Here is a 57671-nt window from a genome sequence, read left to right as displayed (position 1 = left end):
GTTTTGTTCAGCACCTTAAAAACAAAATCCGGGCCTTCGAGCAAGGCAAGCGCAGCAGGAGCCTGTTCAAATAACCGCTCCAGGCGCAGGCGCTGCTGTTCGGCTTGTGCTACCGCAATTCGCTCGCGTTCCTGGCTTTCCTGTAACTGGCGCCTGGCCATTATTTCATCGGTTACATTTATAGTTTCGTGCAGAATACACACTACCTCACCAGCATCGTTAAGAATAGGAACCGTATTTGTATGCCAATAGCGTTCTATAAAACTCCCCTGTTCTTCAGGGTCAAAAATGTCGTAGCGCTGGGCATTTAACCGGTGAGGTTTACCTTCCGATAACACATAGTTAAAAGCACTCTTTAAGTTTGTTGTTGATGAAGCATCCGGAGCCCCCGGGTTATCCGGAAAAACATCGAAAACATACTTGCCGACAATATTTTCGCGCAAAGTAAAGGTCTCTTTCAGCAGAGAATCGGTAACAGCGAGTATGTATAGTTCAGGAGAAACTATAAATCCCAACTCAGACTGAGCTTCAAAAATTTTAAGGAAAGGCAGCTGTTGTTGCATAGTGCTAATTTCCTTTATAGCAAAAGATGACCTGTGAGGCATTTAAGTGTTTTTATAGTTAAACAAATCACTACAGAACACAGTCATCAAGAGAGGTGAAGTGCTCGCTGGATAGCGCTGAACGCTACGGCTAAAAGTATATGCCTGCCTAAAAAAGCAAAGCGGTAAGAGGGAGAGCCACACAGGCTCCGGGTATTATACTTCTGCTACTAAATTTTAGCAAAAGTCACTAATAAACAGCAATTACTTAAAACAAATTCAATTTTGTTGTGCAGCTATAGTTGGTCTATTGCGTTTAACAGCGGTTTTCAGGTTCAAAAACTACCTAATTCCCCATTCTGTTTCTGCCCCATTTTTAAAGTTGCAGGTCATTTGGTTTTGCGTTTACGCCATACCGCGCCATCAACATAAACCTAATTATCAGCGTACTAAATTTACAATTGCATTTGCTCTGCATTTGTAATAACCGCAAACAGAACTATGGAAAATAACGCTTAAAGAAATGGTAGAAATAAACATCGAAAAAAAGAAGAAACCTGTGTGGCCCTGGATACTGCTGCTCATAATTCTGGGGCTCCTGGTCTGGGCGATCTATGAATTTACAAACGACAGAGATAATGCTGAGGCCGCAGCTTTGCCAACTTCCGGAATACCGGCAACGGCCAGCCAAGTGCCACAAAACACATACCCGCTATTAACATAAAAGCATAAACAAACTATAACTATGAAAGACAACGATTTTAGAAATGAGCGCCTGGTTGCACTAAGCGCCATGAAAGACTATAAAATTGCCAAAGATAACCCCGATGTGCTGGGCTGGAGAGTAGTTGGTGCAGACGGCGACAGCCTGGGTATTGTTCGCGACCTTATTGTAGACCCCAAACAAATGAAAGCCCGGTACTTATCGGTAATGGCTGACCGGAAATTTTTTAATACCGACACCGACCAGTACCTGCTGGTGCCTATTGGCGTGGCTGCCCTCGACAGAAGCAGTAAAAAAGTATTTGTATCGGCTATCGACTCTACCTCTATAAGCAGGTACCCGGTGTACGAGGGTGGCTCCATTCCGGAAGACTATGAATATGCCGTGCGCGACAATTTACACCGCACGCACCGCGATATTGTGGCAGATAACACAGATAGGCATAACGATGAATTTGAGGAAGCGCTGCGTCGGGACAGGGAGGTAGAAACCAGCCACATATCAGATGATTTTTATAACGACGAGGCGTTTGACGAAAACAGATTTTATACCTCGAACCAGGAAGTGCACCGCGACAGAACGTACCCGACTTACAGCCACACAGACGCCGATGTGCATGACGTACGCAATGAAGATATAAGACCGAAAACCGTAGAAGATTCTATCGCAACTATAGAACGCTTGGAGCAGCTCCGGGAAAGAGGCTCGTTAACGGAAGAAGAATTTATATTATTGAAAAAAAGGGCGCTTAACCTGTAAGCAAAAGTTATACTTCCCTTTTCATCATAGAAGCCATGTAGTTTTAAGCGACTGCATGGCTTTTTTGCATTAAGCTCTGCCAACCGCGCTGCAACAGGGCAACAGTAATGTAACCTTAAAGTGGCTTGTCTTCAGAAGGCTTGATAGCGCCATAAAACACCGGGCTGAAATAACGTAGGTTCTCGATAACGCAGGCCAGGCTATAAAACTTTTCGGGTTTAACTTCGGAGCTGTTAGCAAGGGCTTCTAAGATCGTATCCAGGGTTTGGGTATAGTTCGCTTCAAATTCTTCGGAGGTCATAGGTAAAAGGCTAAAAGGTTAACTCTCAAAAGATACAAACTATAGCGCATAATAATTCGATTTAATCAAAAAAAGCGCGGTACATCTTTATGCACCGCGCTTTTTTATGAGTAACAACTAGAGGTTATAGTTTCTTCAGGCCTTTTGTATCCTGCTTGCTGCCTTCCTTTATACTTACGGCTACACCGCCGCCTGGGGCAATTGGCTGCTTCAGTACGCTTTTAGAGTTTACCAGCACCTTGCGGATAGTATACTTCTGTGGATTTTTGTTCCAGCTGGCGTCCTTGGCATCGGCGTAAATGGTAGCCACGTAGGTTTTGCCTTTTGGCAGGTAATCGAAACGAACAGTGGCTGTGCGGGCATTTTCATCTGTTATACCACCCACATACCATTCGTTTTTGCCTTTCGCTTTACGGGCTATTGTAATGTAATCACCTGGCTCAGCTTCCTGCACCCAGGTATCATCCCAATCTACAGCTACGTCTTTTATAAACTGGAACGCATCCGGGAAGCGCTCGTAGTTTTCTGGCAGGTCGGCAGCCATTTGCAGCGGGCTGTACATAGTAACGTAATAAGCCAACTGCTTTACAAGCGTGGTGTTCACGCGCTGGTTATTATCCTTGTTGTAGTATGACAGGTCCGTCTGGAAAATACCAGGTGTATAGTCCATCGGGCCACCCATTAAGCGTGTAAACGGAAGTATAGTTGCATGCTCCGGAGCTAAACCGCCCATTGCTTCAAACTCAGTACCACGGGCCGATTCCTGTGCAAACCAGTTCGGGTAAGTTCTGTGCAAACCAGTCGGGCGCACAGCTTCGTGGCTATTCACCCTGATCTTATAGTCTGCCGCTTTCTCAGCTACGCGTATATAGTGATTTACCATCCACTGGCTGTCGTGGTGTTCGCCGCGCGGTATAATTTTGCCTACATATCCTGTTTTTACAGAGTTGTATCCATTGTCTTTCATAAACTGGAACGCCTCATCCAGGCGGCGCTCATAGTTAGTAGCAGACGAAGATGTTTCGTGGTGCATCATGATCTTCACGCCTTTATCGGCAGCATACTTCTGCAGCTCTTTTACATCAAAATCAGGGTAAGGCGTTACAAAATCAAACACTTCTTCTTTCCAGTTACCAAACCAGTCTTCCCAGCCAATGTTCCAGCCTTCTACCAGTACGGCATCAAAACCGTGCTTGGCAGCAAAGTCGATGTGTTTCTTAACGTTCTCGGTAGTAGCGCCGTGGCGACCGTTAGGGGTAAGTTTTGTAAAGTCGTCGGTCAGTTTTACGTTGGTCTCTTTGCCGTAAGCCCAGGTGCTTTTATTAGCCACAAAATATTCCCACCACACGCCAATGTACTTCACCGGCTTTATCCACGACACGTCTTTGTACTTGGTAGGCTCGTTCAGGTTAAGTATAAGCTTCGACTCCAAGATGTCAGCAGCGTTATCGCTCACAACTATAGTTCGCCAGGGAGTATTAAACTCTGTCTGGATGTAGCCTTTGTTGCCCATTGCATCGGGTGTAAGGTGCGAGCTGAACTTAAAGGTTTTCGGGTCTACGTTCAGGTTCATGGCCGGGTAGTTGATCAGGGCCGCCTCGTGGATGTTGATGTAGATACCATCCGAAGATTTCATCATGGAAGGCGTTTGTACTGCTGTGTTCTTGATCGGCCACTGTGCGTGTACATCTATCGTTGCCTTCTTCATCAGGCCTGGTATTTCAGAGATCTTAGAAGTGGTATAGGCATACTCGTTGGTATCGTAGTCGCCAGGTATCCACCAGATTTTGTGGTCGCCGGCCAGGTTAAACTCCGTGTTCTCTTCTTTAATAACAAAGTAGTTCAACTCCGGCTGCTGCGGAAACTCATAACGGAAACCGAGGCCATCGTTAAACAAACGGAAACGGATCAGGATCTTGCGGTCTTTCTGCTCTTTCTGAGTTAGCGTTACCAGCAGTTCGTTATAGTTGTTACGGATGGTTTTCTGCTCACCATAGATTGGTTCCCAGGTAGTATTTACACTATTCTGCTCTGTTTTGGCAACCGTAAAACCATTTAGCATCGAGGGAGTATCCTTCAGTTCCAGGCCCAGTTTACTTTCTTTTATTACCGGCTTCTTTTTGTAAGTAAGCTGGTAGGTTGGTACGCCGTTAGCTGCCAGTTCAAACTTCATGGTAAAGTTCTTGTCCGGCGAGGTGATGACCTGCGCATTAACCAGGAAGGAGAATGTGCCCAGGAACATAACCAGTACCAAACGACGCATTTTGCGGCTCAGGCTGCCTGCGGTAGTTGCCGCGCCCGGTAGTTTCGTGTTAAGCTTATAGTTCATTGGTTTTTCAGGTTTACTGAAACATTAATTTACGTTGTGTAACGGGAGAAATTCAAAAAGGCAAATTACATTAAATTTGGAGTTTTATCCTTAAACCCTGCTGATAATCGGAACTATAGTTGCAATATTTTATAGTTTGTGTGAGCGTTGCCTATAGTTAGGTTTGCCTTTTACAGTACAGCCTAGGGTAAAAATGCCGGAGACAGGTACAATTAGCGCAACCAAAATATAAAAGGTACCCCTATCTCTACAGCAGTACCGACAAGTATAAAGAAGCATTGCTCAGTTTTACAAGTGATTTAAATCATCCCTTAAGTCAAAATTAAATCCGAAATTTACTAACTGATTTTGCAATTGGGAGTTTAATACACAACCCCCCGGATGTAAAGCTGCCACTACAAACGGGGAATCGCCACAGTTAAAGAAAAGTATAATGCTGAACAGAATTATAGCCTTTTCGATACAAAATAAGCTCATCATCGGGCTGTTCGTTTTCGCACTTGTCGTGATCGGGGTATATAACGTGACGCGATTGCCCATAGATGCCGTGCCCGACATTACCGATAACCAGGTGCAGGTCATAACTGTAGCGCCTTCGTTAGGCGCCCCTGATATAGAGCGGTTAATCACCTTCCCGGTAGAGCAGGCCAACAGCAATATTCCCGGCATTAAAGAGATCCGCAGTTTTTCCCGTTTCGGTCTTTCGCTGGTAACCATCGTTTTCCAGGAAGGGGTTGATGTATACTGGGCGCGGCAACAGGTGGCTGAGCGCCTGCAAACCGTGCAGCAACAGATACCCGAAGGTGTGGGTAGCCCCGAACTTGGCCCTGTAACCACCGGCCTTGGAGAGATTTACCAGTATATGGTACGCCCCAAACCCGGTTACGAAGGCAAATACGACGCCACCGAACTGCGTACTATTCAGGACTGGATCGTGCGGCGGCAGTTGCTGGGCGTGCCAGGTGTGGCCGATGTAAGCAGCTTTGGCGGTTACCTGAAACAATACGAAATCGCCATTGACCCTTCGCGGCTAAAATCTTACGGCCTTACTATCTCCGATGTCTTTACAGCCCTGGAAAATAACAACCAGAACACCGGCGGTTCTTACATACACAAAGGCGATGCAGTACTTTTTATCCGGAGCGAGGGCCTGCTGGGAAGTATAGAAGACATTGAAAGTATAGCACTTAAGAACACAACCGATGGCTCGCCTTTATACCTGCGCGACGTAGCAGAAGTAGGCTACGGCCACGCGACCCGCTTTGGCGCCATGACCTATAACGACCAGGGCGAAGTAGCCGGTGCTGTGGTAATGATGCTGAAAGGTGCCAACAGTAACCAGGTTATTAAGCTGGTGAAGGAACGCATTGCCCAGATCAGCGAATCCTTGCCCGAAGGTGTCATGATAGAGCCTTTCCTGGACCGTACCAAAATGGTGAACAACGCCATCAGTACTGTAGAAAAGAACCTGCTGGAAGGTGCCCTGATCGTGGTATTTGTGTTGGTATTATTCCTGGGTAACCTGCGTGCCGGGCTTATAGTTGCTTCGGTTATACCGCTGGCTATGCTGTTTGCCATTACCATGATGAATGCTTTTGGTGTGAGCGGTAACCTGATGAGCCTGGGCGCCCTGGATTTTGGTTTGATTGTAGACGGTGCCGTAATTATAGTGGAAGCTGTACTGCATACTTTCCATTTTAACAAGCGCTTTGCTACCACCAACCGCATTAACCAGGCACAAATGGATGACACGGTGCAGCAATCGGCGAGCCGTATGATGAACAGCGCCATTTTCGGGCAGATCATTATTCTCATTGTGTACCTGCCAATACTTACGCTGCAGGGCATCGAGGGCAAAATGTTTAAGCCAATGGCGCAAACCGTTACGTTTGCGCTTATTGGTGCGGCCATTCTATCGTTGACTTATGTACCTATGATGAGTGCACTGTTCCTGAGCAAAAAGATCAGCCATAAAGATACTTTTTCGGACAGGATGATGGCCAAAGTGGAGCATATTTACCAGAAGTACCTGCGCCGTGTCATTGAGTTCCCGAAAGCAATCATTTCTGGTGCCGTGGTGCTTTTTGCGGGTGCTGTGCTGGTGCTGCTGTCGTTAGGTGGTGAGTTTATACCTGCCCTGGAAGAAGGCGATTTTGCTGTAGATACCCGCGTACTGACAGGCAGTAACCTGAACACCACTATAAAATCAACGCAACAGGCCGCTGGCATTTTGTTAGAGCGCTTCCCCGAAGTAGAAAAAGTGGTGACCAAGATAGGTTCCGGCGAAATTCCAACCGACCCGATGCCCCTCGAAGCCAGCGACATGATGGTGATCCTGAAACCGAAAAAAGAATGGACCTCCGCTGCATCTTTCGACGAAATGGCTGAAAAAATGGGCAAAGCGCTGCAGGATGTACCCGGCATTACGGCTGGTTTCCAGTACCCGGTGCAGATGCGTTTTAACGAACTGATGACAGGTGCCCGCCAGGATGTGGTTTGCAAAATATTTGGCGAAGACCTGGATACGCTGGCACGTTACGCACAAAAGTTAGGCAGCATTGCCAATACCGTAGAAGGCGCCACCGACCTATATGTAGAAACCGTTACCGGTATGCCGCAGATCGTGATCAAGTATAACCATGCCGCCATAGCCCAGCACGGCACCAACATTGCCGACATAAACCGCACCGTAAATGCCGCTTTTGCAGGTGTAAGCAGCGGACTGGTGTTTGAAGGCGAACGCCGTTTTGACCTGGTGGTACGCTTAAAAGGAGAACTGCGCCAGAACCTGACCGATGTGCAGAACCTGCTTATACCTACGCCCAGCGGACAACAGATACCGCTATACTTGCTGGCTGATGTGAAACTGGAAGAAGGACCGTACCAGATACAACGCGAAGATGCCAAACGACGCATTATGGTTGGTTTTAACGTGCGCGGCCGCGATGTGCAAAGTATAGTGGATGAACTACAGCAAAAGGTACAACAGCAATTAAAACTTCCTCCGGGCTACTATGTGGTCTATGGTGGTGCCTTCGAGAACCTGGAGGCTGCCCGTCAGCGCCTCACTGTGGCGGTGCCTGTTTCGTTGGGGCTGATTTTCCTGCTGCTATACTTTGCGTTCCGGTCGGTGCGCTATGGCTTGCTTATTTACTCGGCTATACCGTTGTCGGCTATCGGGGGGATTTTTGCGCTTTGGCTGCGCGGTATGCCGTTCAGTATCTCGGCTGGTGTAGGTTTTATTGCCTTGTTTGGCGTGGCCGTGCTGAACGGGATTGTGATGATCGCAGAATTTAACCGCCTGCGGCAGGCCGGCGGACTGAGCCTGAAAGACATTGTGCTGGAAGGTACAAAATCTCGCCTGCGCCCTGTACTTATGACGGCCAGTGTTGCCAGCCTGGGTTTTTTACCAATGGCACTTAGTTCCGGAGCCGGAGCCGAAGTACAACGCCCACTGGCTACTGTGGTGATCGGCGGTTTGATAGTGGCAACGTTGCTTACCTTATTTGTGCTGCCATCGCTTTACATCCTTTTCGAGAAAGCCGCGCACCACGATGGCAAACCGGACAAACCGGTTCCTAAAGTTGTCGGAATCATACTTATGTTGTTGCTCCCAACTATGGCAATGGCACAGCAACCCATAACGCTGGAACAGGCTATAGTTAAAGCCCGTAAACAAAACCCCCAACTACAGAACGAGCGCCTGCAGACCAATGCCCTGCAAAAATTACAAGGCACCGCCTGGGATATTCCGCATACAACTATAACCGGCGAGTATGGGCAGATCAACAGCATGTACAAGGATACACGCCTGAATGTATCGCAGAGCATAAAATTCCCGACGGTGTATGCCCGGCAAAAGCAACTGCTTAAACAGGAATGGCAGCAAGGCGTGCTGCAGGCCGAACTAACCGATTTTGAGCTGCAATGGCAGGTAACACAACTTTACTATGATATACTCTACGCCCGTGCGCAGCAAAAACTACTGCGCCGCACCGACAGCCTGTTTGCCAACTTCCAGCGTAACGCCGATCTTCGGTTTAAACTGGGCTCCAGCAACATACTCGAAAAAAATACCGCCCAGACCCAGCGCGGCCAGGTAGCCCTGCAATTAAAACAACTGCAAAACGAGCTAACAAACCTGCAGCAGCAATTCCAGCTTGTACTTAACACCGATACTGTTTTCGTGCCTGCTGAGCATCCGCTCAAAATGGAAATAACGATTCTAACCGACTCCACAACTATAGCCGGACATCCTTATTTAAAACTTCTGCAGCAACAACAGCAGGTAAGCCAGGCCAGTACCAAAACAGAACAGGCCCGGCTCCTGCCCGACTTGCAGGCTGGCTACAACAACCAAAGTATAAAAGGCATACAGAACGTAGATGGCGTAGACCGGAATTTTACCTCATCTGACAGGTTTACATCCGTAGAAGTTGGTATAGGTGTGCCGCTATTTTATGGTGCTCAAAAATCACGGATACAGGCTGCCAAAATACAGGAGCAAAAAACCCGAAACAACTATACTTCCGGTAAACTGTCGCTAGAACTACAGTTGCGCAAAGCGATGGACCAGTACCAGGTGGCTGCCGAAAACCTTGCCTATTACGAGAAAACAGCGCTGCCAAATGCTGAACTGATCATCAAAACAGCTGATGAACAGTTTAGGGGCGGTGAGATAGATTACCTGGAATGGGTGCTGCTTACAAACCAAGCCATCAGCCTGCAGACCAACTATATTGATGCCGTGCGCAGCTATAACCAAACTATACTTGAGATTACAGCCCTGACCGGAAGCCGATAATGCCATGAAAAAGATCCTATACCTTTGTTTTGCAATTGGAGTTTTAACCGGTTGCAGCTCCGAACAACCCGCCGAATCAACTATAGCTGAAAAGCCGCAGGAAACCAACCTGGTGCAACTTACGCCTGTGCAGATGAAGAATGGAGGCATTACTACCGGCAAAGCTGAAGAAAAACAGATAGCATCGGTAGTGTTGGTAAACGGCACCATGGAAGCCCCGCCCCAAAGCATGGTTTCGGTAAGTGTGCCTTTGGGCGGCTACCTTAAAAGGACCACGCTGCTGCCCGGCATGCACCTAAAAAAAGGCCAGCTAATGGCCGAGCTTGAGGACCAGGCTTACATACAATTGCAACAGGACTACCTGACAGCCAAAGCCAGGCTCGGTTACCTGAGTAAAGAGTACAGCCGCCAGCGCGAACTGAACCAGAGCAAAGCCACCAGCGATAAAGTATACCAGCAAACCCAGTCCGAGTACCAGAGCCAGCAGGTTGCTTTAAAAGCCCTGGCCGAAAAACTACGCATGGTGGGCATTAACCCGAACCGGCTCACCGAAAACAACCTGACCCGCACGTTAAGGCTCTACTCTCCCATTGATGGCTACGTAACTAAAGTGAATGTGAATGTGGGCAAGTATGTAGTTCCTACCGATGTACTTTTTGAACTGGTAGACCCACGCGACCTGCACCTGATGCTTACAGTTTTTGAAAAGGATTTGGATAAACTTGAGATCGGGCAGCAGATACTTGCGTTCCGGGCCAACCAGCCCGAGAAAAAATATCCCGGCAAGATCATCTACATCGGCAAAGACGTTACCCACGACCGTGCTGTGGAAGTACACTGCCACCTCGAGAAAGAAGACCCTGCACTGGTGCCCGGTATGTTTATGAACGCGGAAATTGAGGTGCACAGCAAAAAAGCCTATACCCTGCCCGAAGATGCTATAGTTAGGTACGGTAACAAGCAATATGTTTTCGCGGCCCGCGACAGTGGCATTTTTGAGATGCTGGAAGCCCAGACAGGTAACTCCGAACATGGTTTTACAGCACTTGCGCCCAGCCAAACTATAAGCCCCGAAAACCAAACCTACGTAACCCACGGCGCCTACACCCTGCTCATGAAACTAAAGAACAAGGAAGAAGAGTAAACTATAGTTTAAGACATTTAAGCACATGGCTACAACCGACCCTAAAGCAATAAAAAAGTATACAGACAGCTTACAGACAGAAGTTGATGCCGCTTATTTGTACAGTCGGGTAGCTGCCGCAGAGGAAGTGCCTGCCATTGCCAACATGTTCCGGGAGCTAGGTGAAATAGAACTGGAGCACGTATCCAAAATGACTGAAAAGCTACTCCGGGATGGAATAAAGATAACGGTGCCGCCTCCCTCCTGGCGCGCCCGCACTCTCAACCGCATTGGCAAACTATTGGGTTACGGATACATTATAGGTGTACTGATGGACACTGAAAAAAGTATAACAGCTGCCCAGCTGGCTCAGAAAGAGAAAAATCACGTGCCCATTTCCGGCGACGAAGCCAACCATGTTAAAATTTTACAGGCACTGCTCAGCAGCAAAAGCAAAGTATCGGGCGAACACATTTCCCGCATAGAGGGCAAACATAAAAGTATAGGCGGTAATGCACTTCGGGCAGCTGTGCTGGGTGCAAACGATGGCCTGGTTTCTAACATGAGCCTTGTGATGGGCGTAGCCGGCGCCACCGACGGGCAGAGTGGCGTGTTGCTGGCAGGTATGGCCGGCTTACTGGCTGGGGCATTGTCCATGGCGCTGGGCGAATGGATATCAGTAAAGAGCTCGCAGGAACTGTATGAACGACAGATGGACCTGGAAATGCTGGAAATTGAGACTAACCCTGAAGGGGAAATGCGCGAGCTTGCCCTGATCTATACTGCCAAAGGTATACCTGAAGCGCAGGCGCACCAGATGGCAGCTGCTGCCATACAAAACACCGCACATGCCCACGAAATACTGGTAAAAGAAGAACTGGGCATTAACACCGAAGAGTTGAAAGGTTCTGCCTGGGAAGCTGCTATTACATCTTTTCTGCTATTTGCCGTCGGGGCTATACTTCCGGTCATTCCATTTTTTTATACTTCGGGCTACATGGCTATTGGCCAGAGTCTTGCTTTCAGCACCATCGGTTTGTTTGTAATTGGTGCGGCCATAACGCTTTTTACCGGCAAAAGTATCTGGTTCTCGGGTTTCAGGCAGGTGCTTTTCGGGTTGGCGGCTGCGGCCACTACTTATGTTATTGGTAAACTGATCGGGGTAAGTATAGCTGGTTAACAGGCAAACTATAAAACCATTTATCTGGTGTTAATTCCGGCTCGTATGAAATAGGATGAAGCCCATTGGCCGCATAATATTGCACCTGGTTGCGCTGCTCTCAGTTAAGGTCGTTACACTCAGCCTTCTTTTCCTTGTCTGCCTTTCGGTTACGTATTCTATAGTGCACGATGTGTTCACAGACAGCGATACTGGCTTCGATACAAGATTATTTGCTTTTGCTGAACAGCTTGCTTCGCCCGGCATGACGCGTTTTATGCGCTACATTACCTACTTAGGGTCTGAACAGTACCTGATCATACTTCCTGCGTTGTTTATACTTATCTTTTCGTTTTACAAAGACATGCGCTGGCACAGCCTGCGGGTACTGCTCATTTCATTTGTTAGCTCTATACTTAACCAGCTGCTTAAACTATACTTCGAGCGTCCGCGCCCACCTATTGCCCTGCTGGATGCTACCGGACTGAGTTTCCCGAGCGGCCATGCCATGATCGGGGGCGTCTTTCATGGGCTACTGATTTATATTGTTTTTACCACGGTTCAAAACAAACTATGGCGCTGGCTACTATGTGTGCTGCTTTCCCTGATCGTGTTGCTCGTCGGGTTTAGCCGCATCTATTTAAAGGTGCATTATGCTACTGATGTAGTGGCTGGGTATTTGATGGGTTTAATCTGGCTAATGGCTTCCCTGTACCTGCTCTCCGGTATAGAAAAATTTTATATCGCCAGGTATCAACCAACATCCAAAATATAACCGGCACATGCATTCCGAATTCTAACTATAGCTTTTACAATGCTTTTGTTTGAGTTCTTGGTACTGCTTTTATACCTGCCTGTACTTCGCCCTTAAAATAAATTGCCTATGTAACCAATGTCACTGAACGAGGCTATAGTATGCTGCATTTTTGTAACGATAATCAAAACACAACTATAAGCAGCCTCGCGGCAACAGTATAAACCATACACACCACCATGGAAAAGAAGTTAAACATATTAGTTCCGGTAGATTTTTCGCCGGTGTCTTTTAAAGCGATCGAGTTCCTGCATTTCCTGTTGCAAACTACGCCGGTAAACACGCACCTGGTGCATGTACTGGAAGTAAACACCGGCGACTGGGGCGGCTCTGCCGAAGCCTCTGAAACCCTGGATAAGCAAAAGTTTAAAGCAGAAGAGCAAAAGGCTTTACAGCGGTTTGAGGAATTGCGAAAGCAGGCTGATTTTGACTTTACCAGCGAGATCGTGTACGGTGGGCTAACTACAGCTATTGCCAGGTATGCAGCCACTCACCAGATCGATTTAGTAGTGATGGGCACGGAAGGGGCTGATGGCTGGCTGGAGAAAATATCCGGCTCGGAGGCCCAGCATGTGGTGCGTTATACTGATGTGCCTGTTATTACTGTCCATCAGTTCGCATCCATCACACCTATCCATAACATATTGTGGGTAGCCGATTTCGGGGCCGAAAAGCAACCGGAGCAAACTATAGTTACCATCAAAAACCTGCAGCGCCTGTTCAACGCCAAGCTACATTTGTTACAAATAATAGGCAAAGAAGATGAGCAGCAAAGCCAGAAAATACAACTTAACATGCGCCGCTTTGCCGATACCTATGATTTACAGAACTATGAGCTGCACCTGCATCACAACTATAAAGTGCCGGCCGGCGTGCGCAATTTTAACGAAGCTTCAGAAATGGACCTGGTATTGATCGGAACGCACGCACGCAAAGGGATAAACCACCTGTTTTATGGAAGTATAGCCGAAACGCTTGTAAATCATTGCATCCGTCCGCTGCTGACCTACCATTTGAAGTAAGCCGCAACTGATGCAGCCTATGTGACAAACATCACTGTATACGCTGTTTAAGCCTAGTATCTTTGTATTAAAATGAGGGAGCAAGTATACGCTTCCGGCATTTATCAACTATAAAATTAAAGCTGATGAAAATTAAACAGTTTGAAGACAAAGGATTAGCTCATTACTCCTACGCTATTTTAAGCGAGTGCGCCGCAGCAATTGTACTGGTAGACCCAGCCCGCGACCCACAGCCATACTATGATTATGCCTCTGAAAATAACGCAAAAATTGTAGGTGTGATCGAAACACACCCGCATGCCGACTTTGTGAGCTCTCACCTGGAAATAAGTAACAAGACAGGTGCAACTATTTATGCCCACAGCCTGGTTGGTGCCGACTACAAACACACTGCTTTTGACGAAGGCGCAACTATAGAAATTGGTAAAATCAGGTTAAAGTCGCTGCACACGCCAGGCCACTCTCCTGACTCAATCAGCATTGTGCTGGAGCACGAAGGCAAAGACAAAGCCGTGTTTACAGGCGATACGCTTTTTATAGGCGATGTAGGCCGCCCGGATCTGCGTGAAAGTGCCGGTAATATTACAGCTAAGCGCGAAGAACTGGCACGCCAGATGTATCATAGCACCCGCGAAAAACTGATGAAACTGGATGACAGCGTAACGGTTTACCCGGCGCACGGTTCCGGCTCGCTTTGCGGTAAAGCCCTGAGCGACGCCAACAGCAGCACCATCGGCGCAGAGAAAATTGGCAACTATGCCCTGCAGCAGATGAGCGAAGATGCGTTTGTAAAGATCCTGACTGAAGACCAGCCCTTTATACCAAAATACTTTGGCTACGATGTGGGCCTGAACAAAAAAGGCGCTCCCGATTACAAACCAAGTATAGAAGGCGTAAAAATGCTTGAGAAAAACTATAAGCCGGAAGATAGAGCTGTAATAGTAGATGCCCGAAACGAACAAGTATTCAAAAAAGGACACTACAAAGGCGCGATCAACATCCAGAACGGAGGCAAGTTTGAGACCTGGTTGGGAAGTATAGTTGGCCCGAATGAGAAATACTACCTGGCAGCAGAAAACGAAGCGCAACTACAGGACCTGATATCAAAAGCAGCCAAGATCGGATACGAACTACTGATAAAAGGTGCTTTTGTTCTGGACACTGTTTATGAAGAGAAAACACCGGAGATCAATGTAGGGGAATTTCGCGAAAACATGGAGGACTATACTATAGTTGACATCCGTAATACTTCGGAAGTAAAAGGTGGTAAGTTTTTTGAGAAGGCCATTAACATTCCGTTGCCAGAGTTGCGCGAACGAGCCAAAGAGATTCCGGCTGATAAACCAGTGGTGGTGCATTGTGCAGGTGGTTACCGTTCTGCAGCAGGTAGCAGTATAGTTGAAGCAGCTTTACCGCAAACCAAAGTGCTGGACCTGAGCGAAGCCGTAAACAAATTTAAGGACGGACAGAAGTAAATATAACTAAATTTTATTGCCAGTGCAGGTGCAAACAATTGCCTGCACTGGTTTTTTATTTATTTGCGTATATTTCAAAAAGCCAAAACACATCACTCTAAACTATGGAAGTACTACCCAAGGAACTCATACAAAAGAAATTCCCGGACCTGGAAGACCAACTGCTTGACGAACTGCTATCGCAAAGCACCCTGCGCGAAGTGGAAGAAGGCGAAGAAGTGATGCGTAGCGGCCAGTACATAAAGTCAACTATTTTGCTGCTTAGCGGCCTGCTTAAAGTATACCGCGAGGATGACGAAGGCAACGAATTTCTGATGTATTACCTGGAGCCGGGTAGCGCCTGCGCTTTGTCTATGATGTGCACGGCACGCACCGAGAAAAGCGAGATAATGGCCAAAGCCGTAAAAGATTCTGAAGTGATACTGGTGCCGTCTGAACTGTCGGAAATGTGGCTGGGCAAGTTTAAAAGCTGGCATAATTTCGTGATCGCGTCGTACCGCCAGCGCTTCGAGGAGTTGTTGCAAACCCTGGACAGCATTGCCTTTAAAGGACTGGATGAACGCCTGGTTTTTTACCTGAAACGCCACGTAAAAGTAAGCGGCAAACAAGTAAAATTATCGCACCAGCAAATTGCCGACGAACTTAATTCTTCCCGCGAAGTGATTTCCCGACTCCTCAAAAAACTGGAACAAACCGGCGCCATAACCCTCCACCGCAACTACATAGAAGTACACGATCTGAGCTTAGGAGTTTAAGAGTTAAAAAGTTTAGGAGTTAGAGAGTTTGTGAGTTTAAGAGTTACAATATAGCAAGTTGCAGTCTGCTATACTTGTGAAATTGAAACCTTATAACTTTCTAACTCCTAAACTCTTTAACTCTTAAACTCACTACAAACTCCTTCTCTGTGACATGAGTCACTGTAATGCTTTTGCAGTTGCAGTACTTTTGTATTGTCAATCATAAAATATACTAATGGAAATATTCGGATACATTGCTGCCATACTTATCGGACTTTCTTTAGGCTTAACCGGAAGCGGCGGTTCTATACTTACAGTACCTATACTTGTCTACCTGATGCGTTTAAGCCCGGTAATGTCTACCTCCTATTCCCTGTTTATAGTAGGTACTACCAGTCTGGTGGGCAGCTTCAAATTTTACAGAAAACAACTGGTAAGCTTTAAAACAGCGCTCATTTTCGGGGCACCTTCCCTTACCACTGTTTTTCTTACCCGTACGTTCTTGGTGCCAGCCATACCGGCGCATATCCTCAACATCGGGGGCTTCGAGATCACAAAAGACATCCTGTTGATGGTATTGTTTGCCATATTAATGGTGATGGCTTCTTTCAGCATGATCCGCAAACCGAAATTAAAAACTCAGCTACAGGATGATGATGCAGAGCAAGACATTCAATATTTTGCCGTAATGGCACAAGGTACGCTGGTAGGTCTGGTTTCGGGTCTGGTTGGTGCTGGCGGTGGCTTTTTGATCATACCGGCCCTGGTACTTTTCACCGGTTTGGATATGAAACTGGCTGTAGGTACTTCGCTTTTCATAATCGCAGCAAATTCGCTTATCGGGTTTATGGGGGATGTTTTTCAGTATAACATCGACTGGGTTTTCCTATTAACTTTCTCAGCGCTTTCGGTGGCTGGTATTTACATCGGCACTGCTTTATCTTCTAGAATAGATGGCAATAAATTAAAGAAAGGATTTGGCTGGTTTATACTTGCCATGGGCCTTTACATTTTAAGCAGAGAGATTTTCCTTTCTTAGATTTAATTTCAATTCCTATAGTTGTAGCCCTGCTCCAGCCATTCAAAAGCTAAAGCAGGGCTATACTTATTTTATGGCCTGCTCAAACCAGGTCTTTTCTCTTTTAATAACCCAGCATCACCATACTTACCCTCCTACATAAACATTATTTTTACCATAAAAACCTGCTCTGTGACAAGAGTCACTGTGTCTGCCTATAGCCTGATCTATCTTTGTAGCGTTAATTACTTATAGCACTTAAGGATATGGAAATACTCGGATACATCGCGGCTATGCTCATTGGCCTTTCACTTGGTTTGATCGGCGGTGGTGGTTCTATACTTACAGTGCCGGTGCTGGTATATTTAATTGGCCTTAACCCGGTTATCTCCACGGCTTACTCGCTGTTTATAGTTGGTTTAACCAGTTTGGTGGGCTCCTGGAAGTTCTACAAAAAAGGCCTTGTCAGCCTGAAAACAGCGGTGGTATTTGGCCTGCCTTCTATAGTCGCTGTTTATATTACCCGCCGCTACATTGTGCCGGCCATCCCGGATAACCTGTTTACCGTTGGTGACCTTGTCGTAACCAAAGGCGTGTTGCTAATGCTATTGTTTGCAGGACTAATGGTGTTTGCTTCTATTTCGATGATCAAAAAGAAAAAAGAAGCATCTGCTGAGCCGGTTGATGTAGTGGATGAGAACATTGACACCGAGCTGGATGTGGAGCATATCGATAAGACAGAAATACATCCGAAACCAAAATTCAACTATGATGGCATATTGGGCGAAGGTCTGGTTGTAGGAACCCTGACCGGTCTGGTAGGTGCAGGCGGCGGTTTCCTGATCATCCCGGCGCTGGTGCTCTTCAGTAAGCTGGATATGAAAATGGCGGTGGGTACTTCGCTGTTAATTATCGCAGTTAAATCGCTGTTCGGTTTTATAGGTGATATTTTCAACTACGAGATCGATTGGATGTTCCTGGCTATTTTCTCTGCTATCTCTATTTCAGGCATCTTCATCGGTTCCTTCCTTTCAACCAAGATCCATGCCGACAAACTGAAGACTTCTTTCGGTTGGTTTGTGCTCGTGATGGGCGTGTATATTATCGTAAAGGAAATATTTTTTGCCTAACTCTGGCGGCGTGATATAAGTCACTGAACTATAGCTACTATATGCTGAAATTTGTAATGTCATCAGTGTAAAGAGTGACATCAAAACAAAGTATAAAAATCAACAAACTAACATCAACTGCCATGAAAGTAGAACAAATCTATACCGGTTGCCTGGCACAGGGCGCATATTACATCGAAAGCAACGGCGAGGCTGCCATCATCGACCCGCTTCGCGAAATAAAGCCATACTTAGAGAAAGCTGAAAAAGACAATGCTAAGATCAAGTATGTACTGGAAACACACTTCCACGCCGACTTCGTTTCGGGCCACGTGGACCTGGCAAAAGCTACCGGCGCAACTATTGTTTTCGGGCCAAATGCACAGCCAACTTTTAAAGCACACATTGCTACCGACGGCGAAGAACTGAAACTGGGTAATGTAACTATAGAAGTGCTGCACACACCGGGGCATACTATGGAGTCTACTACGTACCTGTTGAAAGATGAGAACGGCAAAGACTACGCTATCTTCTCCGGCGACACGCTGTTTATTGGTGACGTAGGCCGCCCTGACCTGGCTGTAAAATCTGACTTAACAGAAGAGCAACTGGCGGAGCACCTGTACGATTCGCTGCGCAACAAAATTATGCCGCTGGCTGATGAGGTGATCGTTTACCCGGCACACGGCGCGGGTTCAGCGTGCGGCAAGAATATGAGCAAAGAGACAACCGACCTGCTGGGCAACCAGAAGAAAACCAACTATGCCTTGCGTGCCGACATGACCAAAGAAGAGTTTGTGAAAGAAGTTACGGAAGGGCTATTACCGCCTCCGGGCTACTTCCCGATGAACGTGAAAATGAACAAGGAAGGCTATGCCAATATTGACGAGGTAATGACCCAGGGCTTACACGAACTATCTCCGGATGCTTTTGAAGCTGCGGCCAACGAAACCGGTGCGCTGGTACTGGATACCCGCAAGCCGGAAACGTTCGCAGCCGGATTTATACCAAATTCCATCAACATCGGTATAGATGGCAACTTTGCCCCGTGGGTAGGTGCGCTGATTCCGGATGTGAAGCAGCCTATACTTTTTGTTGCCGATGAAGGTCGTGAAGAAGAAGTGGTAACAAGACTTGCCCGCGTTGGTTACGACAACGCTATTGGTTACCTGAAAGGGGGTTTTGAGTCCTGGAAAGCAGCTGGCAAAGAAACAGATACTATTGACTCTATCTCGGCAGAGGAATTTGCAAAACGCTACGAGCAGAACAATGTCCTTAAAGTAGTAGATGTGCGCAAGCCGGGCGAATACCAGGCAGAACACGTAGAAACTGCCCATTCAGCGCCATTGGATTACCTGAACGAACATTTGGCCGAGTTGCCTAAGGAAGAGCAAATGTACCTGCACTGTGCCGGTGGTTACCGCTCTATGATCGCAGCCTCTATACTTAAGGCTAGAGGTTTTGATAACGTAGTGAACGTGGAAGGCGGCTTTAAAGCTATTGCGGAAACAGCAGTACCAAAAACTGCCTTCGTTTGCCCTAGTACACTGAAGTAAATCAGCGAAAGTATCATCCCCTGCCCCCTTCAAAGGGGGACTTTATCATCTATCGTAAAACTATAGTTTAGAATTACGCATTGCCGATTGTCCCCCTTTGAATCAGGGCTATTTCGTTCTCCTTTTGCTGGCGCGGATCTGCGATCCGTGACTTACTTATAAAGTCGGATTTGCAATCCGACTGGGCCAGAGGCCCAACTATAGTTCGACACGAGCGAGGACGCTCGCGCCATGGTAAATTAATTTATGAGAATGAAACGGCCCTGCCCTTTGAAGGGGGCAGGGGGGTGATTTCAATAGCTGATACAAATATGTAACTCAACCATACTACGCCCTAACTATAGGTTGTCGTGAACTAAGATACTCGCGCCCTACTTACTTCAAACTATAAAATCACCCTGCGTGACCAAAGTCACTGAACTCCGCTACAGATCTTCCGACATTTGTAGTGTTATTTAAAACAAACAACTAAAACTAAACTCAAAAGCCATGTTTAATATATTCGGATCAAAACCAAAGAACTACGAAAACCTGGACGGTAATACGTTTAAAACAAAGTATAACAATACCTTAAAAGCTGAATTGCTGGATGTACGCACAGCCGGTGAATTTGCTTCAGGCAGTATTCCGGGAGCTAAAAACCTGGATGTAACTTCCTCACAATTTCAGCAGGCACTAAAGACGCTCGACAAGGATAAAGAATACTTCGTGTTCTGCCGAAGCGGTAACCGTAGTGGCTCTGCCTGCGACATGCTATCGGCACAGGGCTTTAAAGCTTATAACCTGTCGGGTGGAGTAGGTTCCTGGCCAAGATAATTTCAACTATTTTTGAGCAGGTAACGGAAGGAGTCTGTGAACGAGCTCCTTCCCTGCTCACATGTATTAATATAATCAAAAGTAAAGTATAAAAGATATGTTAGAGCTATTAAGGCAACCATGGCCGTGGTACACGTCGGGCGCTGTGATCGCCTTTGTGATGGTACTGTTGCTGTTTTTCGGAAAATCATTCGGGGTTTCAGCTAACCTGCGCACCATCTGCTCTGCCTGCGGTGCAGGCAAAACCGTAAAGTTCTTCGATTTTGATTGGCGCTCCCAGACCTGGAACCTGCTGTTTTTGGTAGGTGCTGTCATTGGTGGTGTGATTTCTTCGCAGTTTTTATCAAACGGTGAGGTCGTACAGATCTCGCAGGCAACTATACAGGACCTGAGCCAGATGGGCATTTCAGCACCAAACGGTATTCAGCCCGAAGAGCTGTTTAGCCTGGAGGCATTATTTACAGTGAAGGGATTTTTGATTTTGCTGCTGGGTGGGTTTGCGATCGGTTTCGGAGCCCGTTATGCAGGTGGCTGTACGTCGGGTCATGCCATCAGTGGCTTGTCTAACTTACAGTGGCCATCGCTGGTAGCTGTTATCGGTTTCTTTATTGGTGGTTTGATCACTACCTGGGTATTGATGCCGCTTATTTTTTAATGAGTAATTATGAATAAGCAATGAATAATAAGAATGTAGCCTTTTAGCTGTTTTCTAATTAATCATTCATCACTACAATTATTCATTAATCATTATTAATTCTTAATTATCTGTCCCGTGAAAGGATTAAAATTTATAATAGCCGGCATTCTGTTCGGCATCGTGATGAGCAAATCGGAAGCCATTTCGTGGTTCCGTATCCAGGAGATGTTCCGCTTCCAGTCGTTCCATATGTATGGCATAATTGGCACGGCGGTTATACTTGGGGTGATCATCACTTACCTTATCAAAAAGTATAAAATGCGCGATTACCAGGGTAACCCGATCGTATTCACGCCTAAAGAGAAGTCTATTCCGCGCTACCTGATCGGCGGTACCATTTTCGGGCTAGGCTGGGCGCTAACCGGAGCTTGTCCGGGGCCGATGTTCGTAAATATTGGGTATGGTTACTGGGCTATTTTACTGGCTGTAGGCGGTGCCATTGCAGGAACTTATACGTACGGCGCTATAAAAGACAGGCTGCCACACTAAAATACACTTTGGCTAAAAGTGAAATATGTTCTGAGGGCCATTTGCTTTTAGCGGTGGCTTTCAGGCATATCATAGCAAAACGCAACTAACAAGTTGAACTATGGATAACACTACGGATACCAAACTCGGTTTAAAAGAGAACGCCCGCCAGTTCTGGCTGCTGGTACTCGTGAATGGATTTGTTGGTGCCATGGTAGGATTGGAGCGCTCTGTGATACCTGAGTTTGCTGAAACAGTTTTCGGCATAAACGGGCACACGGCGCTTCTTTCGTTTATAGTTGCGTTTGGTCTTGCCAAATCAATGGCCAACATGCTGATGGGGCGCCTCACCTTGCGCTTTACCCGAAAGCAGTTGCTCCTGATTGGTTGGTTGTTTGCGTTACCTGTGCCGTGGCTTTTATTGTATGCTACTAGCTGGTGGTGGGTGCTATTTGCGAATTTGCTTCTGGGTATAAATCAGGGGCTGGCATGGTCGACGACTGTGGTGATGAAGATTGATTTGGTGGGCGAAAAGAACCGCGGCCTCGCGATGGGCATTAACGAATTTGCCGGTTACCTGGCAGTTGGTCTGGTGGCTTTCCTGGCTGGTTATATTGCTTCCAGTACAGGTAACGTAACTTATGCTTTTGTGCCGGGCATCGGCTTTTCTATAGTTGGTCTGCTGCTTACGTTGCTTTTTGTGCGCGATACTCATGCCCATGTTAAAACGGAAGCTGCACAAACTTCTATACCGCTGCTAAAAAACATCTGGAAAGATACCACTTTTTGCCACGCAAACCTGGGCTCTGTTACCCTGAACGGTTTTGTGAACAACATGAACGACGGTATACTTTGGGGACTTTTGCCGGTACTGTTAGCTACAAAAGGCTACTCGCTTACTGAAACAGGCTTGCTGGCTGGTATTTACCCGGCCGTGTGGGGTTTGGGGCAACTTGTAACCGGCAGGCTGGGCGATATACTTTGCAAAAAGCAGTTGCTAAGTATGGGCATGATGATTCAGGGTGTTGCCATTGCAATGCTATTATTTGCCGATTACTACCTCATACTTGTAGCGGCGCTGGTAATACTTGGGGCGGGTACAGCTATGGTTTACCCTAACTTCCTGGCAGTGGTAGCCGAGAATACGCACCCTGTTCAGCGTCCGCAGAGTTTGGGCATCTTCCGTTTCTGGCGCGACTTTGGGTATGTGGCCGGTGCAGTAGCTGCTGGTGTGTTCAGCGATCTGTTCGGGCTTGGGGCGGTTATTATCGGAACGGCTATACTTACAGTTGGGGCCGGTGTACTATCGGAGCTACGTATGTGCTGTACCAAAAAACTGCTTTGGCATAGTAAGGAATGCAGTACCGGGTTGCTTCGGCAAGCTTAATTGTTTACTTTTAGCCATTGCTATATAATCAGACGAAACCATTCTTCGTTTCATTTCTGTTACTAAGCCAATTGCAGCCATACTTAAACTAAAGTAGCTGCATTTAAAAATTACATGAAGTCGTACCTGCTTTTATTTTTCAGCACCATATTCCTGCTTTTTGGCATACAGAAGAGTAGCAGCCTGCCTGGTGTTGCTGATTTTAAGCAGAATTTAGTTACGCAAAGCTGCAAGTATAGCAAGCACGGGCTTAAAAAGCCATGCTCTAAAAAGTGCTTAAAACACACATCGCATTCAGAGCAAAAAGGGGCTGCAACCACTGTATCAGACTGCACTCAGCAAGCTTACGCTATAGTTACCGCTCAGCAACAACATACGTTTTATACTTCCGCTATAGTTCGATCTACTATAGTTACAGGTATAAACAAACATCTTTCGCCATTCCTCGAAACAGAACACGCCCCTCCCCGGCTTTCTTAACATAAATCATATTTGTTATTGGTGCACAAAAGGGATGTTCCTGTAAATATCCTTCACACCATATTTTAATCTACTTCAATTGCAGAGGTAGTACTTGAATTATGTTAACTTTATAAAGATGAACAAGAATAAATTTTCGATAAAAAATATACCGGGCTGGACAGTAATGCTGGCTGTCTTTGGTATTCTATACTTAACCGGTTTGCATACCGAAGCTATCGGGCAGGTACAGCGGTTATTGCTAGCTACCGGTGTTAAAAATGCCGATGTACCGGAAACCTTACAAAACCCGGATGCTAATGCAGTAGCCGATGCATCGGCAGCAGCTGGCTCAGAAATGGCCGGCGCTGGCTTTAAAATGGTAGACCTGAAAGGCAATACGGTTAGTTTCGAAAGCCTGAAAGGTAAAGTGGTGTTTATGAACATCTGGGCAACCTGGTGCCCGCCGTGCGTAGCCGAAATGCCCAATATACAGCGCCTTTACGAAAAGGTTGGATCAGAAAAGATCGCATTTGTGATGCTTTCTGTTGACGAAGGCGGCATGGAAAAGGTGAAGAAATTTATCGACAAGAAAGGCTTTACGTTTCCGGTTTACATGCCGGCCAGCCAGTTTCCACAGGAGTTTTACTCTAACGCCATCCCTACTACATTTATCATCTCCCCGGAAGGAAAGATCGTAGCTAAGCAGGAAGGCATGGCCGATTATGACACCAAAGAAGTACAGGATTTCCTCAAAAATATGGTGAAGAAATAAACAAGATAAGCTGGCTGAGATTCTACATCAGCCAGCTTATTTTTTATAGTTAAATTTATCAGAGCTTCGTATTAACACGCAAATTCCTTTAAACTATAACCTCACTGCCATGAAACTTAAACTGATCTTACTGCTGGTCTTTTTTGCATTTGCTGCGCCTGCCACTTTTGCGCAGGTAAAACAGAAAACTGCTAAAACAGAAAAACTAAAACAACACCGCATTTTGTATGATGTGTCAGCCGCCGATACTGCCCTGCACTCTGGCTTAATGCGACAGCTCAACAACCTGAAAAAGACCTGGCCAGAAGCGCAGGTAGAAGTAGTTGTTTATGGCAAAGCCCTGAATTTGTTGGTTACTGAAAACACCACGAAGGCCACTGCTATAAAAGATTTACAAGCTAAAGGAATAGTTTTTGCTGCCTGCGAAAACACGATGCGCGCCCGTAAAATAACCAAGGAACAATTGCTGCCAAATGTAATAACGGTGCCAATGGCCGTTGGCGAAATTATAACCAAACAGGAAGAAGGCTGGAGCTACATAAAACTCTGAGCTAATTATAGTTGTTAACTGCCTGCATGGAAAAATACCGGAACATATTCTCCACTTCTTTTACTGACTACGGTAACTACCTGTGGCACGAAATGCTTAACCCAAGCTGGGGCAATTACTTTTACTGGCTGCTGGGCATTTCGTTGTTTTTCTGGTTGCTGGAGGTTATAGTTCCATGGCGCGAGCAGCAGGCCAGGATCCGGCAGGATTTCTGGCTCGATGGCTTTTACATGTTCTTCAATTTTTTTCTGTTTTCGCTGGTTGGTTTTAATGCCATTTCCAATATCGGCGTGCAGGCGTTTAATGATTTTCTGGGGCTGTTCGGGATCAGTAACCTGGTGGCTTTTGAGGTACACTCGTGGCCGGTTTGGGCGCAGTTGCTTACGCTGTTTATAGTTCGGGATTTTATACAATGGAATGTACACCGCTTGCTTCACCATTCTGACTATTTGTGGCGATTTCATAAAGTACACCACTCGGTACAGCAGATGGGTTTTGCTGCCCACCTGCGCTTCCATTGGGGCGAAACTATAGTTTACCGAACTATAGAATATATCCCGCTGGCCATGATCGGGTTCGGCATTCAGGACTTTTTCCTGGTACACATTTTTGCGACGTCTATAGGGCATTTTAATCACTCCAACATTTATATTCCGCTGGGTCCGTTGCGTTATTTATTCAACAACCCGCAAATGCATATCTGGCACCACGCCAAACATTTGCCGCACCAGCATGGCGCTAACTATGGCATCAGTTTAAGTGTATGGGATTACCTTTTCGGTACAGCTTATATGCCTGAAGATGGCCGCGATATTGAACTGGGTTTTGAAGATGTAGAGCAGTATCCGAAGCGTTTTATGGAGCAGCAGTTGTATCCGTTTAAAGAAAGTATTTTAACTGAAATCACTACCGAAACTCCCGCAGAAAAGGCTAAAGAGTTAGAGAACGCCTGACCCAACTATAGTTTCTTAAAAGCTATAGTTCATTACCAAACTATAGTGCGACATATCTACTTTGTTAACTATAAAATTTGGGGTGTTGTAAGTTTCATCCCAGCCATTTTTGTACACAAATAGTGCCTGAACATTTAGCCCTTCCAGCAACCCTGTAAAACTATAGTTAGTCATGAGTTGCAGGTGCCCGTAAGATGGTATGGCATATTTGTTTTTCAAGACATCTTTCACATCGGGCATTTCGGTTAAACTATAGCCAGCCCTGGCTTTCCATTGTTCGGAGAATTTTATATCTGTGATAAAAGCAAACGAATGAACACCGGAAGCTCCTTCCAGACGCTCGCGTGGCAAAAACGTATAAAACGGCTCAATCCCCCACTCTCTCGGAAACAAAAATCTGCCTTGGTCAGCTATGCGGGTATAGTTGAGGCTGGTTTCAATGCGTGGCGTTTTATAGCCGAGTTTACTGCTGATAAGCCAGGTTTCAGAGCCTCTGGGCATATAAGCTTTTAACTGATCTGTGTTGCCGCCATTTCCGGTGGCTGCCTGGTAACCGACCTGGAAACCTAAAACTATAGTTTGCTGCTTGCTTTGCGTAACCGGAATAGCAACATCGGTTTGGGAGAAAGTGAGGTTAAACAGGTTATCGGTGTAATAATGCCAAAGGCTGGTTTTAAGATTTTTTGAAGGCTGATAGGTTATACCTGCCACGGCCATACCTGCGCTGCTGATATTGCCTTTAAACTGCGATGGTCCTCCAAACACACTCCTGCCAACGGGCGATGAACCTATACTTTCTTCCACGCGAAACCAGTCCTGTGTAGAGCGCGGCCCCATCCCGAATATCCAACCACCCAGCAACGTTAGTTTTTCCGTTTCCTTAGTTTCCAGCCAAAGCGCGTTTACCAGCGTCGGGCGCATGCGGCCATCCTGCGGGTTTATAAATGTTGTCGTAATTTTCTGACGGCCGACCGTTGCAGTCGATTTTTTATAATTGTAGCGCAGGTAAAGCGTTTCCAGACGGCCCAGTTCGCGTTTGTCATTTGGGTGCAGCATATCAAACAAACCTATTTCGTAACGGCTGCTTAAACCTGTTTCAGGGTCCGGGCCAAGCGTGTTAGACCATACATTAAAAATAAAAGAGCCACTCACCCCAACCTGTAAGCCATGAAACTTTGCTGATTCATAACCTAAACCTGTGCCTAGCGCCATTGCATAATAATCGGGGTAATCTGCGGTGTTATCGGTGGCCATAAAATAGCTGCGCAATTGTCCGGTAAATTTCCCTTTCTTCAGAAAAGCATTTATAGTTTTATAGTGAGCAGTGTCCCCGGAAGCAGATTTTCCAAGCTGCATAATCTGAGCTATAGTATCCTGCGGAAGTAGAACATTGTTACTTACGTTAGCCGATTTTATTCTATCAGATGGTATAATTTTCTGCCCCATAACCACCTCAACCTGAACCTGTAAGGCAACTATAGTTATCACCCAAAATTTGCTGTTTATGTACTTCTTACTCATTCCTTTTTGTTCAGGTAGTTTACTGTAATTTATACTTGCTGCAAGTTGGTCATCTTCACCATAATTACCTGTGACAAATGTCACAGGCAGTATAGTATTGGTTTAAACTTTTAGTTGCACGGCCGGGCATAAAACATTGGCAATCAAAGCACCTGAGGTGTAGGTATTCACGTTTAAATCAATGAAGGCTTTACTACGGCTATAGTTTAATTTGCTGATCATCCGTAAAAGAAATGCCTACATCTGCCTTCTGTGATAAATGTTACTGAAAACCGTAAACCGAACCCTTAATTTAGCTCTAGTGAACTATAGTTTAACCTTTGCTAAACCGATATGAAACCACACAACGAAGAGGAAAAAGAGGATTTACTTGGAAGTACAACAACACTGAAAATTGTTAGCGCAGTAGCTGCTATTGCATTGCTTGGGCTAGTCATATTTATGATGATAAAGCCCGATATGTTTTTCAGGCCTGAGGTAACAGAAGCAACTTCAGAAGCAATGCCATCACAAGACAAAAGTGCAGCTCCGGTAGCTGTAATAGCATCAGCCTCAGAGGAAATGTGGCGCCCCGCCAAACTGGACGACTTACCCGACGGACCTGAAAAAGAAAAACTTGCCTATGGTCGCGAACTGATCGCGCATACAGCCAAATACCTGGGCCCGCAGGGAAGCGTACTGCAAATATCCAACGGCATGAACTGCCAGAACTGTCACCTGGATGCCGGTACCAAACCCTTCGGCAACAACTACTCTTTAGTGTCATCTACTTACCCAAAGTTCAGAGCCAGGTCGGGCATGGAAGAAGATATTTTTAAGCGTGTAAATGATTGCATGGAGCGCAGCCTGAATGGTAAAACACTTACCAAAGACTCCAAAGAAATGCAGGCCATGATGGCTTATATCAACTGGGTTGGTAAAGATGTGCAGAAAGGTGAAAAACCCAACGGTGCCGGCCTGAAGGATATAGCAATGCTGGACCGTGCAGCTAGCCCCGAAAAAGGCAAAGTGGTGTATGTGCAGAAATGCCAGGTGTGCCACGGCAAAGACGGGGAAGGCATAAAAGCGGATGGAAGTGCCGAATACCAGTTTCCGCCGCTTTGGGGTAAAAACAGCTATAACAATGGCGCCGGCCTGTACCGCATCTCTAACTTTGCCAAGTACGCCAAAGCCAACATGCCGCTTGGTGTAACCTATGAAAACCCACAGTTAACAGACGAAGAAGCCTGGGATGTGGCCGCTTTTGTAAACTCGCAGCCGCGCCCTAAAAAGGACCTGAGTAAAGACTGGCCCGATATTTCAGGCAAACCCTTCGACCATCCGTTTGGCCCATACTCAGATAAGTTCGATGAAAAACAGCACAAGTATGGCCCGTACCAACCAATTATAGCTGCAAAGGAAAAAGCAAAGTAAAAGGGCTTTTAGCAATTTAAGCTATACTTTCATCTGCCTGTTTGTGTTATTCATCGCAAACAGGCAGGTTTATATGCTTAAAATAGATTATTTGTAAAACTTTTCGCTATTTGTGTAACAATTCGTGCTTAACTCGCTTTATCTTTGTGTTGTAAATCAGTAACATGAAACTATACCGCCAGATTTTACTGCTTGCCCTAACGCTGCTGGTATTTGTCTCCTCGACAGGCATCTCGGTTGGTATGCATTTGTGCGGTGGTGAGTTACGCGATATTTCTTTTTTCGGAGCTGAGGCAGATTGCCCGATGGAGCAGCAAAAAGAAAAGTTGCCCGCCTGCCATAAAGTACCTGCTTCTGATGACAAGGCAAAAGATTGCTGCGACGACCATACCCTGGTTTTCGAACATGCCGATGCAACAGCAGACTCCAAAGCGCTTATACTTACCAAGCCCCTGGATCTTAAATTTGTAGCTGCTTTTAAAGCGGTTATACTTCAGTTTTTTGCTCCTGAGGCTGACCTCAAACCAACTTACGCGCTCTACGAGTCGCCCCCGCTAGCCCGAGACATTCCTGTGTTGGTGCAGTCTTTCTTACTATAACCTTATCGTTTTACCAGTGCCAAACTATAGCTGGCGTAGCCGTGTCTTTTCCTGAGTACACAAGTTACCCCGGCCACATACTATAGTTCGGCACCATGCTCAGTTGCCACTGATCGGTGGCTTCCCCATTTCCTGTTAAGGTTAAATATTATAGGTACATGATTGCGAAATTAATTTCCTTTTCGCTCCGTAACCGTTTTATAGTGCTGCTCATTTCGGCGGCTCTGTTCGGCTGGGGCGTATATTCGGTGCAGACAAATAAGGTAGACGCTATTCCTGATCTGTCCGAAAACCAGGTGATCGTTTTTACGGAATGGATGGGCCGCAGCCCACAGATCATCGAAGACCAGATCACTTACCCGCTTGTAACCAACCTGCAGGGCCTGCCCGAGGTGAAGTATGTGCGCGGCAGCTCTATGTTCGGGATGAGCTTTATCTACGTCATTTTTGAAGATGAGACAGATGTGTACTGGGCCCGTGAGCGGGTGCTGGAACGGTTGAGTTCCATAAGCAACATGCTGCCCGAAGGCGTTGCTCCCACACTTGGCCCGGACGGAACAGGCGTAGGCCATATCCTATGGTACACTTTGGATGCACCAGGCATGGACCTGGGCGAACAGCGCGCACTGCAGGACTGGTATGTAAAATTCGGGTTACAGAATGTGAAGGGCGTGAGCGAAGTAGCCTCCTTCGGCGGATTCCAGAAACAGTACCAGATTACCTTAGACCCCAACAAACTTACTTACTATAAGCTCTCTGTGCCGCAGGTTATACAGTCTATCCGGGCTAACAACAACGAAGCCGGCGGGCGCAAATTCGAGCTTTCCGATATCGGTTACATCATCAAAACAACCGGGTATTTACAGTCTGCTGAGGAGATACAGAACATCGCCATTGCTACCAACAATACGATACCGGTGCGGGTACGCGATGTGGCCTCAGTACAAATGACCGGCGAAAGCAGACTGGGTATTTTTGACCTGAACGGACAGGGTGAAGCAGTTGGCGGCATTGTGGTAATGCGCTATGGCGAGAACGCCGACGAGGTGATCGATAACGTGAAGGCGAAGATGGAAGAAGTGGCGAAAGGCTTGCCAAAAGGCGTGAAATTCAACATCGTGTACGACCGCAGCGGCCTGATAAACGAATCGGTTGAGTCCATCAAAAACACGCTGATCGAAGAAATGCTGGTGGCTTCTGTTATCGTGTTCCTGTTCCTGTTCCATTGGCGCAGTGCGTTGGTTATCCTTATCCAGTTGCCGCTATCGGTTGCCATTGGGTTTATACTTCTAAATGCTTTCGGTATCTCCTCTAACATCATGTCGCTCACCGGTATTGCTTTATCTATCGGAGTTATTGTGGATGACGCTATTGTAATGGTAGAGAATGCATACAGGCATTTGGCAGATGCACAGAAGGGCAAACAGTGGATGGAAGAAGAATAGATTAAATGTGTTCCAACTTTCATTTCGACGACAGGAGAAATCTACTTCAAATTCTAAATAGTTCTCTCTTATCGTCTAGATGACAAAAACCATTCAGTTATTCAATATTCAATTATTCAAAATTGAAAAATGAAATTATCAAAAGAAGATAGAATCCGGATCATTGAGAAGGCTGCCAAACAGGTGGGGCCGAGCGTGTTCTGGAGTACCATTATCGTTATTACGTCGTTTCTGCCGGTGTTTTTGCTTACAGGCCAGGAAGGCAAACTGTTTGGCCCGCTTGCCTGGACCAAGACATTTATACTTATAGTAGACGCCATTGTAGCCATTACCCTTACGCCGGTGCTTATCTCGTTTTTCCTGAAAGGGAAGTTTAAAGATGAGAACGCCAACCCGATAAACCGGGCACTGGAAAAAGTGTACGGCCCGGTGCTGCGCTGGTGCCTGAACTGGCGCAAAACAACTATAGGCATTAATATTCTAGCGTTGCTGGTAGCCATACCGATGCTGTTTAGTTTGGGTACCGAATTTATGCCTCCCCTGGATGAAGGCTCTATCCTGTTTATGCCGGTTACCTTGCCTGATATTTCCAATGCCGAAGCCAAGCGCATATTGCAGGTGCAGGACAAGATTATCAAATCGGTACCGGAAGTAGAGAGTGTTCTGGGCAAAGCCGGTCGTGCCAGCACGGCCACCGACAACTCCCCTATCAGTATGATCGAGACCATCATCATGCTTAAACCACAGTCCGAGTGGCGGGATGGAATTACCAAACAGGACATTATCCGCGAACTCGATACCAAACTACAGATACCGGGCGTAGTGAATGGCTGGACCCAACCGATCATCAATCGCATCAACATGCTGGCTACCGGTATCCGTACCGATGTGGGCGTGAAAGTATACGGCCAAAACTTAGACTCTATTGCAGCGGTGTCGGAGAAAGTTAGAGGTGCTTTACGCGATGTGCCCGGCGTAAACGATTTGTATGTAGAGCCGATTACAGGTGGCAAGTACCTGGAGATTGACATTAACCGCGAAGCCCTGAGTCGCTATGGCTTAACTGTAGATGACGTAAATACGATCGTGGAATCTGCGTTGGGAGGCACACCAATCGGCAACACTATTGAGGGCAGGCAACGATTTAGCATTAACGTGCGGCTGGCGCAGGAGTACCGCAACAGCGTGGAGCGTATACAGCGCATTCCTATCCAGACGGCCGCTTCCGGATCTATTCCATTGTCATCGGTGGCAACTATACGCTTTACAGATGGCCCTCCGATGATCAGTTCTGAAAATGCGCAGCTGCGTGGTGCTGTTCTCTTTAACGTGCGAGACCGCGATTTGGGCAGCACCGTGAAAGAGGCTATGGAGAAGATAAGCAACGAGGTGACCGGGTTGCCAAACGGCTATTACCTGGAGTGGAGCGGCCAATGGGAAAACCAGGTTCGTGCCACCCAAACTCTGCAGATCATCATTCCGCTGGTGGTCATCATCATTTTCTTCATTTTATATTTCTCCTTCAACTCGCTAAAAGAGGCCTTCTTCAGTCTAGTAACTATACCGTTTGCGCTGATAGGCGGGGTATTTATCGTTTACTTCTATGGGATCAATTTATCGGTGGCAGTGGCCGTTGGCTTTATTGCGCTGTTCGGGATGGCCATAGAAACCGGTATGCTGATGGTGGTTTACCTGAACGAAGCCATGAAAGAACTGGCAGATACCAAAGGCAACTCCAGCGAAACCATTTCCAAACAAGACATCCGGGACTATGTGTTTAAAGGAGCTGTAAAGCGCCTTCGTCCTAAAATTATGACGGTATCTGTATCGCTGTTCGGCCTGATACCGGTGCTTTGGGCTACTGGCGTAGGCACCGACGTGATGTTACCAATTGTGCTTCCGTTGATCGGGGGTGTATTTACTTCTTCCATCCACATCCTGCTGGTTACACCGGTCGTGTTTGAGATGGTAAAAGAGTATGAATTAAAGAAACACGGCAAACTGGATATATATGATGTTAAGCACTAAGAAATATATAGTATTAAGTACCTTTTTGAAGGGGTCAGGGGGGTGTTTTGCAGTGGCTGCAACCTTTATACTTACCCTTATGGCATTCGCTCCAGCCCAGGCACAGCAAACCTTAAATCTGGATAGCGTCCTGCAGCGCATCAGCAACAATAACCCGATGTTGCAGCAATACAACTACCGCGCAAAAGCCATGGACGCTTACGCCGAAGGCGCCAGAAGCTGGATGGCTCCAATGGTGGGCGGCGGTGTATTTATGTCTCCTTACCCGGGTGCTGAAGTGATGGAAGACCGCGACAAAGGTTCTATCATGATATCGGCAGAGCAGGATATTCCGAACCCGGTAAAGCTGCGCGCCCGGGAAAAATACATGAAGTCGCGGGCAGGAATTGAGCAGGCAGCCAAAGACGTAACTTATAACGACTTGCGGGCCCAGGCCAAAACGGCGTACTATAACTGGGTGGTGCTGGAAAAACAGATGGCTGTACTGAAAGATAATGAGCGCATTATGGAGTTTATGTTGAAGCTGGCGCGAATCCGCTACCCATATAGTCAGGGCAAACTGGGCAGTATTTACAAAGCCGAAGCCAGGCTGCACGAAGTACAGAACATGCAGGACATGACCGCAGCACAGATCGCACAGCAAAACACGCAACTCAACATGCTGATGAATCTGCCACAAAGCACCACCTATAAAATTGATACTACGCTAACTATAGCTTTTAAAGAAAACACGGTAGACTCTACTTATCTGGCCAGCACCCGCAGCGACATTCGCCAGCTCGACAGAACGATACAATCCATGCAGCTGAATGTGGAACTGGAAAAGCAGGAACGGCTGCCAGACTTTAAACTTCGCTTCGACCACATGTACCCACGCGACCCGATGATGCCGCAGCAGTTTACGGCCATGGGCATGGTCTCTATCCCAATTGCGCCGTGGTCCTCTAAAATGTACAAGGCCAACACCAAAGCCATGAACCTGGAGATAGAAGGCATGCAGCGCGAGCGTCAGGCCATGCTGAACGAAGCCGAAGGGATGGCCAAAAACATGGCACTGGAATTACGCAGCCTGCACCACCACCTCGCAAACTATACCACCAAGATCATCCCCGCGCTAAAGAAGAACTACGATGTAACCATGCTGGCCTACGAGCAAAACAACGCACAGCTAACTGAAGTGATCGATGCCTGGGAAGCCCTGAATATGGCGCAAATGGAGTACCTGCAAAACCTTCTGCAACTTTACCAGATGACCGTGAGCTACGAGAAGGAAATAGAAAGATAAATTATGAATAACTGGCTTTAGGATAACTGAATTGGAAATCACGCATCATTTACATTCAATGATTCAGTCATTCCATCATTCAAAATTGAACATGAAACGATACCTGAACATACTTTTGCTGGCACTAGCTATAGTTGTGGCAGCCTGCAAAGGAGACGACCATAACCATGCTGAAGGCGCTACCGAGTATACCTGCCCGATGCACCCCCAGGTTGTGCAGAACGAACCGGGCACCTGCCCTATCTGCGGCATGGACCTGGTGCCTAAAACCGTGCACGGCGATGGCGTAGAGATAACCGACGACCTGGCCTTTTTGCTGAAACCAACCAACACCACGGTAGTCGCCAACATTGCAACTATAAAACCGGAGCAGAAAACAGCAGAGGCAACTATAAAAATGGATGGCATAATTACCTATGACCCGCGCCGGGTGTACACGGTGCCGGCGCGCGTGGGTGGGCGCATCGAGAAGCTGTTTGTAAAGTATAATTTCCAGCAAATACGCAAAGGTCAAAAGCTGATGGAAGTATACAGCCCCGACCTGATAACTGCACAAAAAGAGCTGTTGTACCTGGTGCAGGCGGCCCCGGAGGACAAGCAACTGATACAGGCTGCAAAACAGAAACTGCAGTACCTTGGCGCAACAAACGACCAGATAAACCGCCTGATCAGCCGTGGCGAGGAGAGTTATACGTTTGCCATTTACAGCCCTTACGATGGTTACGTGATCGACCTGAATGCAACAGCTCCATCCCCTGCTGCAACTATAGCTTCGGCACCCGCAACTAGTGCAGGCGGCAGCATGGATGCCATGGGCGGCGGTAGCGCTGCATCCTCAACAACTACAACTCCCGGTACCCCGGCTGGGCAAGCTATACAACTACGCGAAGGTATGTATGTAACCGTAGGCCAGGCACTGGTACGTGTGGTAAATGCAGAGCAATTGTGGGCCGAGTTTAACGTGCCTGCCGGCGAAATGAATTCGATTGCTAAAGGCTCTCCTATACAAATCACGTTCCCGCAACTGCCCGGCGAAAAGCTGCAGGCTAAAGTTGATTTCTTCCAGCCATTTTTTGACGAAGGCGAAAACTTTGCCAAGGTGCGGGTATACCTGCCACGCGACAACAAACAGGTAATGGTTGGACAGTTGGTAAGTGCCGAAGCGACCTATAAAACTGAAGCAGCTCTGTGGGTACCTAAAGCAGCCATACTGGATATCGGAACTAAAATGGTTGCCTTCCGGAAAGGGAATGGGGTGTTTGAGCCTGTTGAGGTTACGACCGGCACTACTACAGCAAAAGAGATCCAGGTAACTTCCGGGTTAAAGCAAAGCGACGTGATTGCAGCAAACGCCCAGTTCCTGGTAGACAGCGAAAGCTTTATTAAAGTAAATAACTGAATTCTGAATAATTGCAAAACTGTATAAATCGAGTTCCAAATCAGTCATTCAGTTATTCGTTCATTCAACATTCAACAGCAGAAATGAAACGATACGTAAACATACTCTTCCTGGCACTGGCTATAGTTGTGGCGGCCTGCTCTTCAGAAGAAAAAAAACATGCGGAAGGCGGCACAACCTATACCTGCCCGATGCACCCGCAGATCGTGCAGAACGAACCGGGCACCTGCCCTATCTGTTTTATGGACCTGGTTCCGGTGTCGCAATCGGGTAAAGAGAATGGTGAGCTGATGCTGAGCGAAAGCCAGATCGCGCTGGGCAACATTAAAACCAAACGGGTTAAACTAGGTTCGGTGGGCAGCAATGCTATACTTACCGGAAAACTGGTGCTCGACGAAACGCAGACCGATGTGATCAGTAGCCGCGCTGCCGGACGCATTGAAAAACTATACCTGAAAGAAAGCGGTCAAACTATAAAAAAAGGACAGCCACTATACGAACTATACTCAGAAGAACTCCTGACACTGCAACGCGAATATTTGCTGGCCCTGGCGCAAAACTGGGAGCTCGGCAAAGAGAACCCTCGCTTTGCTTCGTTTCTGGAGGCAGCTAAAAAGAAGCTTTTACTTTATGGTTTAACCGAAGGGCAGATCAGGAGCCTTGCCCGTTCGGATCAGGTTAGTTCGCGGATAACCTTTGTGGCCCCCGTTAGTGGCGTGGTAACAGAGGTGGCTGCTGCCGAAGGCCAGTATGTAGCCGAAGGTGGCGTACTGTACCGCCTGGGCAAACTGGGTAAAATATGGGTAGAAGCCGAACTATATCCGCAGGAAGTTGGCGACATAAAAGAAGGCGACCCGATCAAAATTGCAGTGGAAGGTTTTGGGCAGGAGCCCGTTGCAGCTAAGGTTACATTTATAAGTCCGGAGTTCCGGGCGGGTAGCCAGGTAGCTGTACTGCGTGCCGAGCTCCCAAACCCAAACGACCAGTTTTTGCCAGGCATGCAGGCCAACGTTATCCTTCCTTCAGATAAAGGTTCATCGCTTACCCTGCCAACCGACGCTGTGATCCGGGACGGGAAAGGTGCCCATGTGTGGGTGCAGTCAGGGAAAAATACGTTTAAAGCGCAGATGGTAACGTTAGGCGAAGAAAGCGCAGATAATGTGGCCATACTTTCGGGGTTGAAGGAAAACGACAAAGTGATAGTATCGGGCGCGTACCTGCTTTACAGTGAGTTTGTATTAAAAAAAGGCGCTGACCCGATGGCCGGGCACCAGCATTAAACGATAGGTTGTTATGAAAGACTGCTGCAAAACCGGCGACGAGCAAATAACTAAAAAGAAACGGCCCTGGCTAAAATGGATGTTATACCTCATTATTCTGGCTGCCTTGAGCCTGGTAATTTTTGAACAGTTGAAATTTTAAATAACGTATTTTATCATGAAAAAGCACCTGATTTATACCGCTACCCTGGCTATAGTTGCCCTTGCCTCCTGCACGTCAGAAAAAACACCCCAAACACAGACCGATAGGACAACTATAACTTCGCCTTCTGAAAGCCATTCTATGCACATGGCAACTGCGGGCACTGCGCAGGCGGTAATGACCGAAGAGGGCCTGCCGAAAGACCTGGTATGCATGGTAAATAACGCTTACATGGGTGGCAAAAAGCAGTTCCCGGTAGCCTTCGAAAACAAGATGTACTATGGCTGCTGCGAGATGTGCGTAAAAACGATCCAAAATGAGCGTGAAGTGCGCTATGCTACAGACCCTGTTACCGGAGAGGAAGTTGACAAATCGAAAGCCTTTATTGCCCTAAAGCCGGGTAGTAACAATGGCGATGTACTATACTTTGCCTCCGAAGACACTTACAAACAGTACACTAAGTAAGAACCGTACCGTTAAACAAAGCCGGAAGCCCTGGCTAAGCCTGCTTATATCAAATGATTTTATAACTTTATACTTTATACCTAACCATGAAAAACAGCATGAAGAAAACCTTTGTAGCCACTGCTCTTGCAGCATTTGTATTAACCTCCTGCTCTGAAAACAAGCAGGAAGCAACTACTGCCGAAACCGATAACATGGAACACCACGAAGGCATGGCCCACGGCGACGAAATGCCCGCTGAAAACAAAGTAGTGGTAGAAACGCCGGACTATACTTCGGTAGCTGCCCCGGTTAAAGAGCAAATAGCTGCAATAGTAGAAAACTACCTGAAACTTAAAGACAACCTGGTAGCCTCTGACGCTGCAAAAGCCCAAACCGATGCCAAAGCTATAGTTGCAGCAGCCGAGAAAGTAGATGTAGCAGGCCTGGAGGGCGAGCAGAAAACATTTGCTGAAGAAAAGCTGGGCGAAGTAAAACAGGCTGCCTCTAAAATAGCCGCTGCTACAGGCCTGGAGGCTCAGCGCAGCGAACTGGAGCTACTTTCTGAAGCCACCTTTGCCCTGACAAAAGCCTTTGGCGCAGCCACCCAGACACTATATTACCAGCATTGCCCAATGGCCAACAACGACCAGGGTGCTTACTGGCTGAGTTCAAACGAAGAGATCCGCAACCCATACTTCGGCGAACAGATGCTGAAATGCGGCAGCAACGAAGAAGTATACAGCAAAAAATAAAAACCTTGATTTAACCAGTAACCTGATTACAATAAGAAAGTCCCGGTTTGCCATGGCAAGCCGGGACTTTTTCTATCTACTTAACATATTTCAGAACGATCGGCATGGCTTGGCAAACGCTACAAAATCATCACTTTAATACCACCGTTAATCACCCTGCCATCTACAGGCGCATAAATTTCACTAAAAAGTGGGTTTGCCATACTTCCTGTATAAATGTTTCCGAACTTACTTTGCCTTGTATCGAAGATGTTCTCGAAGTTGATGAACACGGAGAACCTTTCAAACATTTTTTCCATCATTACCCCGTTTATCCAGTAGTCGCGCCCCTTGCTGCCGTCTGTTAACCGCTGGGGGCTGAAATAATATGCCTCCAGGCCGATCCTGAAATTATCTTCCTCCTCAAGCATCAGCACTGTATTAACCCTGTGTTTTGGAGTAAGCGGCATAGTTGTAACGGTATTGTTGTAGTGCTGCTTTGCCTCGGTGTAAGTATAGCCTAGGAACAGCTTCACCCACTCATAGACAAATTTCATATTGGTCTCCACTCCTTTTGTATCAACATAACCATCCGTATTCCGGAATTCATAGAGGTTGTCAGGGCGCATTGTAAGTACCAACGGGTTGTTCAGGTAAGTATAAAATAACATGTGGTTGATGCTGAAGGTAACATTCTCCCCGATCAGGGTATTATAGTTGATATCGGCGTTACCACCTATAGATGTTTCGGCTTCCGTCTCGCTGATGTTAAGCGGGACAATATTCCGGAAAGTTAAGTTTTCGGCTTCCTGGGTAAATATAGTTGGCGTTTTATACCCCATGCCTCCACCGATACGGGAGGTCAGCTTATCACTCATTTTAAACAGGGCTGATACACGCGGCAACACAAAAAGCCCCCTGGATTTGTTAGCCGGCTCCGGTGTTACATAATCTGCACGCAGCCCGGTTTCCAGCGAGAACCAATCAATAGGTGTAAAAGTGCTTTGGGCAAATACACCAATCGTAGTAATGTCATAATTCCGTGCCCCTACTGCATCCGCGCTTTGTTCCGAGAACTTGTCCGTCCAAAGGTTCGCTCCTACTACCCAGTCTGTTTTTTTGTTGTTAAGGCTATAGGCTACCTCACTGAAACTGGAAACCTGCTTACCATCAAAATCATAATCAGGCACAGCAATTTCGCGGTTAAATAAGCTGATACTGTTCTTAACAGATAGCATCGAAGACTCTGTAAACTTGTGATCCAGGTTAAACTGTGTAGAGAAACGCTTGGTGTCGTTCTGTTCAAAATAATAATCGCCCTGGTCGCCAGCTATAAAAAGCATATCACCGCCCAGGCGCTCTTCCTGCGAGGCATTCATACCTACTAAAACTTCTGTTTTATCGCTTGGGTAAAAGTATAGTTTTGGGTTTATGGTGTATCTTTCAAACTCAGGTATAGCTGAGAAACCAATGTCGGCAGGATCGTACGCTTCGTTTGCGTTTCGGGCTGCAAAAACTGTTATACCATACTTTCCGAACTTCTTTCCGTAGAAGCTGCTCAGATCAAGACCTTTGGCGCTGGTAACATTCCCCATAAAACTCAGCTCCCCCTCTTCCGAAGGCTTTTTAGTTATCAGGTTCACAAGTCCTGCTATAGCGCCACCTCCATAAAGTGTAGACGAACTGCCTTTAATAACTTCTACCTGGTATAGGTTTAGCGGTGGAATCTGCATAATGCTCAGGCCACTCGAAAAACCGGAATAGAGCGGAAAACCATCCTGCAGGATCTGGGTATAACGTCCGTCAAGGCCTTGTATGCGAATGTTGGCGTTCGCACTGGTTGCTGAAGTTTGTTGCGTCTGTATTCCGGTACTTTCGCTTAGCAACATGCGTATGTCGCCTGGTTTCATATTCCCTTTTTCACCTAATTCTTCCAGGGTAATGGCTTCTATACGGGTTGGGATATCCTCTATAGTTCGGCTACTTCGCGTGGTAGTCACTACTACTTCTTCCAGTTCCTCACCACTTGGCTCTAACAAAACAACTAGTGGCATTTCCTGGACTAAAGGGAAAGTTAATGCTTCAATTCTGTCCTCGTAACCAAGGTAACTGAACCTGATAGTTTGGGCACCTGCAGGTATGTCCGTTAAGGTGACTGCGCCATCCTGGTCGGTGCTGGCACCTATAGTTGTACCTGATATTGAAGCAGTTGCCCCGATCAAAGGCTGCTTCGTTTCGCTGTCCTTTACTATAGCTTTAAATGTATGCTGACTGTAAGCTACTGTACTGCAAAGTAAAAGAAGCAGTAAGGAGATATATTTCTTCATTTTGGAAAACTTATACTATAAAAGGCCCATCAAAGTATAACAAAACCAATAGGGCAGTTAAAACTTTTACACATCAAAAGTATAGATACTTCTTTAGAATTAACAGCTAATGTCAAAAGTGAAATGGAGCGGACAATGTTTAATTCCTTATACTTAACTTAATGTACCACAATCAACTTCGTCAGATACAACCTTAACCTGTAATCGGTGTAAAACACCATAATCCCACCCTTTACTCAACGCTAACCTATGGCACCGCATAAAAGCAATTTCCTGAAACTCCGCAGACTGGGCATCGATACGAACCTGGAAAACATTATTTTTATGCGTGCCGACAGCCAGGTAAGCAAATCGGAGGGATTTACGGCCAATACGCGCGTGCTGGTGCATCACGTAAACCACGAGCTGGTAGCAACTTTAAACCTGGTTACTTCAGACCTGTTACTGGAAGGCGAAGCGGCGCTGTCGGAGGCTGCATTTCATTTGTTGAAAGCACAGGAAGGTAGCCTGATCTCTGTTAGTCACCTTAAGCCTATTGCATCATTCAGCGAGGTAAGGGCGAAAATGTTTGGCCAGAGCCTCTCCGAAAAAGCGTTTGCCCGTATTATCTCCGACATTACCCATGGCTATTATTCTAAAATAGAGATGGCCGCTTTTATTACTGCCTGTGCCGGCGACCACATGAGCCTGGACGAGATCATTTACCTTACAAAAGCCATGATCTCAACCGGAACCCGCCTGAAATGGAAGTCGCCGGTTATTGCAGATAAGCATTCGGTGGGCGGTTTGCCGGGCAACAGAACTACTCCTATAGTTGTGTCCATTGCGGCGGCAGCAGGTCTTATCATTCCCAAAATATCTTCCAGGTCCATCACTTCGCCGGCAGGCACTTCTGATACAATAGAAACTATGACACCAGTAACGCTGAGCATCGACAAAATACGTGAAGTGGTAAAAAAAGAGGGCGGCTGTATGGCCTGGGGCGGGGCGGTACAGTTAAGCCCTGCCGACGACATCATTATATCAGTTGAGAAAGCGCTGGATGTGGATAGTTCGGGGCAGATGATTGCATCGGTTTTATCTAAAAAAGCGGCGGCAGGTTCTACGCATGTGGTTATTGATATTCCGGTAGGAGAAACAGCTAAGGTACGTACTACCGAAGAGGCCCTGAAACTGGAATATTACTTTAAAGCGGTTGGCCATGCCATAGGTTTATCTATTGAAGTGTTGCGCACTGATGGCTCACAGCCGGTTGGTAAAGGCATTGGCCCCGCACTGGAAGCGCAGGATGTGTTGGCCGTGCTGCGTAACCACCCCGATGCACCAACCGACCTGAAGAACAGATCGCTGAAACTTGCTGCCCTGTTGCTGGAATCGGTAAAAAAAGTGAAGAAAGGGGAAGGCGAAGCGTATGCCCGCGAACTGCTGGAAAATGGCACTGCCTTAGCTAAATTTTACAGGATATGCGAAGCGCAGGGCGGTTTCCGGGAGCCGACCGTAGCCAGGTTCAGGCACGAGGTGGTTGCATTGCAGGACGGCGTTGTAACCAGAGTAGATAACCGGAAGCTCTCCAAGTTAGCCAAGTTGGCCGGGGCACCAAAATCGCCTGCGGCCGGCATTCACTTTGCAGCTCCCCTGGGAACTATAGTTCAGAAAGGCCAGACACTTTTCACGATCCATTCCGAGTCAAAAGGAGAACTGAACTATAGCCTCGATTTCCTGAACAGCAATAACAATATCCTACAAATCACTTCGGCATGAACTACCTGCTATTTGCCCTGCCCGGAAACGAAAAACTAACGGCCTCGCTGGCCAGCCTCCTGCCCGCCGAACAAGGCGAAGTAACGCTGCGGCAGTTCCCCGATGGCGAAACCTATGTGCAACTGAATACCGATGTGCAGGGCCGCCACCTCCTGCTGATCTGTACCTTATATCAACCCGATGCCAAACTGCTGCCGTTGTACTTTTTGGCCAGAACCGCAAAAGAGCTGGGTGCAGCCAGTATAACGCTGGTTGCGCCATACCTGGCCTATATGCGTCAGGACAAACGCTTCCGGGCTGGCGAAGGCATCACAAACCGGTATTTTGCGTCGCTCCTCTCCTCTTTTGCAGACAACATGCTCACCATGGACCCGCACCTGCACCGCGTACATAACATGAACGACCTTTTTACCATACCCGTAACTGTACTGCATGCCGCGCCAACTATAGCCAACTACATAAAACAAACTATAGTTAAGCCCTTGCTTATAGGCCCCGATGAAGAAAGCAGGCAATGGGTATCGGAAGTGGCCACTATGGCAAATGCGCCGTTTATAGTGCTGAAAAAGACCAGGACCGGAGACAGGCAGGTACAGATCGAAGTGCCCGATATAGCTGCTTATCAGGATTGTACACCCGTTCTGGTTGACGACATTATTTCCACGGCGCGCACCATGATCGAAACGATAGGCCACTTGAAAGGTAAAATGCCGCAGCAATCGGTTTGTATTGGCGTGCATGGCATTTTTGCAGGCGATGCGTACGAGGCGTTGCTACAGGCCGGGGCTGGCGCTATAGTTACCTGCAACACTATTCCGCACCCAACCAACCAAATCAGCCTCGATAAATTGCTTGCCGATGCCATCGTGAACCTGGAACTATAGATTTCGCTTTGCAAACAATCAATCAAACTATAGCTCAGATTATTACAGAAAAAGTTTTAAATTACGTGGTACAACTATGCTATAAGATCACCTGATGAAACCGATATTCTACCTTCTTGCCTTGGCTTTGCTTTTACTGCCGGGTTTATCCTGCACCTCGCCTGCTACCGGGCCCGGAGAAACGTTACTGGATAAAGGCCGCCAACCGCAACTGGCTGTAGATGCTGCCGGTGTAACCCGCGTGGTGTATGGCCTGGATGATGAAATATTTTGTGCCACCTCAACAGATAACGGGCTTACATTTTCGGAACCTGAGCTGGTAGGCACTGTGCCTGATCTACTTACCGGCATGGCCATGGGGCCACAGGTGGCGAGTTCGGCCAACTATACGGTAGTAACTGCTATTGATAAAAAAGGGAATATCCACTCCTATAGTTTAAAGCACGCGGATGGGAAATGGGTGAAAGCTGCTGCTGTAAATGATGTGCCCGGTGTGGCTGCCGAAGGACTGATGAGTATAGCTAGCGACGCGAACGATACCTTTTATGCGCTGTGGCTGGATGTAAGGAACAACAAAAAGAACAAGATCGTGTTGGCTTCTAAATCAGGCCCTGCGGCTGCCTGGTCTGCCAACCGCGTTATTTATGAGTCGCCGGACAGTACGGTGTGCGAATGTTGCAAGCCAACTATAGTTGTAAAAGACAAACAGGTAAACCTGATGTTCAGGAACTGGCTGCAGGGCTCCCGCGATTTTTATGTTACCAGCTCGTCGGATGGAGGCAAAACGTTTTCGGAGCCTGTAAAGCTGGGCCAGGGAACCTGGAAAGTAGAAGGATGCCCTATGGATGGTGGTGGTTTAATGTTGGATGAAAGTAACCAGGTACATACGGCCTGGCAACGCGACGGCCACATTTACTATGCCCAACCCGGCAAAACCGAAGTAGAAGTTGGCGAGGGCCGTAACTGCCGCATAAGTGGCGGCGAGTACCCGGTTATAGCCTGGAAAGACGACAAAGCGCTGAAAGTAAAATTCCTGAACTCAGAAAATATACAGACTATAGGCGAAGGCAGCTACATCGAAACTATGGAAATGCCAGACAAAACCACCCTGTGCGTGTGGGAAAACGACAAAAAACTTTACTATAAAAAGATCAGCAACCCGGCATTAACGGTAGGTACAGAAGCTGCCGCAGCGCTATAGTTTGTTGTTTGCACCCGAAACCGAAATAGCCGGCTGCGTATACCCTACCTAAAACCACAGCACATGCATTTCGACATACAGGACTTTATAAAAGCCCTACCTGAAAAAATTACCCGGCAGGAACTGGGCACACTGCTTTACTAAGAAATACGTTCGGCCGAAAATATGAAAGTCGAGTACCTGGACCAGGCAAATGAGAACCCCGAATTTTACGTTTCGATGACGCATCAACTTGACAAGTATATATATCACCTCAAATACCTGCACAACCAGGTAGCGCCACAACCCATAGCCCCCGACCAGGAACTTTTCGCCTCAGAACAGTCCAAACTGGACCAGATCACAGCCTTAATGCAACGGATAGCCGAATCTGAAAAGAAAAGGTTTAAAAGCTGAAAAACTATAGTTCGGGGCGTTGCTTAAAAATTAATCTCGTTCCAAAAACAGGCAATGATACCTGCTTTATCACTGTCAAAATAATTGCCGGGGTATACTGTTTAGGTTATAGTTTTATAGGAGTTGCGCTTGCGGTTGCTGTCTGCTTCGGACTAATCTGTTACCTTTGGCCTGCTGCCCTGATTTTAAAATAACGAGGCGACATACCTAAAGCATAAAACTGACATGGAAAACGTTGGACCCAACCCGCAGCTACTGATTGAGATGGTTAACACCCGAATGGCTTTCGGGAAATATAAAGGTACTTTTATCAGCGACCTGCCGGTATCTTACCTGGAGTGGTTTCAGCGGGAAGGTTTTCCGGATGGCAAACTGGGTATGATGCTGGCTACGGCTTACGAAATAAAACTTAACGGGCTGGAATTTTTACTAACACCACTTAAAAAGAACAGGAAATCAATCCGCTAAACTATAGTTGCAATACCTTGGCCAGCTAAACCAGATCACACCTATAACCCAAACCTGCACACCAAAACATTTTACCTGCACAGTTGTTTTCAGGTTTAAGATTGAACATTATGAGCACACAAAAAATTAAAATAGACATCGTTTCGGATATAAATTGCCCGTGGTGCTATGTTGGTGAAAAACGCATGAACAGCGCCATAGCAGCTACCGCCGGTAAGTATGATTTTGAAGTAAACTTTAAACCCTTTGAGCTGAACGCCGGCATTGCCCCGGAAGGCATGGACAAAAAGGAATACTTTAAAATGAACTATGGTCCGCAGATCCTTTCGCAGCTGGATGAGATGAACCGGCGCCTGGCTAATGTTGGCAAAGAAGCAGGTATCGATTTTAACTTCGACAGATCTGAAACGATAAACAATACCTTTAACGGGCACCGTCTTATCTGGCTGGCCGATGCCTATGGCGTACAGCAAAAAGTGGCTGAAGCTTTGTTCTATAGTTACTTTACGGAGGGCAACAACATGAACGACATTGCGCTGTTAAAGGAAATAGGCATACAAAACGGCATACCGGCTGAGCGCCTCGAGAACTTTTTTGAGAGCGAAGAAGGCAAGCAGGAAGTACGCCAGATGGAGCAATGGGCGCAGGCAGCAGGCATAAAAGGTGTTCCGGCCTTTATCATCAACGATACTTACCTGGTAAGCGGGGCACAACCCGAAGAAGTGTTTCACCAGGTGTTTGCCCAGGTGGCCCCTGCCCTGCAGCAAGTAGCCACCAACGGCGAAAGCTGCGACATAAACGGCAACTGCTAAACTATAGCTATTAAGCTCAGGTTGTAAACTATAAAAGCACCTAAAAAGGGTGCTTTTATAGTTTACTAAATTTCTCCAACAAATCTCTGAGCAAAATCAACGCAGCTTAGCCATTACTTACCACTGTATTCTGCCACTTTCACAAGTAGTTTGCCAATGTTTTCGCCTTTAAACAAGCCCAGGAATGCATGAGGTAACTGGTCAAATCCTTCTGCTATAGTTTCTTCGTATTTAAGTTTCCCTTCCTTTAGCCAACCTGCCAGCCCTGCGGCTGCTTCTCCAAACCTGTCGGCATAATCGCTAACTATAAATCCCTTCATCAGCGACTTTGTTTTGAGCAGAACAGGTTCTACCCTAGGCCCCATAGGCTGCGATGTAGCATTGTATAAAGAGATCTGGCCACACACGGCAATCCGGGCGAAATTATTTAGCAAACTATACACCGCATCCGATATCTCACCGCCCACATTATCAAAATACACATCCACTCCATTAGGGCAGGCAGCCGCCAACGCAGCTTGTATGTCAGCAGTAGTTTTATAGTTTATCGCTTCATCAAAGCCAAGTTCGTGTTTCAGGTAAGCAGTTTTATCGTCAGAGCCGGCTATGCCTACTACCCGGCAACCTTTTATTTTGGCAATTTGCCCTACTACAGTGCCCACCGCACCAGCTGCCCCCGATACCACTACTGTCTCGCCCGGTTTAGGGTCACCGATAAAAAGCAGGCCGCAATAGGCCGTCAGGCCAGGCATACCCAGTATACCCAGGTGGTAACTAAGCGGCGCCAGGTTCGGGTCTATCGGCATCAGGCCTTTACCGTCAGCGATAATATAAGTTTGCCAGGGCAGGTTACCGATAACTACACTGCCTTTTGGCAACTGTGAGGACCGGCTTTCAGTAACTTCGGCTATTACGCCACCGGCTATAGGTTCGTGCAGCTTATATGGTGGCACATACGATTTTGCATCGCTCATGCGCCCCCGCATGTACGGGTCTACGGAGATATACAGCGCCTTAAGCAGTACCTGTCCGTCCTGTAGTTCGGGCAATTCATCTTCCGTAAATTTAAAGGTATTGTCGGTGGGAAGGCCTTTTGGGCGCTCATTCAGTAAAATTCTTCTCGTTTTCATAGTTTAACCTGATGTGGTAGAATTACTTACACGCAGAAGCAGATAGTGGAGTTATAGTTTAATGAAGTATTCGCTGGCCGTATTTAGGTTGTACCGTTTCTGAAAAAGAGCAGGAGCCTTAATCTGTTTATAGCATCAATACAACTATATTACTTCTGTTACTTACTGGTAAAATAAGCCTTTTGAAGGTGAATAATTGTACGCTTACCGCAAACTATAACTTCAGTGCCGAACTAATATTTTTAATCCATAGTTTTGTAATCTTAGCAACCGTTCAGAAAATGGAGTATCGATTTATACATCATTGGCAGTACGAGCCCGGAGAGGAGGAAAACCGGATTCTGGATGAAGCGATAGCCCTTATTGCTGCAAAAAGAAGCGATAGTTTCCTGACCAGTTTGGCAGCTTTTATTTCTGAAAAAACAAAGGCCAAGTACATACTTATCGGACTTTTAACGGAAGATGCCCAGAAAGCCCACTCCTGCACCTTCCTTTGCGAAAACCGGGAACTTACCAATATTTCCTACTCCCTGAAGGGCACGCCCTGCGACGATGTAGTTACCCAACGTTTCTGCTACTTCCCGGTTAATGTGGCAAACAGCTTCCCTACCGATATTGAATTGATGGAGTTAGGCATCCAAAGTTACCTGGGCAGTTTACTTTTGTCTGATGCAGGCGAACCAATCGGGTTGATTTCTTTGATGGATGAAAAACCCCTTGAGAATGCCGCTTTCGCCGAACACCTGATCCTGGTTTTAAGCCCGGCCATCGAAGAAGAACTGATTAGATTAAGAGCAAATGCAACATTACAAACTATAGCCTGACAGCTTAGTGCCTGATGATCCTGCCGTCTTCCATTTCGATGATGCGGCCCGATCTTTCGGCAAACCCCTGGTCGTGGGTAACTATAAGCAAGGTCTGGTTGTGCACCTCGGCCAGCTCATGAAATATCTCGAATACGTGCTCACTGTTTTTTGTATCCAGGTTACCTGTCGGTTCGTCGCCCATAATAATATGCGGGTCGTTTATAAGGGCACGGGCAATGGCTACGCGCTGCTTCTCGCCACCCGAAATACGGTAAGCCTCTTTGGTTGCCAGGTGCTCTATGCCTAACATCTTAAGCCGTTCCAGGGCGCGGTGCTCTACTTCCTGCTCGCTGTACCTGGCCAGTTTTAAGCCGGGTAGCATTACGTTGCGCAGCACGGTAAACTCGTTCAGCAGGTAATGAAACTGGAATACAAAGCCTATCTTTTCGTTACGGATATGAGCCAGCTGCGCATCGCTTTGACCGGTCATCAGTTCCTGGTCTATTAATAACTCGCCGGTATAGTCTGTATCCATAGTAGACAAGATATAAAGCAGTGTAGACTTACCGCAACCCGACTTGCCAATGACCGAAACAAACTCGCCTTTGTTAACAGAAAAAGTAATATCGGTAAGCACCTGCACCGTTACCGGGTCGTGAAACTGTTTTTGGATGTGCCTGGCCTCCAGTATGGTTTGCTGCATCTTACTTGCCTCTAATAATTTCTACCGGGTCGATTTTGCTGGCCTTGCGGGCCGGGAAAAAACCTGCTAAATAGGTAGTGATGATCGAAAACACCCCGCCTATAAAGTAAAAGATGGGGCTATAGTTTACCGGGTAGGTTTTTATAGTTGGTAAGGCAGCCGTATTAAACGGAATGTTATCGATGATGACGGAAAACCCAAACCCAGCTATCAGCCCGACCACACCGCCAAAAAAACCTATACTTAGTGCTATCAAAAGAAAAATCCGGTTCACGTCGCGGCCCGAAAAGCCGGTAGCTTTTAATATGGCAATCGAATCCATTTTCTCGTAGATCATCATATTCAGGATATTGAAAATGCCGAAGCCCGCCACCACCAGTAAGGTTATACCCACCGCATACGAAATAATAGACCGTACATTGCTGCCCGTCTCGAACTGTGAATTTGCTGTCTGAATGTCTTCTGCATCGATACCAAATTTCTGCTCATATTCTTTAGCAACAGCAGGCGCCATGTTCAGGTCGTTCAGTTTTACCTGGATGTCGGTGATATAATTGGCCGGTTTGCCCAGTAGCTTTTGAGTAGTAACTATAGAGGCGTAGCTCTGTACCTTATCAATTTCCTGAATGCCCGACTGAAAATAGCCTACCACCTTCAGCGGGAAGCGCTCGCCCTGCACAGTGGTTACCTGCACTACATCGCCAATATCCGCAGCCAGAATTTCGGCCAGGCCTTTGCCAAGTACAATGCTGTTGGCTATGTTTTTTGCATCTATAGCCGAGCCCGCCGTTACATAATCCCGGAACTTGAAAAGCCGCATTTCCTCTTCTACATCTACCCCGTTTATAACGCCGGTTATGTCTATAGTGCCTTCGTTAAAAAACACCTGGGCTGTTAATTTGGGGGCCACACCCAATACGCGCGGGTCATTTTTAAGGGCTTCAGTAATTGGGCCGCTGTTGTATATCTCCTGGCGGCTAATGCCCGATTTTACTGAGCTGATAAAGTTGTAGGAATCTTTGTACCCGGATGCGGAATTGATAGGCTGATCTTCGCTGGGTTTGATCTCGTTGTAAAGGCGCACGTGCGGGGTCCGGTTCAGGATCAGGCCGTCGAGGAGGTCGTTGAGGCCGTTCATAAAACCAAGCAGCGTAACAAACATGGCAATACTGAACGCAACCCCAATGGCCGCTACCAGCGTTTGCCCCAGGCGGGCCAGCAACAGCGATCTGGCTATCCCGAAAATGAGTTTTACGTTCATTGGGCCGGTTTTACGATCACGTCATCTTTTGTCAGCCCTTCCAGTATCTCTACTTTCTGGTAATCTTTCAGACCGGTTTTTACCTTCTTCTTTTCTTTGTCTTCGGTCAGCACAAACGAGCCGTCTACCAGGTACTCCCTCGGAATAATGAGGGCGTTCTTTTTGGTTTGGATAACAATGTTGGCTTCGGTGGTGAGGTTGGGGTAAAGCGCCGGTGGTGTGGTGGTAAAGCTGGCTTCTACGGTAAAAGAGCGTGTCCGCTCGTTCATGGATGGGTTTATTTTGTATACTCTGGCTTCAAAAACCTGGCCTTTGTAGCTGTCCAGGTTTAGCAATACCTTCTGGCCGGGCTTTATGCGGGCTATGTCATATTCATCTACCTGCAGCTCCAGTATAAATTCGTCGGCATCGCCAACTATAGCTACGGGCATTTGCGGGCTTACCATTTCGCCTTTCTCTTTCAGCACACTATATACCTTGCCGTTTGTCTCGCTTTTAACGGTATAGTCTTCAGCCATGGTCTCGCTTATCTGCAAACTTTTTTCTGATTGCCTTGCCGCAAAACTAAGTTGCTTTTTAAGGTCGTTGTACCGCAGTATGGCCGACTTATAGTTTGTAACCGAGTTTTTATAGTTCAGCTCGCGTTGCTCCAACTCTACCCGCGTACCAATTTTGCTGGCCCACAAATTACGCTGCCTGGCCAGTAGCAGCGAGTCGTTCTGCTTTTTGCTTCGGGCCAGGGCAATTGCTTCGCGCAGTTCGTTCAGTTTTTCAGAGTTGGCGCTTACGCGGGCATATTTGGCGGCAATGCGGGCATTTTCGGTATTTAGCCGGGCGGCGTCGTTTTCAAGTTTCATAAGTGGGGCGCCTTTCTTCACCACATCGCCTTCGGTTACCAGCAACTGCTGCACAATGCCGCTCACCTTCGGAAACACCTCGTACTGGTCTTTGCTCTTTACCACCCCCGAGGCATACACCGCTTCCGTTATGTCTTCTACCACAGGGTGCGTGGTCTCCTGGTTGCCGGTGCAGGCTGTCAGCAGTACTATAAAAAAGATCGGGAAGTATAGCTTCATGGGTGATTATACTATAGTGATGTGGTGTATGTTAGCACTTACTGTAGAACAGGTATACCAGCTTGGGGTTTGAGGGGTTTACAGTTTATGCAACGGAAAATAGCCCAGGTTTAACGCGTCCGTGGTATCGCTGTCTGTTGGTTCTATACTGAGGCCATATAGCATTTTCTGGTCCGGGGGCAGTATATCCTTTATCTGGTGCAGGTCGTCTATATCCACGCCATATTTGTCATCTATATGCGAGGATGCCCCTTTAAAGCCGGTATGTTTGTAGAAAGCAGTTTTCTTGGCCAGCTGTAAAGCGCCTGCAGCATTATCTGCCACTACCACCATCTTATAATGAAACTCATCGAACTCGCCAGGTTTGTAGCCTCCCAGGTTCAGGAAGTATAGTTTCTTTTCGGAGATGTCAGGGTGTGATTTTGGTCTGATGCGTACCTGGTAACCGTTAACATGGGTTACTTTACGCCAGGCATCAACGTGTATGCTGCCGGCACCGGGCCAGAACTTTTTAATTTGTGGCACCATGTCTTTTATAGTTGGGGCTATCCCGAAAAGTACATCGTGCTGTTCGGTATTTCTGCCGGGCGGGCGGCACCCTACCATCACCATAAATAACGTCAGATCTTCCATAGTTCAGTGCTCAAAAGAAGCCTCGCATTTACCTCATTAACAAGAAAGATGCCTGCTAAAGTATAGTTGCAAGACTGTTTACAAATGAAGTATAAAAGCGATAAGGAAGCAAGCAAATAACTATGTAAAACAGCTATAGTTTGCGCTTAAAATTTACGGGTTTAACACCTGCACGCTCCCTACCTTTTGTGTCCGGAACTACCTTTTACCTGGTAAGGTAAGCCACGCTCCGAAGGGTACTTTAATCAACTTTGATTCTTTAACGATAGCCCAGCATGCAAACTATAGTTAGTGCAGGTAAAAGCAATTTTCAAAAAACTGGCACTAAAAACGATTATATCCTATTTTCTGAATATTATTTTTTTTCACTTCCGAACGCTCCTAAACCAGTGCAATAAATCCAGCCTTAACAAATGGTTACAAATTATACTTTAAAAGTATGAAAAGATGATTTTATGCGCATTTAACAATATATCAGCAGTTTATATTAAGGTTTTCTTTTGATTTTACAGTGCAATATAAACTAACCAAAAATTGTATATTTTTAAACTTTTTTTATCTTAATTATGATTTAATGCATTTTTAACTATAGCTTTGCCTCGGTTTATTCATATTTTGTTCGCCTACAATATTAGCATAGTTATATATTCAGAAACTTTACTCTTGCATTATGGCACAAAAAAATGTGTACACGGAAACAACTTCAAATTTCATTTTTTACATCCTGCCAGTTCTGTTCCTGGCTACCCTCCTACTTCCGTTAGGCGCAGTTGCACAATCCTATTCCGGGCCGCTGGTAATAACCCAAGGCGGTACCTATACCGGCAACTGGCAATCCACTGACTCTGAAATTCCGGCTGTTGAGGTGCGCACGTCTGAGCCGGTTATCATCACAAACTCAAACATACGCGGTGCCGGTTACCTGATAAAAAGCTGGGGCGCATATGCCAACATAACAGTGCGCCACACCAACGGCTACGGCATACAACCCACCCCTTGGGTCAACTATAAAAAGGCCAGGCATTTTCTTACGGTAGATGTTTTCCGGAACGTGGTAGTGGAAAATTGCTATCTCGAAAACACAGCCGGCATTTATCTGGGCGTTACCTACAATGGCGACAATACTACGGGTAACACTATCCGGATCAGGTATAACAAGGCAAAGAACATAGACGGGCGCGTGTACGGCGGCCACGAGCTTGTTCAGTTTGTGCAGCTCAATTTCCGAAAACCCATACGTAATGCCGAAATTGCCTGGAACCAGGTCATGAACGAGCCCAATAACTCGGTGGTTGAAGATAACATAAGCCTGTTTAACACGCAGGGCACTCCCGACTCTCCTATCCGCATTCATAACAACTACATACAGGGTGCTTACCCTTACCCAGCCAACCAGAGCAGCTATTCTGGCGGGGGTATTTTATCAGAATCTACTGCGGATACAAGCTCTGCTACACGGCATATAGATGTGTTTGAAAACCAATTGGTAAACCTGGGCAACCATAGCATGGGCATTGCTGGCGGTAACCACATCAGGTACCATCATAACCGCGCCATAAACTCAGCATTGTACCCCGACGGTACGCGTTTCCAGATGAATACTTCGGGCATCTGGACCCGCGATTACCATAGTTCCGGCGCTACTTATGCCAATTCTATAGACAATAACCTGGTGGGCATAACCGCCTGGAACTGGCCCGGCGACCGTAACGACTGGACTGAAAATGCTTGGGCCAGCTATACTAACAACACCCACTACGAAGGCCCGATAAGCCAGGACACGGAAGCTGATGAGTTTACATTATGGCAACAGAAACTGACAGCCAAAGGCATTTTATTAGGCCCCAACGGATCTGCATCTTCCACGCCACAACTGGCTCCGTCTGAGCCAACCACAGCAGCCGGTAAAATAACCCGTGAGTTTTGGGCAAATGTATACGGCACTGGCGTTAGCGTAGTGCCAACCACCAACCCAACCACCGTAACTGAGCTTACCTTATTTGAGTCGCCGAAGAACCAAGGGGATGATTACGGGCAACGTGTGCGCGGGTATGTAACAGCCCCTGCAACAGGGCAATACACGTTCTGGATCGCCTCGGATGACCATTCGGAACTATACCTGAGCACTTCCGAAGACCCAACCAAAAAAGTAAAGATTGCCTCTGTTACGGGGTATTCCGGTGCCCGCGAATGGACGCGGTTTGCCTCGCAGCAATCCGTAAAAATTACCCTTGAAGCCGGCAAGCGTTATTACATAGAGGCGGTGATGCTGGAAATATGGGGCGGTGATCATTTAGCGGTAGGATGGCAATTACCAAACGGTACCATGGAGCGCCCGATTGCCGGAAACAGGCTTTCGCCGGTTGGCAGTGCAGCACCGACTCCCAGTACACCAACCGCAACACCACCTGCCACTACCGGCAAAATAACCCGGAAATACTGGGCCAGGGTGTTGGGTGAAGGTGTAAGCGCAGTACCCACCACCAACCCCACCACAACCACTGAACTTACATTGTTTGAAGCACCGCAGAACCTAGGAGATGACTATGGCCAGCGCATTGCAGGCTATGTAACTGCCCCAGCAACAGGCAACTATACCTTCTGGATCGCTTCGGATGATTTTTCGGAACTATACCTGAGCACTTCGGAAGACCCTGCAAAAAAGACTAAGATCGCCTCTATAGTTGGCTGGACAAACCCGCGCGAGTGGAGCAAATTCGGATCCCAGAAATCAGCAACTATAGCCCTGGAAGCCGGCAAACGTTATTACATAGAAGCCGTGATGTTGGAACACTGGGGCGGAGACCACCTGGCTGTGGGCTGGCAGCTACCTAACGGAACACTCGAAAGGCCAATTGCAGGCAACAGGCTCTCACCGGTAACTACTACTAGCCTTGCTACCCAAAGTATAGCGGCTGCAACTATAGCAACTCCTGCCTCCACAGAACCTGAAAGTGAGCCAACAGCTTACCCGAATCCCTTTAAAAATGCGTTACAACTGGATCTTGGCTCACCAGGAACTATAGTTAAGGAAGTAGTTATATTAACCCAACTGGGCCAGGTAAAGTACAGGCTGCAAAACCCCAAAGCAGTGAACAACAACCTATACCTGGACTTAACTGCAGCCAGGTTACGGCAAGGACTTTACTTACTAAAATACACTGACAGTACAGGCCAAAGCAAAACCTTAAAGATCGTAAAAGAATGACCACTTTAGAACTGAAGTTAGTATACTTAGCCGTGAAAAGGCTGATACGATAGCTTGAAAAAGAAACACTGAATTATTTACGTAACAACAAAAGGCACCTGCAAACCGGGTGCCCTTTGCTTTTTTAGTGCTTCATTATAGTTAAACTATAGTTTAGGGTAGTTTGGTCATCTTTTAAGGGCAGTATTTAGTATACTAACTGAAAGCTACTACCACCATGGAAGAGAAATATAAGGCGCCTGCGCAAACCAGCATTGGCCATGTGCATTTAAAAGTATCGGATTTGCCACGGGCGCTGGAATTTTACACTGGCGTGCTCGGGTTTGAGCTAACGCAGATGTATGGCGAAGACGCGGCTTTTGTATCGGCTGGCGGCTACCATCATCATATCGGGCTTAATACCTGGTTCAGCAAAGGTGGTGATCCGGCGCCACGCAATACGGCCGGGCTTTTTCATGCAGCTATACTTTACCCGACCCGCAAAGACCTGGCAGCTATACTTAAGCGGTTGCTGGATGCAAACTACCCAATAACCGGCGCCTCAGACCACGGTGTTTCGGAAGCGATTTACCTGAACGACCCCGACCACAACGGACTCGAACTTTACTGGGACCGCCCGAAAGCCCAATGGCCAACCCACGCCGATGGCTCCCTGTACATGTACACCCGCCACCTGGACCTGGAAGACCTCTTAAAAGAGCTCGAAAGATAGACCATTTTATAGTTTGCTTTTCAAAATTCTGTAAGTTCGTATGAGCTTTTAAAACCACAACAGGCATTACATGACTTACGAACTGCTGATAACCGGGGCCACCCTTTACGACGGAACAGGCAATACGCCTTATGTGGCAGATGTCTGGGTGAAAGATGATGAGATTTGCCTGATCGGGAAACACAATGCCGTTTTTTACACAGCCAAAACGATTATTGATGGAGACGGCCTTATACTTACTCCTGGTTTTATAGATGCCCACGCGCACGGCGAGCCATTTAAAACACCTGAGTTCGAGAATTTCCTGGCAATGGGCGTAACCACTATTTGCCTAGGCCAGGATGGTTTCAGCCCCGATCTGAGTGAAGACAGCTATAGTTCCGGCGAGCCGCTAAGCAGCTGGATGAACCGTGTAGATGAGCTGCAACCGGGTGTGAATATTGTGATGTTTGTAGGCCACAATACCATACGCATGCAGAGCGGGACTAAGTATAAATCCGAACCAACTGAAGCAGACTTTGCCGAAATGGAAGAGCTCCTGCACAAAGGTATGGACCTGGGCTGTTTTGGCATGACGACCGGCCTGGAATATAACCCCGGCTTTAACTGCAAAACCCCGGAACTAGACCGGCTGGCAAAAACCGTAGGCGAACGCGGTGGTATGATCATGAGCCATATGCGCTCCGAAAATGATGCAACTATAGTTCCGGCCATTGAAGAGCTGCTTTCGCAAGGAAAATACTGCCCGGTACAGATATCGCATATAAAAGTGGTTTATGGCAAAGGCACCAGTCGTGCCGAAGAGATCTGTAACTTACTAGATGATGCCCGCTCAAAAGGCATAAAAGCTTCTGCAGACTTTTACCCTTACACGGCCAGCTATACCTCCATCGAGATCCTGTTCCCGGACTGGGCCAAACTGCCTTATAACTACGAGGAAGTAAAAGCCACCCGCAGCGAAGAACTTACCCGATTCTTGAAAGAAAAGATCATCTCGCGCAATGGTCCGGAGGCAACGTTACTTGGCACAGGCCAATTTGCAGGAAAAACCTTAGGCCAGGTGGCAACTGAACTCAACAAACCGTTTGAAGAAGTGCTGCGCGATAACATTGGACCTTACGGCGCGTTTGGAGCTTATTTTATTATGGACGAAGCCCTGCAGGATACCCTACTGAAATACCCGAACACTATGCTTTGTACCGATGGCAGCCCCTTTATGAATCACCCGCGCAGCTTTGGTTCTTTTGCCAAAATGATCGAAACCTTTGTATTTGGAAAGCAATTGTTCCCGCTCGAAGAAGGCATCCGCAAAATGACCGGCCTGACCGCCGAAACAATAGGCATACCGGACCGTGGCTTCATAAAACCAGGCTTTAAAGCAGACCTGTTACTATTCGACCCCACTGAAATAAAGGCGAATGCTACTTACGAAAACCCGATGCAGCTGAGTACCGGTTTTCGGTATGTGATCGTGAATGGCAAAGTAGTGAAAGAGCAGGAAACGTTTACCGGAGAGCGCGCCGGCCGTGTGCTCCGAAAGCCACAACTATAAATTGCGTAACTTGCGCCTTTATAGTACCCCCTTATGATACACCGCCATTTTATAGTACATAAGCCTTATGGCTACCTGAGCCAGTTTGTTTGCGAGCATAAAAAGAAGAAAATGCTGGGCGAGCTGCACGAATTCCCGGAAGGAACCATGGCGATTGGCAGACTGGATGAAGACAGCGAAGGCCTTTTATTACTGACCACCAATGGCAAAGTAAGTGAGCAGGTCCGCAGCAAACACATCGAGAAAGAATATTATGCCCAGGTAGACGGCCTGATAACCGACGAAGCCATAAAACTATTGCAGGAAGGCGTGGAAATTGGCATCGGTGGCGACAAGTATAAAACTCTTCCCTGCGCCGCTTTCAGGTTAGCACAAGCCCCCGGTTTTCCGCAACGCAGCCGCAAAATCCGCGACGACCGCCACGGCCCCACGAGTTGGGTTTCCATTACCTTAACCGAAGGCAAAAATCGCCAGGTCCGCAAAATGACTGCTGCAGCCGGTTTTCCTACCCTGCGTTTGGTTAGAATAAGAATTGGGGATATAACGTTAGGTGAGTTGCCATCCGGGGAAGTGATGGAAGTGGAGGATCTGTCAGCAGCAATGGTCTCTGAACAAATCTTGTCTGAATCAGGATTTACTGGATTTTAGGATTAACAGGATTGGGGTTTTGGCTATAGTTTATAATTATCACCTAAACTTGCTGCCGAGTACGTCTCTTGCTGGCGCGAGTCCCTTGCTGGCGCGAGTCCAATGTCATTAAGTTAAGGAATTTAAGTTACTGCGGATTGTTTTCTCTTGCATGAGAAAGAGCAGTGAGGAGATCATTTATCGTGTACGGGAGTGTTTCATGGTAGATGAGGTGGAGGAGCAGTAC

Annotated in this window: 51 protein-coding genes (1 of these 51 running past the window's edge); 41 read left to right on the top strand and 10 right to left on the bottom strand. The window is 47.0% G+C overall.

Going from position 1 to position 57671, the window contains the following annotated elements; all coding sequences use genetic code 11:
• A protein-coding gene (locus GWO68_RS07030) for a sensor histidine kinase (RefSeq protein ID WP_162345717.1) crosses the window boundary here: on the bottom strand, window positions 1–563 show its 5' portion. 2038 nt of this gene lie to the left of the window's left edge; 563 of the gene's 2601 nt are visible here — the first part of the coding sequence; the start codon lies at window positions 561–563; its stop codon lies off the left edge, out of view.
• Between the two features lie 502 nt (window positions 564–1065).
• Between GWO68_RS07030 and GWO68_RS07025 the strand changes: the two genes are divergently transcribed.
• Together GWO68_RS07025 and GWO68_RS07020 are read left to right on the top strand one after the other, a co-directional pair.
• Window positions 1066–1266, top strand: a complete 201-nt coding sequence (locus tag GWO68_RS07025) for a hypothetical protein (RefSeq protein ID WP_162345674.1) — start codon at window positions 1066–1068, stop codon at window positions 1264–1266.
• A gap of 21 nt (window positions 1267–1287) precedes the next feature.
• A complete protein-coding gene (locus tag GWO68_RS07020; protein ID WP_162345716.1) occupies window positions 1288–2025 on the top strand; it encodes a PRC-barrel domain-containing protein in 738 nt (245 codons plus the stop codon).
• A 115-nt stretch (window positions 2026–2140) separates the two neighbouring features.
• On the opposite strand, the gene GWO68_RS07015 is transcribed toward GWO68_RS07020, so the two are convergent.
• Window positions 2141–2326, bottom strand: a complete 186-nt coding sequence (locus GWO68_RS07015) for a hypothetical protein (RefSeq protein ID WP_162345715.1) — start codon at window positions 2324–2326, stop codon at window positions 2141–2143.
• Between the two features lie 124 nt (window positions 2327–2450).
• On the bottom strand, window positions 2451–4589 hold the full coding sequence (locus GWO68_RS07010) for a glycoside hydrolase family 97 protein (RefSeq protein ID WP_162345822.1): 2139 nt from the start codon (window positions 4587–4589) through the stop codon (window positions 2451–2453).
• Between the two features lie 499 nt (window positions 4590–5088).
• Here GWO68_RS07010 and GWO68_RS07005 point away from each other — a divergent pair, with 499 nt between their 5' ends.
• The 18 genes from GWO68_RS07005 to GWO68_RS06920 all read left to right on the top strand — a co-directional run bounded on the left by GWO68_RS07005 (window position 5089) and on the right by GWO68_RS06920 (window position 25577).
• Window positions 5089–9459: a CusA/CzcA family heavy metal efflux RND transporter gene (locus GWO68_RS07005; RefSeq protein WP_162345714.1), complete on the top strand. Its 4371-nt coding sequence runs from the start codon at window positions 5089–5091 to the stop codon at window positions 9457–9459.
• A gap of 4 nt (window positions 9460–9463) precedes the next feature.
• Complete coding sequence (locus tag GWO68_RS07000) at window positions 9464–10603, top strand: efflux RND transporter periplasmic adaptor subunit (protein ID WP_162345713.1); 1140 nt, start codon at window positions 9464–9466, stop codon at window positions 10601–10603.
• Window positions 10604–10628: 25 nt separating this feature from the next.
• Window positions 10629–11762 (top strand): VIT1/CCC1 transporter family protein, encoded by a 1134-nt coding sequence (locus tag GWO68_RS06995; protein ID WP_162345712.1) that lies wholly within the window; start codon window positions 10629–10631, stop codon window positions 11760–11762.
• A gap of 55 nt (window positions 11763–11817) precedes the next feature.
• Window positions 11818–12516: a phosphatase PAP2 family protein gene (locus GWO68_RS06990; RefSeq protein WP_162345711.1), complete on the top strand. Its 699-nt coding sequence runs from the start codon at window positions 11818–11820 to the stop codon at window positions 12514–12516.
• Between the two features lie 218 nt (window positions 12517–12734).
• The gene (locus GWO68_RS06985) at window positions 12735–13577 is read left to right on the top strand and encodes a universal stress protein (RefSeq protein ID WP_162345710.1); all 843 of its coding nucleotides are present in this window, start codon (window positions 12735–12737) and stop codon (window positions 13575–13577) included.
• 125 nt (window positions 13578–13702) lie between these two features.
• The gene (locus GWO68_RS06980) at window positions 13703–15052 is read left to right on the top strand and encodes an MBL fold metallo-hydrolase (protein ID WP_162345709.1); all 1350 of its coding nucleotides are present in this window, start codon (window positions 13703–13705) and stop codon (window positions 15050–15052) included.
• A 104-nt stretch (window positions 15053–15156) separates the two neighbouring features.
• The gene (locus GWO68_RS06975; RefSeq protein WP_162345708.1) at window positions 15157–15807 is read left to right on the top strand and encodes a Crp/Fnr family transcriptional regulator; all 651 of its coding nucleotides are present in this window, start codon (window positions 15157–15159) and stop codon (window positions 15805–15807) included.
• Between the two features lie 217 nt (window positions 15808–16024).
• On the top strand, window positions 16025–16828 hold the full coding sequence (locus tag GWO68_RS06970; RefSeq protein ID WP_162345707.1) for a sulfite exporter TauE/SafE family protein: 804 nt from the start codon (window positions 16025–16027) through the stop codon (window positions 16826–16828).
• Window positions 16829–17073: 245 nt separating this feature from the next.
• Complete coding sequence (locus GWO68_RS06965; protein ID WP_162345706.1) at window positions 17074–17937, top strand: sulfite exporter TauE/SafE family protein; 864 nt, start codon at window positions 17074–17076, stop codon at window positions 17935–17937.
• 122 nt (window positions 17938–18059) lie between these two features.
• A complete protein-coding gene (locus GWO68_RS06960; RefSeq protein WP_162345705.1) occupies window positions 18060–19472 on the top strand; it encodes an MBL fold metallo-hydrolase in 1413 nt (470 codons plus the stop codon).
• A gap of 489 nt (window positions 19473–19961) precedes the next feature.
• Complete coding sequence (locus GWO68_RS06955; RefSeq protein ID WP_162345704.1) at window positions 19962–20288, top strand: rhodanese-like domain-containing protein; 327 nt, start codon at window positions 19962–19964, stop codon at window positions 20286–20288.
• 97 nt (window positions 20289–20385) lie between these two features.
• Window positions 20386–20943, top strand: a complete 558-nt coding sequence (locus tag GWO68_RS06950; RefSeq protein ID WP_202923695.1) for a YeeE/YedE family protein — start codon at window positions 20386–20388, stop codon at window positions 20941–20943.
• A 117-nt stretch (window positions 20944–21060) separates the two neighbouring features.
• On the top strand, window positions 21061–21474 hold the full coding sequence (locus tag GWO68_RS06945) for a YeeE/YedE family protein (protein WP_162345703.1): 414 nt from the start codon (window positions 21061–21063) through the stop codon (window positions 21472–21474).
• A 100-nt stretch (window positions 21475–21574) separates the two neighbouring features.
• On the top strand, window positions 21575–22840 hold the full coding sequence (locus GWO68_RS06940) for an MFS transporter (RefSeq protein WP_162345702.1): 1266 nt from the start codon (window positions 21575–21577) through the stop codon (window positions 22838–22840).
• 114 nt (window positions 22841–22954) lie between these two features.
• Window positions 22955–23320 carry a hypothetical protein gene (locus GWO68_RS06935; RefSeq protein WP_162345701.1) on the top strand — a complete coding sequence of 122 codons (366 nt, stop codon included), beginning with the start codon at window positions 22955–22957 and terminating at the stop codon, window positions 23318–23320.
• A 118-nt stretch (window positions 23321–23438) separates the two neighbouring features.
• Entirely contained in the window at window positions 23439–24074 is a 636-nt protein-coding gene (locus tag GWO68_RS06930) for a TlpA family protein disulfide reductase (RefSeq protein WP_162345700.1), read from the top strand.
• 109 nt (window positions 24075–24183) lie between these two features.
• Window positions 24184–24624 (top strand): DsrE family protein, encoded by a 441-nt coding sequence (locus GWO68_RS06925; RefSeq protein WP_162345699.1) that lies wholly within the window; start codon window positions 24184–24186, stop codon window positions 24622–24624.
• Between the two features lie 26 nt (window positions 24625–24650).
• Window positions 24651–25577 carry a sterol desaturase family protein gene (locus GWO68_RS06920; RefSeq protein ID WP_162345698.1) on the top strand — a complete coding sequence of 309 codons (927 nt, stop codon included), beginning with the start codon at window positions 24651–24653 and terminating at the stop codon, window positions 25575–25577.
• Window positions 25578–25592: 15 nt separating this feature from the next.
• Here the strand turns inward: GWO68_RS06920 and GWO68_RS06915 are convergent, their stop codons facing one another.
• Window positions 25593–27098 (bottom strand): OprD family outer membrane porin, encoded by a 1506-nt coding sequence (locus tag GWO68_RS06915; protein WP_162345697.1) that lies wholly within the window; start codon window positions 27096–27098, stop codon window positions 25593–25595.
• A gap of 333 nt (window positions 27099–27431) precedes the next feature.
• Between GWO68_RS06915 and GWO68_RS06910 the strand changes: the two genes are divergently transcribed.
• The 10 genes from GWO68_RS06910 (at window position 27432) to GWO68_RS06870 (ending at window position 37888) form a co-directional block, all read left to right on the top strand.
• Window positions 27432–28511 carry a c-type cytochrome gene (locus GWO68_RS06910; RefSeq protein ID WP_235941975.1) on the top strand — a complete coding sequence of 360 codons (1080 nt, stop codon included), beginning with the start codon at window positions 27432–27434 and terminating at the stop codon, window positions 28509–28511.
• 164 nt (window positions 28512–28675) lie between these two features.
• Window positions 28676–29110, top strand: coding sequence for an HYC_CC_PP family protein (locus GWO68_RS06905; RefSeq protein ID WP_162345696.1), 435 nt, complete (start codon window positions 28676–28678; stop codon window positions 29108–29110).
• Between the two features lie 158 nt (window positions 29111–29268).
• Window positions 29269–30555: an efflux RND transporter permease subunit gene (locus GWO68_RS06900; protein WP_162345695.1), complete on the top strand. Its 1287-nt coding sequence runs from the start codon at window positions 29269–29271 to the stop codon at window positions 30553–30555.
• A 129-nt stretch (window positions 30556–30684) separates the two neighbouring features.
• Window positions 30685–32583, top strand: coding sequence for an efflux RND transporter permease subunit (locus GWO68_RS06895; RefSeq protein ID WP_162345694.1), 1899 nt, complete (start codon window positions 30685–30687; stop codon window positions 32581–32583).
• Window positions 32584–32662: 79 nt separating this feature from the next.
• Entirely contained in the window at window positions 32663–33868 is a 1206-nt protein-coding gene (locus GWO68_RS06890; RefSeq protein WP_235941974.1) for a TolC family protein, read from the top strand.
• A gap of 91 nt (window positions 33869–33959) precedes the next feature.
• The gene (locus GWO68_RS06885; RefSeq protein ID WP_162345693.1) at window positions 33960–35267 is read left to right on the top strand and encodes an efflux RND transporter periplasmic adaptor subunit; all 1308 of its coding nucleotides are present in this window, start codon (window positions 33960–33962) and stop codon (window positions 35265–35267) included.
• 83 nt (window positions 35268–35350) lie between these two features.
• Window positions 35351–36547 (top strand): efflux RND transporter periplasmic adaptor subunit, encoded by a 1197-nt coding sequence (locus GWO68_RS06880; RefSeq protein WP_162345692.1) that lies wholly within the window; start codon window positions 35351–35353, stop codon window positions 36545–36547.
• 13 nt (window positions 36548–36560) lie between these two features.
• A complete protein-coding gene (locus GWO68_RS17915; RefSeq protein WP_262887477.1) occupies window positions 36561–36689 on the top strand; it encodes a hypothetical protein in 129 nt (42 codons plus the stop codon).
• Window positions 36690–36704: 15 nt separating this feature from the next.
• Window positions 36705–37154: a hypothetical protein gene (locus tag GWO68_RS06875; protein WP_162345691.1), complete on the top strand. Its 450-nt coding sequence runs from the start codon at window positions 36705–36707 to the stop codon at window positions 37152–37154.
• A gap of 98 nt (window positions 37155–37252) precedes the next feature.
• Complete coding sequence (locus GWO68_RS06870; RefSeq protein WP_162345690.1) at window positions 37253–37888, top strand: DUF3347 domain-containing protein; 636 nt, start codon at window positions 37253–37255, stop codon at window positions 37886–37888.
• Window positions 37889–38007: 119 nt separating this feature from the next.
• Here the strand turns inward: GWO68_RS06870 and GWO68_RS06865 are convergent, their stop codons facing one another.
• Window positions 38008–40194 (bottom strand): TonB-dependent receptor, encoded by a 2187-nt coding sequence (locus GWO68_RS06865; protein WP_162345689.1) that lies wholly within the window; start codon window positions 40192–40194, stop codon window positions 38008–38010.
• Between the two features lie 249 nt (window positions 40195–40443).
• Between GWO68_RS06865 and GWO68_RS06860 the strand changes: the two genes are divergently transcribed.
• From GWO68_RS06860 to GWO68_RS06835, 6 genes are all read left to right on the top strand, one after another.
• Entirely contained in the window at window positions 40444–41955 is a 1512-nt protein-coding gene (locus tag GWO68_RS06860; protein WP_162345688.1) for a thymidine phosphorylase family protein, read from the top strand.
• Window positions 41952–42839, top strand: a complete 888-nt coding sequence (locus GWO68_RS06855) for a ribose-phosphate pyrophosphokinase (protein ID WP_162345687.1) — start codon at window positions 41952–41954, stop codon at window positions 42837–42839. Before GWO68_RS06860 ends, GWO68_RS06855 begins: the two co-directional genes overlap by 4 nt.
• A gap of 94 nt (window positions 42840–42933) precedes the next feature.
• Window positions 42934–44040 carry a hypothetical protein gene (locus GWO68_RS06850; RefSeq protein ID WP_235941973.1) on the top strand — a complete coding sequence of 369 codons (1107 nt, stop codon included), beginning with the start codon at window positions 42934–42936 and terminating at the stop codon, window positions 44038–44040.
• Between the two features lie 165 nt (window positions 44041–44205).
• Window positions 44206–44436, top strand: a complete 231-nt coding sequence (locus GWO68_RS06845; RefSeq protein ID WP_162345686.1) for a hypothetical protein — start codon at window positions 44206–44208, stop codon at window positions 44434–44436.
• A gap of 225 nt (window positions 44437–44661) precedes the next feature.
• Window positions 44662–44904, top strand: a complete 243-nt coding sequence (locus tag GWO68_RS06840; RefSeq protein ID WP_162345685.1) for a DUF3820 family protein — start codon at window positions 44662–44664, stop codon at window positions 44902–44904.
• 110 nt (window positions 44905–45014) lie between these two features.
• Window positions 45015–45716, top strand: a complete 702-nt coding sequence (locus tag GWO68_RS06835; protein ID WP_162345684.1) for a DsbA family oxidoreductase — start codon at window positions 45015–45017, stop codon at window positions 45714–45716.
• 113 nt (window positions 45717–45829) lie between these two features.
• Here the strand turns inward: GWO68_RS06835 and GWO68_RS06830 are convergent, their stop codons facing one another.
• The gene (locus tag GWO68_RS06830) at window positions 45830–46846 is read right to left on the bottom strand and encodes an NADP-dependent oxidoreductase (RefSeq protein WP_162345683.1); all 1017 of its coding nucleotides are present in this window, start codon (window positions 46844–46846) and stop codon (window positions 45830–45832) included.
• Between the two features lie 182 nt (window positions 46847–47028).
• Between GWO68_RS06830 and GWO68_RS06825 the strand changes: the two genes are divergently transcribed.
• The gene (locus GWO68_RS06825; RefSeq protein ID WP_162345682.1) at window positions 47029–47670 is read left to right on the top strand and encodes a hypothetical protein; all 642 of its coding nucleotides are present in this window, start codon (window positions 47029–47031) and stop codon (window positions 47668–47670) included.
• Between the two features lie 4 nt (window positions 47671–47674).
• Here the strand turns inward: GWO68_RS06825 and GWO68_RS06820 are convergent, their stop codons facing one another.
• The 4 genes from GWO68_RS06820 to GWO68_RS06805 form a co-directional block, all read right to left on the bottom strand.
• Window positions 47675–48355 (bottom strand): ABC transporter ATP-binding protein, encoded by a 681-nt coding sequence (locus tag GWO68_RS06820; RefSeq protein ID WP_162345681.1) that lies wholly within the window; start codon window positions 48353–48355, stop codon window positions 47675–47677.
• Window position 48356: 1 nt separating this feature from the next.
• Window positions 48357–49616: an ABC transporter permease gene (locus GWO68_RS06815; RefSeq protein WP_162345680.1), complete on the bottom strand. Its 1260-nt coding sequence runs from the start codon at window positions 49614–49616 to the stop codon at window positions 48357–48359.
• Window positions 49613–50692 carry an efflux RND transporter periplasmic adaptor subunit gene (locus GWO68_RS06810; protein ID WP_162345679.1) on the bottom strand — a complete coding sequence of 360 codons (1080 nt, stop codon included), beginning with the start codon at window positions 50690–50692 and terminating at the stop codon, window positions 49613–49615. Before GWO68_RS06810 ends, GWO68_RS06815 begins: the two co-directional genes overlap by 4 nt.
• 78 nt (window positions 50693–50770) lie before the next feature.
• Window positions 50771–51325: a DUF1543 domain-containing protein gene (locus GWO68_RS06805; protein WP_162345678.1), complete on the bottom strand. Its 555-nt coding sequence runs from the start codon at window positions 51323–51325 to the stop codon at window positions 50771–50773.
• A 670-nt stretch (window positions 51326–51995) separates the two neighbouring features.
• Between GWO68_RS06805 and GWO68_RS06800 the strand changes: the two genes are divergently transcribed.
• The 4 genes from GWO68_RS06800 to GWO68_RS06785 all read left to right on the top strand — a co-directional run bounded on the left by GWO68_RS06800 (window position 51996) and on the right by GWO68_RS06785 (window position 57445).
• Window positions 51996–54533 carry a PA14 domain-containing protein gene (locus GWO68_RS06800; protein WP_162345677.1) on the top strand — a complete coding sequence of 846 codons (2538 nt, stop codon included), beginning with the start codon at window positions 51996–51998 and terminating at the stop codon, window positions 54531–54533.
• 217 nt (window positions 54534–54750) lie between these two features.
• Window positions 54751–55245, top strand: a complete 495-nt coding sequence (locus tag GWO68_RS06795; protein WP_162345676.1) for a VOC family protein — start codon at window positions 54751–54753, stop codon at window positions 55243–55245.
• A 70-nt stretch (window positions 55246–55315) separates the two neighbouring features.
• A complete protein-coding gene (locus tag GWO68_RS06790) occupies window positions 55316–56797 on the top strand; it encodes an N-acyl-D-amino-acid deacylase family protein (protein WP_162345675.1) in 1482 nt (493 codons plus the stop codon).
• Window positions 56798–56830: 33 nt separating this feature from the next.
• Window positions 56831–57445 (top strand): pseudouridine synthase, encoded by a 615-nt coding sequence (locus GWO68_RS06785; protein ID WP_202923694.1) that lies wholly within the window; start codon window positions 56831–56833, stop codon window positions 57443–57445.
• Window positions 57446–57671 lie beyond the last annotated feature (226 nt).

Source organism: Pontibacter fetidus, from assembly GCF_010119545.1.
GTDB classification, from domain to species: domain Bacteria; phylum Bacteroidota; class Bacteroidia; order Cytophagales; family Hymenobacteraceae; genus Pontibacter; species Pontibacter fetidus.
The sequence above is the reverse complement of the archived record's forward strand: the minus strand, read 5'-3'. Positions and strand labels throughout refer to the sequence as shown.

What these genes read in the sequence shown, in the direction of transcription:
- GWO68_RS07025 (WP_162345674.1), top strand. Translation starts at nt 1,066, where the DNA reads ATGGTAGAAATAAACATCGAAAAAAAGAAGAAACCTGTGTGGCCCTGG.
- GWO68_RS07020 (WP_162345716.1), top strand. Translation starts at nt 1,288, where the DNA reads ATGAAAGACAACGATTTTAGAAATGAGCGCCTGGTTGCACTAAGCGCC.
- GWO68_RS07015 (WP_162345715.1), bottom strand. Translation starts at nt 2,326, where the DNA reads ATGACCTCCGAAGAATTTGAAGCGAACTATACCCAAACCCTGGATACG.
- GWO68_RS07010 (WP_162345822.1), bottom strand. Translation starts at nt 4,589, where the DNA reads ATGCGTCGTTTGGTACTGGTTATGTTCCTGGGCACATTCTCCTTCCTG.
- GWO68_RS07005 (WP_162345714.1), top strand. Translation starts at nt 5,089, where the DNA reads ATGCTGAACAGAATTATAGCCTTTTCGATACAAAATAAGCTCATCATC.
- GWO68_RS07000 (WP_162345713.1), top strand. Translation starts at nt 9,464, where the DNA reads ATGAAAAAGATCCTATACCTTTGTTTTGCAATTGGAGTTTTAACCGGT.
- GWO68_RS06995 (WP_162345712.1), top strand. Translation starts at nt 10,629, where the DNA reads ATGGCTACAACCGACCCTAAAGCAATAAAAAAGTATACAGACAGCTTA.
- GWO68_RS06990 (WP_162345711.1), top strand. Translation starts at nt 11,818, where the DNA reads ATGAAGCCCATTGGCCGCATAATATTGCACCTGGTTGCGCTGCTCTCA.
- GWO68_RS06985 (WP_162345710.1), top strand. Translation starts at nt 12,735, where the DNA reads ATGGAAAAGAAGTTAAACATATTAGTTCCGGTAGATTTTTCGCCGGTG.
- GWO68_RS06980 (WP_162345709.1), top strand. Translation starts at nt 13,703, where the DNA reads ATGAAAATTAAACAGTTTGAAGACAAAGGATTAGCTCATTACTCCTAC.
- GWO68_RS06975 (WP_162345708.1), top strand. Translation starts at nt 15,157, where the DNA reads ATGGAAGTACTACCCAAGGAACTCATACAAAAGAAATTCCCGGACCTG.
- GWO68_RS06970 (WP_162345707.1), top strand. Translation starts at nt 16,025, where the DNA reads ATGGAAATATTCGGATACATTGCTGCCATACTTATCGGACTTTCTTTA.
- GWO68_RS06965 (WP_162345706.1), top strand. Translation starts at nt 17,074, where the DNA reads ATGGAAATACTCGGATACATCGCGGCTATGCTCATTGGCCTTTCACTT.
- GWO68_RS06960 (WP_162345705.1), top strand. Translation starts at nt 18,060, where the DNA reads ATGAAAGTAGAACAAATCTATACCGGTTGCCTGGCACAGGGCGCATAT.
- GWO68_RS06955 (WP_162345704.1), top strand. Translation starts at nt 19,962, where the DNA reads ATGTTTAATATATTCGGATCAAAACCAAAGAACTACGAAAACCTGGAC.
- GWO68_RS06950 (WP_202923695.1), top strand. Translation starts at nt 20,386, where the DNA reads ATGTTAGAGCTATTAAGGCAACCATGGCCGTGGTACACGTCGGGCGCT.
- GWO68_RS06940 (WP_162345702.1), top strand. Translation starts at nt 21,575, where the DNA reads ATGGATAACACTACGGATACCAAACTCGGTTTAAAAGAGAACGCCCGC.
- GWO68_RS06935 (WP_162345701.1), top strand. Translation starts at nt 22,955, where the DNA reads ATGAAGTCGTACCTGCTTTTATTTTTCAGCACCATATTCCTGCTTTTT.
- GWO68_RS06930 (WP_162345700.1), top strand. Translation starts at nt 23,439, where the DNA reads ATGAACAAGAATAAATTTTCGATAAAAAATATACCGGGCTGGACAGTA.
- GWO68_RS06925 (WP_162345699.1), top strand. Translation starts at nt 24,184, where the DNA reads ATGAAACTTAAACTGATCTTACTGCTGGTCTTTTTTGCATTTGCTGCG.
- GWO68_RS06920 (WP_162345698.1), top strand. Translation starts at nt 24,651, where the DNA reads ATGGAAAAATACCGGAACATATTCTCCACTTCTTTTACTGACTACGGT.
- GWO68_RS06915 (WP_162345697.1), bottom strand. Translation starts at nt 27,098, where the DNA reads ATGAGTAAGAAGTACATAAACAGCAAATTTTGGGTGATAACTATAGTT.
- GWO68_RS06910 (WP_235941975.1), top strand. Translation starts at nt 27,432, where the DNA reads ATGAAACCACACAACGAAGAGGAAAAAGAGGATTTACTTGGAAGTACA.
- GWO68_RS06905 (WP_162345696.1), top strand. Translation starts at nt 28,676, where the DNA reads ATGAAACTATACCGCCAGATTTTACTGCTTGCCCTAACGCTGCTGGTA.
- GWO68_RS06900 (WP_162345695.1), top strand. Translation starts at nt 29,269, where the DNA reads ATGATTGCGAAATTAATTTCCTTTTCGCTCCGTAACCGTTTTATAGTG.
- GWO68_RS06895 (WP_162345694.1), top strand. Translation starts at nt 30,685, where the DNA reads ATGAAATTATCAAAAGAAGATAGAATCCGGATCATTGAGAAGGCTGCC.
- GWO68_RS06890 (WP_235941974.1), top strand. Translation starts at nt 32,663, where the DNA reads ATGGCATTCGCTCCAGCCCAGGCACAGCAAACCTTAAATCTGGATAGC.
- GWO68_RS06885 (WP_162345693.1), top strand. Translation starts at nt 33,960, where the DNA reads ATGAAACGATACCTGAACATACTTTTGCTGGCACTAGCTATAGTTGTG.
- GWO68_RS06880 (WP_162345692.1), top strand. Translation starts at nt 35,351, where the DNA reads ATGAAACGATACGTAAACATACTCTTCCTGGCACTGGCTATAGTTGTG.
- GWO68_RS17915 (WP_262887477.1), top strand. Translation starts at nt 36,561, where the DNA reads ATGAAAGACTGCTGCAAAACCGGCGACGAGCAAATAACTAAAAAGAAA.
- GWO68_RS06875 (WP_162345691.1), top strand. Translation starts at nt 36,705, where the DNA reads ATGAAAAAGCACCTGATTTATACCGCTACCCTGGCTATAGTTGCCCTT.
- GWO68_RS06870 (WP_162345690.1), top strand. Translation starts at nt 37,253, where the DNA reads ATGAAGAAAACCTTTGTAGCCACTGCTCTTGCAGCATTTGTATTAACC.
- GWO68_RS06865 (WP_162345689.1), bottom strand. Translation starts at nt 40,194, where the DNA reads ATGAAGAAATATATCTCCTTACTGCTTCTTTTACTTTGCAGTACAGTA.
- GWO68_RS06860 (WP_162345688.1), top strand. Translation starts at nt 40,444, where the DNA reads ATGGCACCGCATAAAAGCAATTTCCTGAAACTCCGCAGACTGGGCATC.
- GWO68_RS06855 (WP_162345687.1), top strand. Translation starts at nt 41,952, where the DNA reads ATGAACTACCTGCTATTTGCCCTGCCCGGAAACGAAAAACTAACGGCC.
- GWO68_RS06850 (WP_235941973.1), top strand. Translation starts at nt 42,934, where the DNA reads ATGAAACCGATATTCTACCTTCTTGCCTTGGCTTTGCTTTTACTGCCG.
- GWO68_RS06845 (WP_162345686.1), top strand. Translation starts at nt 44,206, where the DNA reads ATGAAAGTCGAGTACCTGGACCAGGCAAATGAGAACCCCGAATTTTAC.
- GWO68_RS06840 (WP_162345685.1), top strand. Translation starts at nt 44,662, where the DNA reads ATGGAAAACGTTGGACCCAACCCGCAGCTACTGATTGAGATGGTTAAC.
- GWO68_RS06835 (WP_162345684.1), top strand. Translation starts at nt 45,015, where the DNA reads ATGAGCACACAAAAAATTAAAATAGACATCGTTTCGGATATAAATTGC.
- GWO68_RS06830 (WP_162345683.1), bottom strand. Translation starts at nt 46,846, where the DNA reads ATGAAAACGAGAAGAATTTTACTGAATGAGCGCCCAAAAGGCCTTCCC.
- GWO68_RS06820 (WP_162345681.1), bottom strand. Translation starts at nt 48,355, where the DNA reads ATGCAGCAAACCATACTGGAGGCCAGGCACATCCAAAAACAGTTTCAC.
- GWO68_RS06815 (WP_162345680.1), bottom strand. Translation starts at nt 49,616, where the DNA reads ATGAACGTAAAACTCATTTTCGGGATAGCCAGATCGCTGTTGCTGGCC.
- GWO68_RS06810 (WP_162345679.1), bottom strand. Translation starts at nt 50,692, where the DNA reads ATGAAGCTATACTTCCCGATCTTTTTTATAGTACTGCTGACAGCCTGC.
- GWO68_RS06805 (WP_162345678.1), bottom strand. Translation starts at nt 51,325, where the DNA reads ATGGAAGATCTGACGTTATTTATGGTGATGGTAGGGTGCCGCCCGCCC.
- GWO68_RS06800 (WP_162345677.1), top strand. Translation starts at nt 51,996, where the DNA reads ATGGCACAAAAAAATGTGTACACGGAAACAACTTCAAATTTCATTTTT.
- GWO68_RS06795 (WP_162345676.1), top strand. Translation starts at nt 54,751, where the DNA reads ATGGAAGAGAAATATAAGGCGCCTGCGCAAACCAGCATTGGCCATGTG.
- GWO68_RS06790 (WP_162345675.1), top strand. Translation starts at nt 55,316, where the DNA reads ATGACTTACGAACTGCTGATAACCGGGGCCACCCTTTACGACGGAACA.
- GWO68_RS06785 (WP_202923694.1), top strand. Translation starts at nt 56,831, where the DNA reads ATGATACACCGCCATTTTATAGTACATAAGCCTTATGGCTACCTGAGC.